The 57,671-nt window shown below is 62.7% G+C and carries 45 protein-coding genes and 2 pseudogenes (1 of these 47 only partly in view); 27 read left to right on the top strand and 20 right to left on the bottom strand.

Features of this window, described 5'->3' with window-relative positions; all coding sequences use genetic code 11:
• Positions 1-9: 9 nt before the first annotated feature.
• From V1286_RS00515 to V1286_RS00505, 3 genes are read left to right on the top strand one after another with little or no spacing between them, the layout of a single operon-like run.
• Positions 10-1,473, top strand: coding sequence for a CpaF family protein (locus tag V1286_RS00515; protein ID WP_334476875.1), 1,464 nt, complete (start codon positions 10-12; stop codon positions 1,471-1,473).
• A 7-nt stretch (positions 1,474-1,480) separates the two neighbouring features.
• A complete protein-coding gene (locus V1286_RS00510) occupies positions 1,481-2,458 on the top strand; it encodes a type II secretion system F family protein (protein ID WP_334476874.1) in 978 nt (325 codons plus the stop codon).
• Positions 2,459-2,468: 10 nt separating this feature from the next.
• Complete coding sequence (locus tag V1286_RS00505) at positions 2,469-3,443, top strand: type II secretion system F family protein (protein ID WP_334476873.1); 975 nt, start codon at positions 2,469-2,471, stop codon at positions 3,441-3,443.
• 257 nt (positions 3,444-3,700) lie between these two features.
• Here V1286_RS00505 and V1286_RS00500 read toward each other — a convergent pair whose 3' ends face one another.
• The gene (locus V1286_RS00500) at positions 3,701-4,552 is read right to left on the bottom strand and encodes a tetratricopeptide repeat protein (protein WP_334476871.1); all 852 of its coding nucleotides are present in this window, start codon (positions 4,550-4,552) and stop codon (positions 3,701-3,703) included.
• Positions 4,553-4,689: 137 nt separating this feature from the next.
• Between V1286_RS00500 and V1286_RS00495 the strand changes: the two genes are divergently transcribed.
• Positions 4,690-6,072, top strand: coding sequence for a leucyl aminopeptidase family protein (locus V1286_RS00495; protein ID WP_334476869.1), 1,383 nt, complete (start codon positions 4,690-4,692; stop codon positions 6,070-6,072).
• Complete coding sequence (locus tag V1286_RS00490; RefSeq protein ID WP_334476866.1) at positions 6,065-6,907, top strand: C40 family peptidase; 843 nt, start codon at positions 6,065-6,067, stop codon at positions 6,905-6,907. The genes V1286_RS00495 and V1286_RS00490 overlap by 8 nt, the downstream gene beginning before the upstream one ends.
• Positions 6,908-7,007: 100 nt before the next feature.
• On the opposite strand, the gene V1286_RS00485 is transcribed toward V1286_RS00490, so the two are convergent.
• The 6 genes from V1286_RS00485 to V1286_RS00460 form a co-directional block, all read right to left on the bottom strand.
• On the bottom strand, positions 7,008-8,621 hold the full coding sequence (locus tag V1286_RS00485; RefSeq protein WP_334476864.1) for an ABC transporter ATP-binding protein: 1,614 nt from the start codon (positions 8,619-8,621) through the stop codon (positions 7,008-7,010).
• Between the two features lie 11 nt (positions 8,622-8,632).
• The gene (locus tag V1286_RS00480; protein WP_334476862.1) at positions 8,633-9,811 is read right to left on the bottom strand and encodes an ABC transporter permease; all 1,179 of its coding nucleotides are present in this window, start codon (positions 9,809-9,811) and stop codon (positions 8,633-8,635) included.
• A complete protein-coding gene (locus V1286_RS00475) occupies positions 9,811-10,920 on the bottom strand; it encodes a microcin C ABC transporter permease YejB (RefSeq protein WP_334476860.1) in 1,110 nt (369 codons plus the stop codon). The genes V1286_RS00480 and V1286_RS00475 overlap by 1 nt, the downstream gene beginning before the upstream one ends.
• Before the next feature lie 3 nt (positions 10,921-10,923).
• On the bottom strand, positions 10,924-12,795 hold the full coding sequence (locus V1286_RS00470; protein ID WP_334476857.1) for an extracellular solute-binding protein: 1,872 nt from the start codon (positions 12,793-12,795) through the stop codon (positions 10,924-10,926).
• Positions 12,796-12,806: 11 nt separating this feature from the next.
• Positions 12,807-14,708: an extracellular solute-binding protein gene (locus tag V1286_RS00465; RefSeq protein WP_334476854.1), complete on the bottom strand. Its 1,902-nt coding sequence runs from the start codon at positions 14,706-14,708 to the stop codon at positions 12,807-12,809.
• 287 nt (positions 14,709-14,995) lie between these two features.
• On the bottom strand, positions 14,996-15,544 hold the full coding sequence (locus tag V1286_RS00460) for a c-type cytochrome (RefSeq protein WP_334476852.1): 549 nt from the start codon (positions 15,542-15,544) through the stop codon (positions 14,996-14,998).
• A gap of 213 nt (positions 15,545-15,757) precedes the next feature.
• Between V1286_RS00460 and V1286_RS00455 the strand changes: the two genes are divergently transcribed.
• Positions 15,758-16,498 carry a 3-deoxy-manno-octulosonate cytidylyltransferase gene (locus V1286_RS00455; RefSeq protein WP_334476850.1) on the top strand — a complete coding sequence of 247 codons (741 nt, stop codon included), beginning with the start codon at positions 15,758-15,760 and terminating at the stop codon, positions 16,496-16,498.
• A 21-nt stretch (positions 16,499-16,519) separates the two neighbouring features.
• The gene (locus V1286_RS00450) at positions 16,520-17,380 is read left to right on the top strand and encodes a prephenate dehydratase (RefSeq protein WP_334476848.1); all 861 of its coding nucleotides are present in this window, start codon (positions 16,520-16,522) and stop codon (positions 17,378-17,380) included.
• Positions 17,381-18,109: 729 nt separating this feature from the next.
• Here V1286_RS00450 and V1286_RS00445 read toward each other — a convergent pair.
• The gene (locus V1286_RS00445; RefSeq protein WP_334476845.1) at positions 18,110-19,129 is read right to left on the bottom strand and encodes an LLM class flavin-dependent oxidoreductase; all 1,020 of its coding nucleotides are present in this window, start codon (positions 19,127-19,129) and stop codon (positions 18,110-18,112) included.
• A 385-nt stretch (positions 19,130-19,514) separates the two neighbouring features.
• Here V1286_RS00445 and metF point away from each other — a divergent pair, with 385 nt between their 5' ends.
• The 3 genes from metF to maiA all read left to right on the top strand — a co-directional run bounded on the left by metF (position 19,515) and on the right by maiA (position 25,119).
• The gene (gene metF / locus V1286_RS00440; RefSeq protein ID WP_334476843.1) at positions 19,515-20,429 is read left to right on the top strand and encodes a methylenetetrahydrofolate reductase [NAD(P)H]; all 915 of its coding nucleotides are present in this window, start codon (positions 19,515-19,517) and stop codon (positions 20,427-20,429) included.
• A 4-nt stretch (positions 20,430-20,433) separates the two neighbouring features.
• Positions 20,434-24,297 carry a methionine synthase gene (metH, locus tag V1286_RS00435; protein WP_334476841.1) on the top strand — a complete coding sequence of 1,288 codons (3,864 nt, stop codon included), beginning with the start codon at positions 20,434-20,436 and terminating at the stop codon, positions 24,295-24,297.
• Positions 24,298-24,456: 159 nt separating this feature from the next.
• Entirely contained in the window at positions 24,457-25,119 is a 663-nt protein-coding gene (maiA, locus tag V1286_RS00430) for a maleylacetoacetate isomerase (RefSeq protein WP_334476839.1), read from the top strand.
• A gap of 217 nt (positions 25,120-25,336) precedes the next feature.
• Here the strand turns inward: maiA and V1286_RS00425 are convergent, their stop codons facing one another.
• Positions 25,337-25,966, bottom strand: coding sequence for a glutathione S-transferase family protein (locus tag V1286_RS00425; RefSeq protein WP_334476837.1), 630 nt, complete (start codon positions 25,964-25,966; stop codon positions 25,337-25,339).
• 182 nt (positions 25,967-26,148) lie between these two features.
• On the opposite strand from V1286_RS00425, the gene V1286_RS00420 reads away from it, so the two are divergent.
• On the top strand, positions 26,149-26,568 hold the full coding sequence (locus V1286_RS00420; protein ID WP_334476835.1) for a DUF6636 domain-containing protein: 420 nt from the start codon (positions 26,149-26,151) through the stop codon (positions 26,566-26,568).
• 138 nt (positions 26,569-26,706) lie between these two features.
• Here V1286_RS00420 and V1286_RS00415 read toward each other — a convergent pair whose 3' ends face one another.
• From V1286_RS00415 to V1286_RS00385, 7 genes are all read right to left on the bottom strand, one after another.
• Positions 26,707-27,300: a GNAT family N-acetyltransferase gene (locus V1286_RS00415; RefSeq protein WP_334476833.1), complete on the bottom strand. Its 594-nt coding sequence runs from the start codon at positions 27,298-27,300 to the stop codon at positions 26,707-26,709.
• Positions 27,301-27,306: 6 nt separating this feature from the next.
• Positions 27,307-28,809: a glycerol kinase GlpK gene (glpK, locus tag V1286_RS00410; protein ID WP_334476830.1), complete on the bottom strand. Its 1,503-nt coding sequence runs from the start codon at positions 28,807-28,809 to the stop codon at positions 27,307-27,309.
• A 246-nt stretch (positions 28,810-29,055) separates the two neighbouring features.
• Entirely contained in the window at positions 29,056-29,829 is a 774-nt protein-coding gene (locus V1286_RS00405; protein ID WP_334476828.1) for an SDR family NAD(P)-dependent oxidoreductase, read from the bottom strand.
• A gap of 149 nt (positions 29,830-29,978) precedes the next feature.
• Positions 29,979-31,118: a pimeloyl-CoA dehydrogenase small subunit gene (gene pimD, locus V1286_RS00400; protein ID WP_334476826.1), complete on the bottom strand. Its 1,140-nt coding sequence runs from the start codon at positions 31,116-31,118 to the stop codon at positions 29,979-29,981.
• Between the two features lie 173 nt (positions 31,119-31,291).
• Positions 31,292-32,485: a pimeloyl-CoA dehydrogenase large subunit gene (pimC, locus tag V1286_RS00395; protein ID WP_334476824.1), complete on the bottom strand. Its 1,194-nt coding sequence runs from the start codon at positions 32,483-32,485 to the stop codon at positions 31,292-31,294.
• 36 nt (positions 32,486-32,521) lie between these two features.
• Positions 32,522-34,195, bottom strand: coding sequence for a dicarboxylate--CoA ligase PimA (gene pimA / locus V1286_RS00390; protein ID WP_334476822.1), 1,674 nt, complete (start codon positions 34,193-34,195; stop codon positions 32,522-32,524).
• Positions 34,195-36,291, bottom strand: coding sequence for a 3-hydroxyacyl-CoA dehydrogenase NAD-binding domain-containing protein (locus V1286_RS00385; RefSeq protein WP_334476819.1), 2,097 nt, complete (start codon positions 36,289-36,291; stop codon positions 34,195-34,197). Before V1286_RS00385 ends, pimA begins: the two co-directional genes overlap by 1 nt.
• A gap of 182 nt (positions 36,292-36,473) precedes the next feature.
• Here V1286_RS00385 and V1286_RS00380 point away from each other — a divergent pair, with 182 nt between their 5' ends.
• From V1286_RS00380 to V1286_RS00340, 9 genes and pseudogenes are all read left to right on the top strand, one after another.
• Positions 36,474-37,337 (top strand): IclR family transcriptional regulator, encoded by an 864-nt coding sequence (locus V1286_RS00380; RefSeq protein WP_334476817.1) that lies wholly within the window; start codon positions 36,474-36,476, stop codon positions 37,335-37,337.
• Positions 37,338-37,406: 69 nt separating this feature from the next.
• Positions 37,407-38,204, top strand: a complete 798-nt coding sequence (locus V1286_RS00375; RefSeq protein WP_247783107.1) for an ABC transporter ATP-binding protein — start codon at positions 37,407-37,409, stop codon at positions 38,202-38,204.
• Positions 38,201-38,914 (top strand): ABC transporter ATP-binding protein, encoded by a 714-nt coding sequence (locus tag V1286_RS00370; RefSeq protein WP_334476811.1) that lies wholly within the window; start codon positions 38,201-38,203, stop codon positions 38,912-38,914. Before V1286_RS00375 ends, V1286_RS00370 begins: the two co-directional genes overlap by 4 nt.
• Positions 38,915-38,925: 11 nt before the next feature.
• The gene (locus tag V1286_RS00365) at positions 38,926-39,804 is read left to right on the top strand and encodes a branched-chain amino acid ABC transporter permease (RefSeq protein WP_108514348.1); all 879 of its coding nucleotides are present in this window, start codon (positions 38,926-38,928) and stop codon (positions 39,802-39,804) included.
• Positions 39,805-39,806: 2 nt separating this feature from the next.
• Entirely contained in the window at positions 39,807-40,820 is a 1,014-nt protein-coding gene (locus V1286_RS00360) for a branched-chain amino acid ABC transporter permease (RefSeq protein WP_334476808.1), read from the top strand.
• 326 nt (positions 40,821-41,146) lie between these two features.
• On the top strand, positions 41,147-42,376 hold the full coding sequence (locus V1286_RS00355) for an ABC transporter substrate-binding protein (RefSeq protein ID WP_334476806.1): 1,230 nt from the start codon (positions 41,147-41,149) through the stop codon (positions 42,374-42,376).
• A 162-nt stretch (positions 42,377-42,538) separates the two neighbouring features.
• Positions 42,539-43,765, top strand: a complete 1,227-nt coding sequence (locus V1286_RS00350) for an ABC transporter substrate-binding protein (RefSeq protein WP_334476804.1) — start codon at positions 42,539-42,541, stop codon at positions 43,763-43,765.
• 123 nt (positions 43,766-43,888) lie between these two features.
• Positions 43,889-45,179, top strand: a pseudogene (locus V1286_RS00345) (glycerate kinase type-2 family protein).
• 180 nt (positions 45,180-45,359) lie between these two features.
• A complete protein-coding gene (locus V1286_RS00340; RefSeq protein WP_334476802.1) occupies positions 45,360-47,507 on the top strand; it encodes a sensor domain-containing protein in 2,148 nt (715 codons plus the stop codon).
• A gap of 139 nt (positions 47,508-47,646) precedes the next feature.
• Here V1286_RS00340 and V1286_RS00335 read toward each other — a convergent pair whose 3' ends face one another.
• Positions 47,647-48,177: a MarR family winged helix-turn-helix transcriptional regulator gene (locus V1286_RS00335; RefSeq protein ID WP_334476800.1), complete on the bottom strand. Its 531-nt coding sequence runs from the start codon at positions 48,175-48,177 to the stop codon at positions 47,647-47,649.
• Positions 48,178-48,352: 175 nt separating this feature from the next.
• On the opposite strand from V1286_RS00335, the gene V1286_RS00330 reads away from it, so the two are divergent.
• Genes V1286_RS00330 through V1286_RS00320 form a run of 3 tightly spaced genes read left to right on the top strand, consistent with a single transcriptional unit; the run spans position 48,353 to position 51,896 of the window.
• Positions 48,353-49,393: a branched-chain amino acid ABC transporter permease gene (locus V1286_RS00330; RefSeq protein WP_334476797.1), complete on the top strand. Its 1,041-nt coding sequence runs from the start codon at positions 48,353-48,355 to the stop codon at positions 49,391-49,393.
• A gap of 5 nt (positions 49,394-49,398) precedes the next feature.
• Complete coding sequence (locus V1286_RS00325; RefSeq protein WP_334476795.1) at positions 49,399-51,168, top strand: branched-chain amino acid ABC transporter ATP-binding protein/permease; 1,770 nt, start codon at positions 49,399-49,401, stop codon at positions 51,166-51,168.
• Positions 51,165-51,896, top strand: a complete 732-nt coding sequence (locus tag V1286_RS00320) for an ABC transporter ATP-binding protein (protein WP_334476793.1) — start codon at positions 51,165-51,167, stop codon at positions 51,894-51,896. The genes V1286_RS00325 and V1286_RS00320 overlap by 4 nt, the downstream gene beginning before the upstream one ends.
• A 152-nt stretch (positions 51,897-52,048) precedes the next feature.
• Here V1286_RS00320 and V1286_RS00315 read toward each other — a convergent pair whose 3' ends face one another.
• From V1286_RS00315 to V1286_RS00305, 3 genes are all read right to left on the bottom strand, one after another.
• Positions 52,049-52,252 carry a cold-shock protein gene (locus V1286_RS00315; protein ID WP_074278830.1) on the bottom strand — a complete coding sequence of 68 codons (204 nt, stop codon included), beginning with the start codon at positions 52,250-52,252 and terminating at the stop codon, positions 52,049-52,051.
• 747 nt (positions 52,253-52,999) lie between these two features.
• Positions 53,000-53,161 carry a hypothetical protein gene (locus V1286_RS00310; RefSeq protein ID WP_334476791.1) on the bottom strand — a complete coding sequence of 54 codons (162 nt, stop codon included), beginning with the start codon at positions 53,159-53,161 and terminating at the stop codon, positions 53,000-53,002.
• Positions 53,162-53,380: 219 nt separating this feature from the next.
• Complete coding sequence (locus tag V1286_RS00305) at positions 53,381-53,665, bottom strand: usg protein (protein ID WP_334476789.1); 285 nt, start codon at positions 53,663-53,665, stop codon at positions 53,381-53,383.
• A gap of 257 nt (positions 53,666-53,922) precedes the next feature.
• Between V1286_RS00305 and V1286_RS00300 the strand changes: the two genes are divergently transcribed.
• The 4 genes and pseudogenes from V1286_RS00300 to V1286_RS00285 all read left to right on the top strand — a co-directional run.
• Positions 53,923-54,240, top strand: a complete 318-nt coding sequence (locus V1286_RS00300) for a co-chaperone GroES (RefSeq protein ID WP_334476787.1) — start codon at positions 53,923-53,925, stop codon at positions 54,238-54,240.
• 138 nt (positions 54,241-54,378) lie between these two features.
• The gene (gene groL, locus V1286_RS00295) at positions 54,379-56,031 is read left to right on the top strand and encodes a chaperonin GroEL (protein ID WP_334476785.1); all 1,653 of its coding nucleotides are present in this window, start codon (positions 54,379-54,381) and stop codon (positions 56,029-56,031) included.
• A gap of 102 nt (positions 56,032-56,133) precedes the next feature.
• A pseudogene (locus tag V1286_RS00290) lies at positions 56,134-56,313 on the top strand (prolyl aminopeptidase); the annotation flags it as partial.
• A gap of 279 nt (positions 56,314-56,592) precedes the next feature.
• Positions 56,593-57,671, top strand: partial view of an EAL domain-containing protein gene (locus V1286_RS00285; protein ID WP_334476783.1) — the 5' portion only. 1,504 nt of this gene lie beyond the right edge of the window; only the first 1,079 of its 2,583 coding nucleotides appear in the window; its start codon is at positions 56,593-56,595; its stop codon lies off the right edge, out of view.

The raw sequence follows: 57,671 nt of genomic DNA, 5'->3' as shown, positions 1-57,671 counted from the left end.
AGTGCCATCGTGTTCGGTAAGCGTAGTGGAAATGATAGCGATACGCGGGCGCTGAGGCCCGCCATCCAGGCGCCGGAGCCGGTTGCCGCCGCGGTAGCAACGCGCGAGGTCGCCGCGCCGACCGTGGCTTCGCCGCCGATCGCCCCCGCCAAGGCGCCGCCCGCCCCCGCCATGGAGGCGCGGCGATCCGACAATTACTACCAGGTCAAGGCGACCATCTTCGGCGCCCTGATCGAGGCGATCGACCTTGCCCAGCTCGCCAAGCTCGACGGCGAGTCCGCGCGCGAGGAAATCCGCGACATCGTCAACGAGATCATCGCGATCAAGAACATCGTGATGTCGATCGCCGAGCAGGAAGAGCTGCTCGACGATATCTGCAACGACGTGCTCGGCTACGGCCCGCTGGAGCCGCTGTTGTCGCGCGACGACATCGCCGACATCATGGTCAACGGCGCCGGCACGGTGTTCATCGAAGTCGCCGGCAAGATCCAGAAGACCGGCATCCGCTTCCGCGACAACCAGCAGCTGCTCAACATCTGCCAGCGCATCGTCAGCCAGGTCGGCCGGCGCGTCGACGAATCCTCGCCGATCTGCGACGCCCGCTTGGCCGACGGCTCCCGCGTCAACGCCATCGTGCCACCGCTGGCGATCGACGGGCCCGCCCTCACCATTCGTAAGTTCAAGAAGGACAAGCTGACGCTCGACCAGCTGGTCAAGTTCGGCGCGATCTCGCCGGAAGGCGCGCAGATCCTGCAGATCATCGGCCGCGTTCGCTGCAACGTTCTGATCTCGGGCGGCACCGGCTCGGGCAAGACCACGCTGCTGAACTGCCTGACCCAATTCATCGAGGAGGACGAGCGCGTCATCACCTGCGAAGACGCCGCCGAACTTCAGCTGCAGCAGCCTCACGTGGTGCGGCTGGAAACCAGGCCGCCCAACATCGAAGGCGAAGGCCAGGTCACGATGCGCGAACTCGTCCGCAACTGCCTGCGTATGCGCCCCGAACGCATCATCGTCGGCGAAGTCCGCGGACCCGAGGCATTCGACCTGCTGCAGGCCATGAACACCGGCCACGACGGTTCGATGGGAACGCTGCACGCCAACAACCCGCGCGAAGCCCTGTCACGCTGCGAATCGATGATCACGATGGGCGGCTTCTCGCTGCCCTCGCGCACCATCCGCGAGATGATCTGCGCCTCGATCGATGTCATCGTGCAGGCCGCGCGCCTGCGTGATGGCTCGCGCCGCATCACCCACATCACCGAGGTGATGGGCATGGAGGGCGACACCATCATCACCCAGGATGTGTTCCTGTACGACATGGTCGGCGAAGACGCGAACGGCAAGATCATCGGGCGGCACCGCTCGACCGGCATCGGACGTCCGCGGTTCTGGGAACGGGCGCGATATTACGGCGAAGAGAAGCGGCTTGCGGCCGCGCTCGACGCCGCCGAAGTCACCGAAACGACGTGAGGAGTCCATGAGCATACAGACGCTCGCACTGGCGTTTCTCGCCGCTACCGCCATTGGCGGCCTGGCCTGGGTATTCATCTATCCATCGCTGTCGGGCCAGAGGAAGGCCGAATCTCGCCGCGCCTCGATCGCGCGTTCCGACGCTCCGGCGCGTCAGGCCGAGAAAACCCAGCGTTCGCGCCGTGAGCAGGTCGAGGGATCGCTGAAGGAACTCGACGCGCGACGCAAGAAGGAGAAGTCCGTCCCGCTCACCACCCGCCTAGCACAGGCGGGTTTGGGATCCTGGACACCCCAGAAATTCTGGATCGTATCAGGCATTTCCGGCGCGGTCGGATTCGTGCTCGCCTTTGTGATCGGCGGCAGCCTGCTGGGCGCCGCCGTGATGGCTTTCGGCACCGGCCTCGGCCTGCCGCGCTGGGTCCTGGGCTTTCTCAAGAAGCGCCGCGAGAAGGCGTTCCTGAAGGCGCTGCCCGACGCCGTCGACGTCATCGTGCGAGGCATCAAGGCCGGTCTGCCGCTGTTCGAATCGATCAAGGTGGTGGCAGCCGATTCACCCGAGCCGCTCAGGAGCGAATTCAGCGCCATCATCGAAACCCAGACCATCGGCATGCCGCTCGGCGAGGCCTGCGCGCGGCTATATGAGCGGATGCCGCTACCGGAGGCAAACTTCTTCGGCATCGTGGTCGCGATCCAGCAGAAGTCGGGCGGCAACCTGTCGGAAGCGCTCGGCAACCTCTCCAAGGTGCTGCGCGACCGCAAGAAGATGGGGGAGAAGATCAAGGCGATGTCGACGGAAGCCAAGGCCTCCGCGAGCATCATCGGCTCGCTGCCGCCGATCGTGATGCTGCTGGTCTGGATGTCGACGCCCGACTACATCGCGCTGCTCTGGACCCATCAAATCGGTCAGCTCATGCTGGTGTGCTGCGTCGTCTGGATGACGATCGGCGTCCTGGTGATGCAAAAAATGATCAATTTCGACTTCTGACGGTGCAGCCATGATTGATTTTCTGATCGCCAAGATGCACGACGCGCGGTTCATGACGATGCTGCTTGCCGCCATCGCGGCGAGCGCGACCGCCTATACGCTGATCATGCCGCTGTTTGCCGGCGAAGGCCTCGCCAAGCGCATGAAGGCGGTTGCCAGCGAGCGCGAACGGCTCCGGCAGCGCGAGCGCGAGCGCCTCGTCAAATCGGAAAAGGTGTCGCTGCGGCAAACCCCGAAGCAACTCGTTTCCAAGGTGGTGGAAGATTTCAACCTGACCAAATGGCTGGCGCAGGAAGCCGCGCGCGACAAGCTGATCATGGCCGGCTATCGCGGCCACGCGCCCTACGTCACGTTCCTGTTTGCCCGCGCGGTGACACCGATCGTACTGTTTATCGGCGCGGCCCTCTATGTGTTCGTGATTACGCAGATGGACAAATCGCTGACGGTCAAGCTCGGCATCTGCGTCGCCGCCGCCTATCTCGGGCTGCAGGCCCCGATGCTGTTCCTGAAGAATGCCATCAGCAAGCGCCAGCTCTCGATCCGCCGCGCCTTTCCCGACGCACTCGACCTGCTGCTGATCTGCATCGAGTCCGGCATGTCGGTCGAAGTCGCCTTCCGCAAGGTCGCCACCGAAATTACATCGCAGTCGATCGCGCTGTCGGAGGAATTCTCGCTGACCACGGCCGAATTGTCCTACCTGCAAGACCGCAAGGTGGCTTACGAGAACCTGGCCAAGCGCACCGGCCTTGAGGGCGTGAAGTCGGTCTGCCTGGCGCTGATGCAGTCGGAACGCTACGGCACTCCGCTCGGCCAGAGCCTGCGCGTGATGGCGCAGGAAAACCGCGACATGCGGATGAACGAGGCCGAGAAGAAGGCGGCCGCGCTGCCGCCGAAGCTCACCGTGCCGATGATCCTGTTCTTCCTGCCGTGCCTGTTCATCGTCATTCTCGGACCGACCTACATCAAGATCCAGATGATGCCGTAACGCGAACAGCGGGCGCGGCGGACGCCGCGCCTTCGACCGTCGTCGTCGCGCGGGCTTGCTGCCTCGCCAGGACTTCGGCAAGCCGGAAAGGCCACGGCAAAATCTTGACACAGAAGTCTTGACGCAGAAGTGTTGGGGTGCCGCAGTTTGGCCGACGCGAGGACAAGGCGTGGCGGTACGCCGCGCCGCCGGGCGCGATTACGAACAGCTCTGGAATACTGGATCCCCGCCTTGGCGGGCGTTGACGACTGCGATAATCAGTCGGGCCGGTTGAGGGCTGCGACCGGGACAGTCGCCTTGTTGCCGGGACGCGAATTGTCCTTGTCCTTGCGGCTCAGCATTTCCCGCAAATAGGCCACGTTGGCGGTCGCCTCGTCGGCCGGCAGGTCGCCCTTGGCGATGGTCTCGGCTTCCGCGAAGCGGCCCTGCAGGCCGACCACGAGCGCCAGGTTCTGCCGCACCCTTGCGTCGGCGCGGGGATTGGAATGGGCGCGCCGCAGCGTCTCCTCGGCTTTCGGCAATTCCCGCGTCAGCATGTAGGAGAGACCGAGATTGGACAGCACCGACGGCTCTTCCGGCACGATCTTCAGCGCGCTCGCATAATAGCCGCGGGCCTCCTCGTGCTTGCCCATCTTGTCGAGCGTGGTGCCCTGCACTGAAAGAATGCGCCAGTCGGGATTGGCGGGTGAATGGGCGCGGCTGAGCACGTCGAAGGCCGCCTGCGAATTGCCGTTATCGGCGAGCGCGCGACCGTAAGCGGCAAGCAGCGCCTTGTTGCCGGAATTGGCGATGGTGGCCTGTTCGAGCACGGCGGCGGCCTGGGCCCGCTGGCCGGTGGCGCGGAGCGCCTGGCCGTATCCCAAGGCCGCCTCGGCATCCTTGGGATTGGCGCGATATCGCTCGCCGTAAACCTCGACCGCGCGGCGCGGATCGTCGGGAGCGGCTTGCGCCTTGGAGGACGATGACGATGAGGTCAGCGACCCCGTTATGTCGGACATGGTCTGGCAGCCGCCAAGGCCTGCGGCGAGAACCGCCGTCACGGCCGCGGAGGAGAGGAACCGAGCGAGAGACCCGGCAAGAGACCGGGAATAGCTGGACTGTCGACGCATGGCACTTCAACTCACGGGGAAATGGCTGACGAATGGAGCCGAACGAGCCAGCAATAGACTGTTAACCCTAACGACCGGTTAATTGGCCGTGCTATGCCATCGGCACCACCCCACCCGTCCCCTTCCGCGAGACCCGCATGCAATCCCCGTTCGAGACCGCGCCCGACGCCGCTGCCATTCCGATCATTTTCGCCACCAAAACGAATTGGGCCGCGATCGCCAGGGAGCTTCCCGAGCAGGCCCGGCAGTTTGCGGCGGCCAATGACTTCACCGCCAAGCCCGGCAAATGCCTGACGTTGCCCGCGCCCGACGGGAAGATCGCACAGGTCGTTTTCGGCATCGAGGAAGAGAGCAGCAAATCCCGCGATCTGTTCAGGCCCGGCGCCCTGCCGGGCCTGCTGCCGCCGGGCGTCTATCGCTTTGCCAATGCGCCGCATGATGTGCGGCTCGCGACGCTGGCCTTTGCGCTCGGCACCTATCGGTTCGGCCGCTATCGCAAGGCGGAACGGCCCGACGTCCGGCTGGTGCCGCCCGACGGCATCGATGTCACCGATATCGCGCGGATGGCGGAGGCGGCAGCACTTGCGCGCGACCTGATCAATACGCCGTCGAACGATATGGGCCCGGAAGAACTGGCGCAGGCGGCGCAAGCGTTGGCGACGCGATTCGGCGCCACGTTCAACTGCATCATCGGCGATGAGCTCGTGAAGCAGAACTTTCCGCTGATCCACGCCGTCGGCATGGCCTCGACGCGCGCCCCGCGCCTGATCGATCTGAGCTGGGGCGATCCCGCCCATCCCAAAGTGACGCTGGTCGGCAAGGGCGTCTGTTTCGACACCGGCGGCCTCGACCTGAAGCCGTCGAGCGGCATGTTGATCATGAAAAAGGACATGGGCGGCGCCGCCAACGTGCTGGCGCTGGCGCAGATGGTGATGGATGCGAAGCTGAAGGTCCGGCTACGCGCGCTGATCCCCGCGGTCGAGAACGCGGTGGCCGGCAACGCCTTCCGCCCGCTCGACATCTTCCAATCGCGCAAGGGACCGACGGTGGAGATCGGCAACACCGACGCCGAGGGACGGCTGGTGCTGGCGGATGCATTGGCGCTGGCGGACGAAGAGAAGCCGGATCTACTGGTGGACCTCGGCACCCTGACGGGAGCGGCGCGGGTGGCGTTGGGGCCGGATTTACCGCCCTTTTACACCCATGATGAGACACTGGCCGAAGCCGTTGCCGCCCACGCAAAAGGGGAGAACGATCCGTTGTGGCGAATGCCGCTGTGGCCGCCTTACGATTCCTGGCTCGATTCCAAAGTGGCCGACATCAACAACGCACCGTCCGGCGGCTTTGCCGGCTCGATCACCTGCGCGCTGTTCCTGCAGCGCTTCGTCACCGATGCAAAGAGCTGGCTGCATGTCGATATCTACGGCTGGACGCCTTCGGCAAAACCCGCGCGTCCCGAAGGCGGTGAATGCCAGGCCGCTCGCGCGATCTACAAACTGCTGAGCGAACGCTATGGATGATCCGCGCCTGACGCCGGCACGGCCCGAAGTCGCCGCGAAATATCTCGAAGGCAAGGTGAAGGCCGCGCGCTTCGTCGTGGGCGAGGAATTTGGCGTGCGCGATGCCATCGCGCCAATGCGCGAGGGACCTGCTGCGGATGCCATGCTGTCGACGCAAGCGCTGAAGGGCGAGCGCGTCACCATCTACGACCACAACGGCGAGGGCTTTGCCTGGGGGCAACTGAACAGCGACGGCTATGTCGGCTGGATTCCGGATGCGGCGCTGACAAAGCCTGCGGCCGCGCCGACGCACAAGATCACCGCTTTGCGGACGTTCGCGTTCCCGGGCCCGTCGATCAAGCTGCCGCCGGTCGAGACGCTTTCTTTGGGTGCGCGCGTAACGGTTGCCCGTGAAGACGGCGCGTTCGCCGTCACGGACGAAGGCTGGTATCTGCCGCGACGGCATGTCGGCAGCCTCGACGCGATGGAAAAGGATTTCGTCGCGGTCGCCGAAGGTTTCGTCGGCACGCCCTATCTGTGGGGCGGCAAGAGCTCGCTCGGCATCGATTGCTCCGGCCTCATCCAGGTTTCACTGAACGCCGCCGGCACCGGCTGCCCGCGCGACAGCGATATGCAGCAGGATGGGCTCGGTCGAACACTCGACGCAGCCGAGGCGAAGCGATTACAACGCGGCGACCTGATTTTTTGGAAAGGCCACGTCGCCATCGTCCGCGACGCCGACACCATCGTGCACGCCAACGCGCATCACATGGCGACCGTGATCGAGAACACCCAAGAGGCAATTGCGCGGATCAAGGCGGTCGGCAGCGAGGTCACGGCGATCAAGCGGTTGTAGCCGCAAGCTTCACCGTCATCACCCGCCTGCAGGTGATGACGGTATTCCAGAGAACTGGCGATTGAGCCGAGAAGCCGCGGCGTATGAATGACGACCTCTACTACGCCTCCGGCACGGCCTCGATCCGGAACGCGGCGGCGAACAGGGCGCGGGTGTAGTCGCTCTTCGGGTTCTTGAAGAGCTCCGCGGCGGGCCCCTCCTCCACCACCTTGCCGTGGCGCATCACGATCAGGTGGCTCGCCAGCGAAGCCACGACGCGCAGATCGTGCGAGATGAACATGTAGGTCAGGTCGCGCTTGCGCTGCAACTCGCGCAACAGGTCGACCATCTGCGCCTGGAACAGCATGTCGAGCGCTGAGGTCGGCTCGTCCAGCACGACGAAATTCGGCTCCAGCACCACCGCGCGCGCGATCGAGATACGCTGGCGCTGGCCGCCGGAGAATTCATGCGGATAGCGGAAGCGCGTTTCCGGATCGAGGCCGACGTCTCGCAGCGCCTTGACGACGCGCGTCTCGCGCTCCTCATACGACAGCGACTTCTGATGCACGCTCAATCCCTCGGCGACGATATCGCCGACCGACATGCGCGGGCTCAGCGCGCCGAACGGGTCCTGAAACACGATCTGCATGTCGCGGCGGAACGGCAGCATAGCCTTGAAGCGCAGGCCCTGGATGTTGTTGCCGAGGAACACGATCGGGCCATCAGAGGAAATCAGCCGGAGCAGCGCCAGCCCCAGCGTGGTCTTGCCCGAGCCGGATTCGCCGACAACGCCGAGCGTCTCGCCCTTGCGCACCGCGATGCTGACGCCATCCACCGCCTTGATATGACCGACGGTCGAGCGCAACAGCCCGCGCTTGATCGGAAACCAGACCTTGAGATTGTCGGCCGACATCACCACCGGCTCGTTGGGCCGCGGCGGCGCCGGATCCGGCTTCGGCTCTGCCGCAAGCAGCGCGCGGGTATAGGCATGTTTCGGCGCGGTGAAGACCTCTTCGACCGGTCCCTGCTCGACGATCTTGCCCGAATTCATCACGCAGACGACGTCGGCGATGCGGCGGACGATGCCGAGGTCATGGGTGATGAACAGCATGCTCATGCCGAGCCGCGACCTGATTTCGGCGAGCAGCGCCAGGATCTGGGCCTGCACGGTGACATCGAGCGCGGTGGTGGGCTCGTCCGCGATCAAAAGGTCCGGCTCGTTGGCGAGCGCCATCGCGATCATGACGCGCTGGCGCTGGCCGCCGGACAGTTGATGCGGATAGCTCTTCAGCCGGGTTTCGGGATCGGGAATGCCGACCTGCGTCAGGAGCTCCAGCGTCCGCGCCCGCGCCGTCTGTCCGCTAATGCCGCTGTGCAGGAGCAGAATCTCGCCAATCTGCGCCTCGATCGTGTGCAGCGGATTGAGCGAGGTCATCGGCTCCTGAAAGATGATCGAGATGTCGTTGCCGCGGATCTCGCGCATCTCGCTTTCCGCCGCGGTCAATAGCTCGCGGCCGCGGAAGCGGATGTTGCCAGAGGGATGCGAGGCGCCCGGATACGGCAACAGCTTCAGGATCGACAATGCGCTGACGGACTTTCCGGAGCCGGACTCGCCGACGAGGGCCACGCATTCGCCGCGCTTGACGGAAAACGAGACCTGATCGACCGCGAGCGTGTTGCCGAACGCCACCGAGAGGTCGCGGACATCGAGCAGGGGCTGATTGATAGCGTCCATGCCCGTGGCCCCTACCTGAACGTCTTGCGCGGATCGAAGGCGTCGCGCGCGGCTTCGCCGATGAAGATCAAAAGCGACAGCATGATTGCGACCGAGAAGAAGCCGGTGAAACCGAGCCAGGGCGCCTGCACGTTTGCCTTTGCTTGCGACAGCAATTCGCCGAGCGACGGCGAACCGGGCGGCAGGCCGAAGCCGAGAAAATCCAGCGCCGTCAGCGTCATCACCGAGGACGACACAATGAAGGGCAGGAACGTCATCGTCGCGACCATCGCGTTCGGCAACAGGTGACGGAACATGATCACCGGATTTGAAACGCCGAGCGCCCGCGCCGCCTGGATATATTCAAAATTTCGTCCGCGCAGGAACTCGGCGCGCACCAGCCCGACCAGGGACACCCAGGAGAACAACAGCAAGATGCCGAGCAGGACAAAGAAGCCCGGCACCAGCACCGAGGACAGAATCAGCAGCAGATACAGCGAAGGAATGGCAGTCCAGACCTCGATCAGCCGCTGGAAGGTCAGATCGATCCAGCCGCCGAAATAGCCCTGCACGCCGCCGGCCGCGATGCCGATGATCGAGGAGACAATCGTCAGCGTCAGGCCGAACAGCACCGAAATGCGAAAACCATAGATCAGCCGCGCCACGACGTCGCGGCCCTGGTCGTCGGTGCCGAGCCAGTTGTATTCGAGGTCGCTGCAGCCCTTGAGGCCCTTTTTCTGCACGACCTCCTTGCACTGCGCTTCGGTGAGCATCCAGGTCGGCGGCGACGGCGCCGGCGTCGGCAGGTCGAGATTATGGGTGTGGTAGGAAAAGCGAATCAGCGGCCAGATGACGGTGCCACCCTTTTCCGCGATCTGCTTCTGCAAGTAGGGATCGCGATAGTCGGCAGCGGTCTCGAAGTCGCCACCGAAAGTGGTTTCGGAATAGGTGACGAAGGCGGGCCAGTAGAGATGCCCGTCATATTTGATCAGGAACGGCCGGTCGTTGGCGATCAACTCTGCAAACAGCGAGACCACGAACAGGACCGCAAATACCCAGAACGACCAGTAGCCGCGGCGGTTTGCCTTGAAATTATGCCAGCGGCGACGATTGAGCGGCGAAGGCTGGAAGGCGTGGCGCACCGGCGGCACGACTTCGCCGAGCGGTGACTGCGTGGTGGTTTCGACCGGCTGGGGCGCGAGCATCGCCATCAGACTTCCCTCGCCTCAAAATCGATCCTCGGATCGATCCACATATAAGCGAGGTCGGAGATCAGGTTGACCACGAGACCGACCAGCGAAAAGATGAACAGTGTTCCAAATACCACGGGGTAATCGCGGTTCAGCACGCTTTCGAATCCGAGCAGGCCGAGGCCGTCGAGCGAGAAGATGGTTTCGATCAACAGCGAGCCGGAGAAAAAGGCGTGGATGAACGCACTCGGGAAGCCGGCGATCACGATCAGCATCGCATTGCGGAAGATGTGATTGTAGAGGACCTGCCGCTCGCTGCAGCCCTTGGCGCGCGCGGTCATGACATATTGCTTGCGGATCTCATCGAGGAACGAGTTCTTGGTGAGCAGCGACATGGTGGCGAAGGCGCCGAGCGCCATCGAGAGCAGCGGCAGCGTGATGTGCCAGAAATAGTCGATGATCTTCCAATACCAGGGAAACTGCGCCCAGCCGTCCGAGGTCAGGCCGCGCAGCGGAAACACGTTGAAAAACGAACCGCCGGCGAACAGCACGATCAGGAGAATAGCGAACAGAAATCCCGGGATCGCAAAGCCGATGATGATCACGCCCGAGGTCCAGGTGTCGAACTTTGATCCGTCCTGCACAGCCTTTCGGATGCCGAGCGGGATCGAGATCAGGTAGGTCAGGAGCGTCATCCAGATGCCGAGCGACATCGAGACCGGCAGCTTCTCCTTGATGAGCTGGATCACGCTGACATCGCGGAAATAGCTCTTGCCGAAATCGAAGCGTGCGAAATTCCACAACATCAGCGCAAAACGCTCGGGCGCCGGCTTGTCGAAGCCAAACTGGACTTCGAGCTTCTTGATAAAGTCAGGATCGAGCCCCTGCGCGCCGCGATATTTCGAACCGACGGCGTCCGCCGCCGCGCCGGCCTGGTTGCCGCGCGCGCCGAAATCGCCACCGCCGCCCGATACCCGCGACGTGCCGCCAGTGTCGGCGCCCGAGAGCTGCGCGATGACCCGTTCAACCGGGCCTCCGGGCGCGAACTGCACGACCACAAAGGAGACGAACAGGATTCCCAGAAGCGTCGGGATCATCAGGAGAATGCGGCGGGCGATATAGGCCGTCATGAATTACTTCGCCTGTTCGAGCTTCGCGGCCTTGGCGGCGTCATACCACCAATTGTCGGGCGCACCGGTGCCTTGCGTGTAGCGTGCCGGCTTTGGCGGATGCGCGAACAGGTCCCAATAGGCGATCGGGTGGTTGGTGCGATACCATTGCGGCACCCAATAGCGGCCGGCCCGGAACACACGATCGAGCGCGCGGCACGCGATCGTCAAATCGGCGCGCGTTTCGGCGCCGATGGCCTTGTCGACCAGCGCATCGATCGCGGGATTGGCCACTCCCGCCAGATTGTACGATCCCTTGGTGGCAGCCGCGTGCGACGTGAAGTACGGCCGCAGGCTGTCGCCCGGCGTGGGCGACATGCTCAGGCGCATAATCGCGACGTCGAAATCGAAGGCCTCCACCCGCGCGCGATACTGCACGGCGTCAATCAACCGGATGCTGGCTTCGATGCCGAGCTGACCGAGATTTTTGATGAAGGTCGCGTGATGAGGCTGGAACGACGGCTCGTCGAGCAGGAATTCGATCGCAAAGATCTCACCGTTCGGCATCAGCCGCTTGCCGTCCTTGACGGGAAGCTTTGCCTCCTGCAGCAATTGCTGCGCCTTGCGCAGCAATTGCCGATCCTGGCCCGATCCATCCGATACCGGTGGCACGAACGGCTCGCCGAACACCTCGTTCGGCACCTGCCCGCGGAACGGCTCGAGCAGCTTCAGCTCTTCGGGGGAGGGCAGCCCGGTCGCCACCATGTCCGAATTCTGGAACGGCGACACCGTGCGCGCATAGGCGCCGTACATCACAGTCTTGTTGGTCCACTCGAAATCGAACGCATTGATTACCGCTTCGCGCACTTTGGGGTCTTTGAACTTGTCGCGGCGGGTGTTGAAGAACCAGCCTTGTCCACCCGACGGCAGTTCATCCGGTAGCGTCTCGCGCTTGACGCGGCCGTCCTTGATCGCCGGAAAGTCGTAACGCGTCGCCCAGATGCGCGCGGTGAACTCCTCGCGGTAGAGATAGTTCTTGCCGGTAAAGCCTTCGAACGCCACGTCGCGGTCGCGATAGAACTCATAGCGCACGGTATCGAAATTGTGGCTGCCGCGGTTGACGGGAAGATCGGCTGCCCACCAATCCTTCACCCGTTCGTATTCGACGTAGCGGTTGATTTCATATTTTCCCACCTTGTACGGCCCTGAGCCGAGCGGAATCTCGGTGGTCGATTCCTCGAACGGGCGCTTCGCGTAATAGGCTTTGGAGAAGATCGGCAGGCCTGCAACATAGAGCGGGACGTCGCGGGCGCGGTTTGGCGCGAAGATCACGGCCACCGTCGCATCGTCGAGCGCCTCGGCCTTCACGAAGTCGCGCAGCTGTACCAGGATCAGCGGATGACCCTTTTCCTTCAGCGTGTTGAGCGAGAAGACGACGTCATGCGCCGTCATCTTCGAGCCGTCATGAAAACGCGCCTCGGGGCGCATCGTGAAACGGTAGGTCAACTTGTCAGGCGAGATCCACACCGACTTTGCGGCGAGACCGTACATCGCGTCAGGCTCGTCGTTGGCGCGCGCCATCAGCGAGTCAAAGGTCAGCTCCATGCCCTTCGCGCCTTCGCCCTTGAGGATGAAGGCGTTGAAGGAATTGAATGTCTGGAAGGACTGATTATAGGCACGGGTCGACGGGATCGTGGAAAACAATCCGCCTTTCGGCGCTTGCGGATTGACGTAGTCGAAATGCTTGAAGTCGGCGGGGTATTTCAGGTCGCCGAACACCGACATGCCGTGGGTTTCAGTGCCCACCTCGGAAGCGGTGGCTGCCGGTCTGAGGCCGACAGCGCTCAGCGCGCCGACACCGAGACCCAGCACGTGCCGGCGATTGAGTAGCGCCATGCGCGATCCCTTCAACTGCGCTTTCCGATCTTGGCTGCCTTGTCGGCGTCCCACCACCACAGCGACGGGAAGCCCGACAGGCCGTATTTGGGCAATTCGGACGGCCTGCCGAAGCGATCCCAGCGTGCGGTCCGGACCTTGGGATAATTCCACTGCGGCACGACATAGTGATTCCACAGCAGCACGCGGTCGAGTGCCCTGGTCGCGGCAACAAGGTCATCCCGACCCTTGGCATAGATCAGCCGCTCGATCAATTTGTCGATGGCCGGATTCTTGATGCCGATGACATTGCGCGAACCCGCCATGTCCGCCGCCTGCGAACCCCAATATTCGCGCTGTTCATTTCCGGGTGACAACGATTCCGCCCACGACGAGACGACCACGTCGAAATCCCAGTTGCGAAGCCGGTTCTCATACTGTGTCGGATCGATTGTGCGCACGCTGACGGCGATGCCAAGCCTCTCCAGCGACGGCTTGAAGAACAGCATCACCCGTTCGAAGGTCGGGTCTGCACCGAGCAATTCGAGCGCAAATTGTGCTCCCGTCTTGCTATCGACAAGCTTGCGCTCGCGCACCTCGTACCCAGCTTCCTTCAGCAAGCGCAGCGCCTCACGTAGATTTTCACGAACCGCTTCGGGATTGCCGCCGGTCGGATTGGTATAGGGCTTCGTGAATACCTCGGGCGGCACTTCGGCGCGGACGGCTTCGAGTATTTCCAACTCCCTGCCTTCCGGCACGCCGCTTGAAGCCAGTTCAGTGCCATCGAAGTAGCTGCTGATGCGCTTGTACTGACCGAAGAACATCTGCTTGTTCGTTTCCTCGAAATCGAACGCAAAATTCAGCGCGCGGCGCACGCGCGGATCCCTAAACTGCTCACGCCGGATATTCAGCGCGAATGCCTGCATGATTCCGGAACTGCGGTTTGGAAACTCCTCGAGCAGCACGCGCTTGTCATTGACGGCCGGGAAGTCGTAGGCCGTCGCCCAGTTCTTGGCGCTGTTTTCGGTGCGCCAATCGACCTGGTCGCCCTTGAACGCCTCGAGTGCGACCGTCGAGTCCCGGAAATATTCCAGGCGCAGCTCGTCGAAATTGTTACGTCCGACATTCGTGCTGGAATCGCGCCCCCAATGGTCCTTCACACGCTCCAGCGTCAGCGTCCTTCCTGGAACAAACTCCTTGATGCGATAGGGGCCCGAACCCAGCGGCTTCTCCAGCGTCGTCGCGGAGATGTCGCGCTTGCGGCCCTCGCTGTCAGCGCCCTCCCACCAATGCTTCGGCAAGATCGTGAGCTGTCCAACGATCTGCGGGAGCTCGCGATTGCCAGGCGCATCGAAGCTGAACTTTATCTCGCGATCACCGACTTTTTCAGCTTTCATCACATGGCGATAGTAAGCCGAATACTGCGGATGATTTTTCTTGAACGCGTCAAGTGAGAAGATCACATCGTCAGGCGTGACAGGCTTTCCGTCGTGCCATTTCGCCTCTTGCCTGAGACGGTACGTGACCCAGGAGAAATCCTCGGGATGGCTGACGGCTTCGGCCAATTCGCCGTACTCGGTCGAAACCTCATCCAGCGACTGCGTCATCAGAGATTCGTAGATCAACTGAACGCCGCCTGCGAGCGATCCTTTGACGCCGGCAACCACAAGGTTGAAGTTATCAAACGTCCCGATCTGGATCTGACGTACGGTGCCGCCCTTAGGGGCCTCCGGATTGACGTAGTCGAAGCGCTTGAAGCCGGCCGGGTACTTGACTTCGCCGAACAGCGACAGCGCATGCTGCCACGTGAGTTCGCCGGACGCCGATTGGGCGTAGGCTGGCGTAATCGCCGAGATTCCGGGAGCAAGCCCCAGCGCGGGGGTCATGGCGGCAACCGCGCCGCCCTGGAGAAGATGTCGTCGGGTAATGGCCAAATGCAGAATTCCTGTTGCTGACGCCAGTATCCGTTGCTTTTGAAGTTCGCCGTCCCTGCCACGAACAACGATAACAACGAGGCCGAGCTAGTGAGGACCCAATATAAGGCAAGGGTTCGACAGATTACGTTGCTTTTTCCTCATGATAGCAGCTTGGGAACACCGCCGCTGCGGCGAAAAGTCCCGGTAACAACTCCGACAACAACAGTGCGATCCCTCATAGCGAAACGGCCAGGCAATGCCTGGCCGCAATGTCGCGCGGAAGTCCCTGCAGGACTGTCGAAATCTTACTTTGCCGCGGTCGGCAGCGGGGCCGGGCTTTCCGAAAGGCTGCGCAGATAGGCGATCACGTCGGCGCGCTCGCTGTCCTTCGGAATGCCGGCAAAGCCCATCGCGGTGCCCGGAACAAAGGCCTTGGGATTGGCAAGGAACTTGTTGAGATCGTCATAGGTCCAGGTGCCGCCCTTGCCCTTCATGGCGGCCGAGAAATTGAACCCGCCACGTCCCGCGCCCTTCGGCTCGTTCAGGACATTATAGAGGTTCGGGCCGACGCGGTTCGGGCCACCCTTCTCGAAGGTGTGGCAGGCGGCGCACTTCTTCGCGGCGGCGGTGCCCTTCTCGACGGAGGCGGTCTGCAAAAGCTTCTCGATCGGCTCGGAGGGAGCTGCGGCTTCCTTGGCAGCGTGAGAGGCGTCTTCCTTCACGGCGATCTCGAAGCCCGGCTTTTCTGGTTTCACGGGCGCGAAAATCGCATGAGCGGCAAAGCTCGTCACCAGGATAACGAGGCAGGTACCGAGGATGGCACCGAGAATTTTGTTGAGTTCGAAGGAGTCCATAGTGGGATCAGGCTCCAGGCCGGGAAGGTCGACTGAAGGCCGGCAAAACGGCCGCGGGTGCGCATCAGGAATCAGCCTTTCGCGCCGCACCCTCAGCAGAGGTTGAGATATCGGTTTGCCCGGGCTCTGGCAACCCGTATAAACGCGCCGACTTTCCGCCAATCCCCATTATATTTCCGGCCTGTTTTCGCAAGGCCCCAGACCCTCGTTCCGATGACCGATACCCGCATCCTGGTGCTGATTCCCGCCCGCATGGCGGCAACCCGCCTGCCTGGCAAGCCGCTGCTCGACATCGGCGGCCTGCCGATGATCGTCCACGTGCTGCGGCGGGCCGAGGAGGCCCAAATCGGCCGGGTGGCGGTCGCCACCGACACGCCCGAGATCGCGGCCGCCGTGAAAGCCGCCGGCGGCGAGGTGGTGATGACCCGTGCCGATCATCCCTCCGGCTCCGACCGGATCCACGAGGCCATGCGGACGATCGATCCTGATGGGCGGGCTGAGATTGTGGTCAACCTGCAGGGCGACTTTCCCACGATCGCGCCGGAAACCATCCGGGCCGCGTTGCCACCGCTCGACGACCCCACCGTCGACATCGCGACGCTGGCCTCGCAGATCCATACCGAAGAAGAGGACCAGGCCCCCAGCGTGGTGAAGGCGGTCGGCTCGCCGATCGGCCCAAACCGGCTTCGTGCGCTCTATTTCACCCGCGCCACGGCGCCCCATGGCGACGGCCCGCGCTACCACCATATCGGCCTCTACGCCTACCGCCGCGCCGCGCTGGAACGGTTCGTAGCGCTGCCGCCGTCTCCGCTGGAACAGCAGGAGAAGCTCGAGCAGCTCCGCGCGCTGGAGGCCGGGATGCGGATCGACATCACCATCGTCGACAGCGTCCCCCGCGGGGTCGACACCCCGGCCGACCTCGAAACCGCCCGGCGCATGCTGGCAAAAACCTGAGCCGCTGCTAAAAGGCCCCGCATGACCAAGAAGCTCAAAATCGCATTCCAGGGCGAGCCTGGCGCCAATTCCCATATCGCCATCGCCGAGGCCTATCCCGACGCCGAGCCGTTGCCGTGCGCGACCTTTGAGGATGCGCTGTCCGCGATCTCCTCCGGCGAGGCCGACCTCGGCATGATCCCGATCGAGAATTCGGTCGCCGGCCGGGTTGCCGACATCCATCATCTGCTGCCGGCCTCCGGCCTGTTCATCGTCGGTGAATGGTTTTTGCCGATCCGCCATCAATTGATGGCACCGAAGGGCACAAAGCTTTCGGACATCAAGACGGTGGAGAGCCACGTCCACGCGCTCGGGCAATGCCGCCGCATCATCCGCAAGCTCGGCATCAAGCCGATCGTTGCGGCCGATACCGCCGGCAGTGCGCGCGACGTTTCCGAGCGCAAGGACAAGAGCGTGGCCGCGATCGCGTCCCGCCTGGCGGCGCAAATCTACGGCCTCGATATCCTCGCCGAAGACGTCGAGGACGAAGCCCACAACACCACGCGCTTCGTGGTGCTGGCGCGCGAAGCCGATTGGGCCAAGCCAAACTCTGGCCCGCTGGTTACCACTTTTGTTTTCCGGGTACGCAACCTGCCGGCCGCGCTCTACAAGGCGCTCGGCGGCTTCGCCACCAATAGCGTCAACATGACGAAATTGGAAAGCTACATGGTCGACGGCAATTTCTTTGCGACCCAGTTTTATGCCGATGTCGACGGCCACCCCGATGATAGGGGTCTCGCCTTTGCGCTGGAAGAACTGAAATTCTTCTCGCGCGAATTTCGCATCGTCGGGGTCTACCCGGCGCATCCGTTCCGCGCGACGTTTAGCGAGAAGCAGGATTGAGGGACGCACACGCATCTGTTCGCGTCTACCGGCCCACGACTGCTGCCGTGGGCGCGGAGAGCGCAGATTCGTGACGTGCCACAGCCGGACCCTTACCGGCGAGCGGCGAGTTGCGCGGCATTAACGGTGCAGCGGATACGGATATTATGAAAGCGGTACTCGCGGCGTTATCAGCCGATGTACGCCCCCTCTCCGATCACCACCGGCCGTTACCAGCCCCACCCTGGACGCGGACCCCATCCTGGACGCGGACCCCACACGGGGCGCGGACCCCACACGGGCCGCGGGCGCCAAACTGGCCCGCCCCAAGCATAAGCGCCGCGCCATCCCGGACGCCACACGGGGCGCGGGCCCCAACCGCCGGCGACCCATCTCGGACCCGGACGCCACACGCAGCGACCCCAGGCGTTGCAGACCCAGCGGACCTGCTCGGTATTCGCAGCCTGGCGTGAGATCTGGTCGGCATGCGGAAGCCCGTTCGGCATCGCGGCAGTAGCCGAGCCGGCAGCGAGTATAACGCCGCCTAGGGCGGCCAACCCGACAACAGCAGATTTCAGTTCCATTGCTTGTCTCCTTGGCTGGAGACCTCAACAACTTCCTTGACAACGCTTGGTTGCTTCGGAGGCTTGAACAAACGCAGGCATGCAGATCAGGAATGCTGAAAGGCAGGAATGCTAAGAAATGCTAAGAAGAGAATGAGATAATGATTTGCAGAAAAGTCATCACGATCTAGGCGGCAGCTTTCTTGCCCAGCCCAAAGGCATCCGCCAGCAGACTGTACGACCTCTTGCGCGCGTCGTGATCGTAGACAGCGGTGATGATCATGAGTTCATCCGGCTTGCTTGCCGCGATCATCGGCTCAAGCTTCGACAGGATCGTCGCGGGACTGCCGACGAACAAGCGCGAGCGGTTGCGCATGACAGAGGCGCGCTCGGCGTCGCTGTAATTGTAGGCCAGCGCTTCCTCGACGCTCGGCAGCGGCAGGTATTGTCCGCGGTCTCGGCGCAGGCGGTTGAGGTCCATCGAGGAGGCGAGCTGTTCGGCTTCCGCATCGGTTTCGGCTGCGACCGCTGCGATGGCGAGGATGCCATGCGGCGTGGGGCGCCAGCCGGATGGCTTGAAATGGTCGCGGTAGTTGGTCATCGCCGCGATCGCGTCATAGGACGCAAAATGATGCGCGAACGCGAAGCCCATGCCGACTTGCGCCGCCAGCTCCGAACTGTAATCGCTCGAACCGAGCAGCCAGATCGGCGGCAGCGGCGTGTCGTCGGGCATCGCCACCACGTTGTTGTAGGGATGGCCGGCCGGGAAATCGCGGGTCTCCCACAACACCAGTTCACTTAAGCGTTCGAGGAAGTCATCGCCCTCGCGGCGGTCGAGCCGGCTACGCAGCGCGTGCGCGGTGGCGCCATCGGTGCCGGGCGCGCGGCCGAGGCCGAGATCGATGCGGCCGGGGAACAGCGCCTCCAGCATCTTGAAGCGCTCGGCCACCACCAGCGGCGCATGGTTGGGCAGCATCACGCCGCCGGAGCCGACGCGGATGTTGTTCGTTACCGCGGCGATCTGGCCGATCATCAGGTCGGGCGCGGGGCTCGCCACCGAGGCCAGATTGTGGTGCTCGGCGAGCCAGTAGCGGACATAGCCGAGGCCGTCGACATGGCGCGCCAGATCGATGCTGTTCTGCAGCGCGTGGGCCGGACGGGTGCCTGTGGTGACGACGGAGAGGTCGAGGACTGAAAGCGGGATCATAGCGCTAAACTAATGTGGTAAGCGAGGGCGACAAAGGCCCGGTCGGCGCAGATCAGGCCCGCGCTTGTGGGGAAAGCAGCGGCGGGACGCGGACCATAAGTGGGACAATACGTGACAAGTTGACCACATTGGTAACCTGCCCACAATCCAGAACACCTCCTATGGAAAGCCGATGTCTGTATAACTATATGTTTATACTAACTAATAGCAAAGCTCCTTGCCGCCCACCGCCATTTCCATAAAGTCAATATTTCGCATATTCCTACAGTAATTGGGCTATTTCCCATCAACGATGGGCTGTTTGGCGAGGCTCGTTTGGCCTATTTTAGCTGACTGCCGCTAGGGCTTGATGCCGGCCCATCCTTTCGGAGCTTAGTGAAGTGCCATGACCGAGGTTACGCCCCCCGCTTTCGACGGCCATCGCGCGCTGCATTCGCCCAGGATCTCCTTCGAGTTCTTCCCGCCCAAGACGGAAGAGATGGAGCGGAGCCTGTGGGAGACCATCAACCGGCTGGCGCCGCTGACGCCGAATTTCGTGTCCGTGACCTATGGCGCCGGGGGATCGACCCGGGAGCGCACCCATTCGACCATCGCGCGCATCCTGAAAGAGACCCGCCTGACGCCAGCGGCGCATCTGACCTGTGTCGGCGCGCCGAAGGGCGAGATCGACGACGTGGTGGCGCGCTATCACGAGATCGGCGTCCGCCACATCGTGGCGCTGCGCGGCGACCCGACCAGCGGCATCGGCACCGCCTATCACGCGCATCCGGACGGCTATCAGAGTTCGCCCGATCTGATCGAAGGCATCAAGAAGCGCTATCCCGATATCGAAATCTCGGTTTCGGCCTATCCCGAAAAGCATCCGGAGAGCCCGACGATCGATGCCGATATCGACACGCTCAAGGCAAAGGTCGACGCCGGCGCGGCGCGCGCCATCACGCAGGTATTCTTCGATAACGACCTCTACTTCCGCTACCTCGATCGCGTCCGCGCCCGCGGCATCGATATTCCGGTCGTCCCCGGCATCATGCCGATGCACAATTTCAAGCAGGCGCGCAGCTTCGTGACCCGCGCGGGCACGACGGTGCCGACCTGGCTGGCGGATAAGTTCGAAGGCCTCGACGACGACGCCGAGACGCGCAAGCTGGTCGCCGCGACCGTCGCCGCCGGCCAGGTGCAAAAACTCGCCAAGCATGGCGTCGACACCTTTCATTTTTACACCATGAACCGCGCGGACCTCGTGTTTGCGATCAGCCATCTCCTGGGCATCCGTCCCAATGGCGCACAGAAGGCCGCTTGATCCGATGAGTGCCAAGATTTCGCCCAAGCGAACCGCCCTGCTCGCCGCCGCCAGCGAGCGCATCCTGGTGCTCGACGGCGCCATGGGCACCATGATTCAGGGCCTGCAATATGACGAAGCCGCGTTTCGCGGCGCGCGCTTCGCGGATTTTCATCGCGATGTCCGCGGCAACAACGACCTTTTGATCCTGACGCAGCCGCAGGCGATCGAGGACATCCACGCGGCTTACCTGCGCGCGGGCGCCGACATCGTCGCGACCAATACGTTCTCCTCGACCTCGATCGCGCAGGCCGACTACGACATGTCGGACCTCGCCTACGAACTGAACCGCGACGGCGCAAAACTCGCCCGCGCCGCGGCGGTGCGCGTCAGCGCCGAGGACGGCAAGCCGCGCTTCGTCGCCGGCGCATTGGGGCCGACCAATCGCACCGCGTCGATCTCGCCCGACGTTTCCAACCCCGGCTACCGCGCCGTCACCTTCGATGATTTGCGCAAGGCCTATGGTGAGCAGATCAACGGCCTGCTCGACGGCGGCGCCGATGTGCTGCTGGTCGAAACCATTTTTGACACGCTGAATGCCAAGGCGGCGCTGTACGCGATTTCGGAAATCACCGAACAACGCGGCATCGACGTACCCGTGATGATCTCGGGCACCATCACCGACAAATCCGGCCGCCTGCTCTCGGGACAATTGCCGGAAGCGTTCTGGAATTCGGTGCGGCACGCCAAACCGATCACGATCGGGTTCAACTGCGCGCTCGGCGCCGAAGATCTCCGTGCGCATATCGCCGACATCGGCCGCGTCGCCGACACGCTGGTTTGCGCCTATCCGAACGCCGGCCTGCCCAACGAGTTCGGCCAGTATGACGAGAGCCCGGAATACATGGCGCGGCTGATCGGCGAGTTTGCCGAGGCCGGCCTCGTCAACATCGTCGGCGGCTGCTGCGGCACCACGCCGGACCATATCGCCGCGATTGCGGCAGCGGTTGCCCCGCACAAGCCGCGCGCGGTTCCTACGATCGAGCCGCGCCTGCGGCTGTCCGGCCTCGAGCCGTTCGAACTGACGCCGGCGATCCCGTTCGTCAACGTCGGCGAGCGGACCAACGTCACCGGCTCGGCGAAATTCCGCAAGCTGATCACGGCGGGCGATTACACCGCAGCGCTTCAGGTGGCGCGCGACCAGGTCGAGAACGGCGCGCAGATCATCGACGTCAACATGGACGAGGGTCTGCTCGATTCTGAAGCCGCGATGGTGACGTTCCTCAATCTCGTCGCCGCCGAGCCCGACATCGCCCGCGTCCCCGTGATGGTGGACTCCTCGAAATTCAACGTGATCGAGGCCGGCCTGAAATGCGTTCAGGGCAAGCCGGTGGTGAATTCGATCTCGATGAAGGAAGGCGTGGGGAAATTCATCCACGAGGCCCGCATCGCGCGCCGCCATGGCGCTGCGGTCGTGGTGATGGCGTTCGATGAGGTCGGACAGGCAGATACGTTTGCGCGCAAGACCGAAATCTGCAAGCGCGCCTATGACATCCTGGTCAACGAAGTCGGCTTTCCCCCTGAAGACATCATCTTCGATCCGAATATTTTTGCGATCGCGACCGGACTTGAAGAGCACAACAATTACGGCGTCGACTTCATCGAGGCGACGCGCTGGATCCGCCAGAACCTGCCACATGCGCACATCTCCGGCGGCGTCTCGAACCTCTCGTTCTCGTTCCGCGGCAACGAGCCGGTGCGCGAGGCCATGCATTCGGTGTTTCTCTATCATGCCATTCATGCCGGCATGGACATGGGCATCGTCAATGCCGGGCAGATGATCGTCTATGACGACATCGATCCCGAACTGCGCCAGGTCTGCGAGGACGTCATTCTCAACCGCGATCCCGGCGCTTCCGAGCGGTTGCTGGCGCTGGCGGAGAAATTCCGCGGCAAGGAGAAGCAGACCAAGGAGCAGGATCTTGCTTGGCGCGAATGGCCGGTCGAGAAACGGCTCTCCCACGCGCTGGTGCACGGCATCACCGAATTCATCGAAGCAGACACCGAAGCCGTCCGCAAAACGGTGGAGCGGCCGCTGAACGTGATCGAAGGCCCGCTGATGGCCGGCATGAACATCGTCGGCGACCTCTTTGGCGACGGAAAAATGTTCCTGCCGCAGGTGGTGAAGTCGGCGCGCGTGATGAAGCAGGCGGTCGCCTATCTGATGCCATTCATGGAAGAGGAGAAGGCGCGCAACCTCGCCAACGGCGTGACCGGCGACGGCCGCAACGCCGCCGGCAAGATCGTGCTCGCCACCGTCAAGGGCGACGTCCACGACATCGGCAAGAACATCGTCGGCATCGTGCTGCAATGTAACAATTTCGAGGTGATCGACCTCGGCGTGATGGTGCCCGCCGCCAAGATCATCGAGACCGCCAAGGCGGAAGATGCCGATATCATCGGGCTGTCCGGCCTGATCACGCCCTCGCTCGACGAGATGAGTTTTCTGGCCGGCGAAATGGAGCGGCAGGGCATGAAGATGCCGCTGTTGATCGGCGGCGCCACCACCAGCCGTGTCCACACCGCCGTGAAGATCGACCCGAACTACAAGGGCGGGCCGGTGGTGCATGTCAACGACGCCAGCCGCGCCGTCGGCGTCGCGTCGTCGCTGCTCTCGCCCGAGCGGCGCGAGGCCTATGCCGCCGACATCCGCGCCGAATACGCCAAAATTTCCGCTGCGCATTTCCGCGCCCAGGCCGACAAGAAGCGGCTGAAGCTGGCCGACGCCCGCGCCAACGCGGTCAAGGCCGACTTCGCAAAAACGCCGCCGAAGAAGCCGGCATTTCTCGGTATCAAGAGTTTCGATGCCTACGATCTGGCCGAGCTCGCCGAATACATCGATTGGACGCCGTTCTTCCAGACCTGGGAATTGACCGGACGTTTTCCGGCCATCCTCGACGATCCCAAGATCGGCGAAGTCGCCCGTTCGCTCTATGACGATGCGCGCAAGATGCTCGATCTCATCGTCAGGGAGAAATGGTTCAAGGCCCGCGCCACCATCGGCTTCTGGCCGGCCAATGCCGACGGCGACGATATCGCCGTCTATGCCGACGATGCGCGAGCCAGAACGATCGCGACCTTCCACACGCTGCGCCAGCAACTGGAGAAGCGCGAAGGCCGCTTCAACGCCGCGCTGTCGGACTTCATCGCCCCCGCCTCGTCCGGCGTGCCCGATTATGTCGGCGCCTTCGTGGTCACCGCCGGGATCGGCGAGGACGCGGTCGCCGACCGCTTCAAGAACGCCAATGACGATTACTCCTCGATCCTGTGCAAGGCGTTGGCCGATCGTCTGGCCGAAGCATTCGCCGAGCGGATGCATCAGCGCGTCCGCAAGGAATTCTGGGGCTACGCGCCGGACGAGGCGCTGGCTTCCGATCAATTGATCCTCGAACAATATGCCGGCATCCGCCCGGCGCCCGGCTATCCCGCGCAGCCCGATCACACCGAGAAGGCGACGCTGTTCCGCCTGCTCGACGCCGAGAACACCGCAGGCGTGAGGCTGACCGAGAGCTTTGCGATGTGGCCGGGCTCGTCGGTGTCGGGGCTTTATTTCTCTCATCCCGAGAGCTTCTATTTCGGCGTCGGCAAGATCGAGCGCGATCAGGTCGAGGACTATGCCGCGCGCAAGGGCATGAGTGTCGCCGAGACCGAGCGCTGGCTGGCGCCGGTGCTGAACTACATTCCCGCGCAGGAACAGCCCGCGAAAGAGCCGGTGCCGATGGTGGCCGTCCCCGCCAACGACGTTACCTCCAAGGATTTGGCGTCGCATCCGCCCGGCTGCGCCTGCGCGGTGCATCTCGCCTGGCGCAAGAAGGCCGTCGGGGCGTAGTAGGTGCTTCCTTCCCTTCTCCCCTTGTGGGAGAAGGTGGCGCGGAGCGCCGGATGAGGGGTTAGCATCCGCGGAGACAGACCCCTCACCCGTCTTCGCTTCGCGAAGCCACCCTCTCCCACAAGGGGAGAGGGGAAGAAACAGGCGGAGTTTCCTCCCATGAAATTCTTCTCCTTCTGGCGATCGCTGGCGAGCTTTCGCGTGCGGATCGCGCTCAATCTGAAGAACGTCCCGGCCGAGGTGATCTTCGTCGACCTCGACGCCAACGCGCATCGTGACCCCGAGTATCGCAAGATCAATCCGCAGATGGCGTTGCCGGCGCTGGTCGAGGATGACGGCACCACGCTGTTCCAGTCGCTCGCGATCCTGGAATATCTCGACGAGAAATACCCATCTCCGCCGCTGCTGCCCGCCGATCCAGCCGGCCGCGCCCGCGTCCGCGCGCTCGCGCTGATGGTTGCCTGCGAAGGCCATCCGCTCCTGGTGCCGCGGGTGCGGCGCTATCTCGACCACGAACTCAACCTGCGTGACACGCAGCAGGCGGCGTGGCGGCGGCACTGGATCGTGGAAACGCTGGCCGCGCTGGAGGGGCATCTGGCGGGGCACAAGGACACGGGCCGGTTTTGTCATGGCGACGCGCCAACGCTGGCGGATATCTGCATGGTCGGCCACGTCACCGTCGCCGTGACGCAGCAGATCGACCTGAAAATCTATCCGACGGTGAAGCGCATCTTCGAGACCGCGATGGGGCTGCCGGAATTTGCAAGCGCGCATCCGCTGGCGCAGCCGGACACGCCGGAGGCGATGCGGCCGAAGGCCTGAAAGCGAGGCTGGCGGCCCGGCGGCACGACTCTCGGGACACGCCGCACCCGGCCTGACAAAAATCGCCAAAACAACCCCATGCAAAGTAGGATTGGGCCTGCGGCTCACGCGCACAGAAGTAGGGTGGGCACAGGCGCGTTTGCGCCGTGCCCACCATCTTTCTTCAATCATGCCGAACGGTGGGCACGCTACGCTTTGCCCACCCTACGAAAGCCCCTCACCCTTTCGGCGGCGCCAGCGGCTGGACGATTTCCTTGAACGGCGGCAGCGCCTCGCAGCCCTCGGCATGCGCCTTCAATGCGGGATAGCGCGCGTCGAACAGCGCGGGATGCGCCTCGCCGGTGAAGCGCAGCACGCAGGCGACCGCGATGTCGGCGTGGCCGATCTTCTCGCCGGACCAATACGGTGTCTTGACATCAGCGCGCTCCTTTTCCAGTACGTCGAGCACGCCCGTTATCTGCGACTTGCAGCGCTCGACCCACAGATCAAGCTGCTTCTCCTTCCGCAGCACGCGCTCGTAAAGCAGGCTGACGCCCTTGTCGCCGAGCCCCATCGCGAGCGCGCAGATCCGCAAATGCCGCCGCCGCGCCTCGCCGCTCCGCGCAATCATCGCATTCTCGGGGCCGACGCGATCGTCGAGATAATCCAGGATCATCGCGCTCTCGATCAGCGCCTCGCCGTCATCGAGCACCAGCGTCGGCACCCGCCGCAGCGGATTATAGGGTGCGATCTTGTCGGCGTCGCCGAAGGTCGACCACGGCTTGTGCTCGAAGGGCAGATTATAGAGCCGCATGGCGATGGCGACGCGGCGGACGAAGGGGGAGTCGTATTGGCCGATCAGGATCATGGTTGTTTTGCTCTCTGCTCGTCATGGCCGGGCTTGACCCGGCCATCCATCCTCCTTGGAAGGATTCTTCCGAAGAGCGATGGATGCCCGGGTCAAGCCCGGGCATGACGAGGTTGCTTTGGGTTGCGCCACGCGTCATCCTAAGTAGGTTGAAGCGTATTGCAACTCACGAGTCACACACCATGTTTCGCTGGCGGCCAATCCTCTTTGCGCTTCCGCTGTTTATGCTCGCGGCACCCGCCCACACCCAATCCGCCCCTGCCGGCTTCCAGTCGCCGTCCAAAAACATCGCCTGCCAGTATTTCGACTACGACAAGCAGAACATCCTCCGCTGCGACATCGCCGCAATGGAAACCAAGCCGCGGCGCCCTGCCGATTGCGACCTCGATTACGGCGGCGCCTTCGAGATGAACGCCAAAGGCCCCGCCACGCGCCTCTGCCACGGCGACACCGTGATGGATAAAGCGCTGCCGGTGCTGGCCTACGGCGAAGTCTGGCAGCGCGGGGGGTTTACGTGCAAGTCTGAGCAGGCGGGGATTACCTGCTTCAATGCGGACCGGCGCGGGTTTTCGCTGGCAAGGGTGAGGCAAGAGGTGTTTTGAGAACGTACAGCTCTCTCCACGTCATGGCCGGGCTAAACACTTGACCGGGCCATCCACGTCCTTGCTCTTTTTGTCGCTAAAGCAAGACGTGGATCACCGGGACAAGCCCGGTGATGACGGTTGAGCGTGCGCGCACCATCACTCAATCACCGGCACATGCCTTGCGACATCACGCGGCACTGTCCCATCGAGCCTCGGATCATTGACCATTTCGACCTGCCGCCGGAATGGACGAAAGCCTGAGCGTTGGTAGAAGGCGAGCGCGGCGGGATGATCGAAGGTGCAGGTGTGCAGCCAGACGCGCGTAACCGGCCGCGACCATGCGAGCTCCAGCGCGCGATTCATCAGCCAGCGTCCGGCGCCGGTTCCGACAAGTTTTTCGGCGACTCCGAAAGAGACGACTTCGCATTGCCCGGGCTCGCGAAAATCCAGCTCGAGCAAACCTTCGTCGCACCCCTCATGCGCCAGTGCGTAGATCTCCATCAGCGGCGATTGAATGATCGCGGCCAATTGCGCGTCGGGCATCCGTATCCTTGAAATCCACAGCCACTCCTCGCCGACGCGGCGATACAGATCGCGAAACCAGTCGAGCGGCGGCATCTCAACCCGCCGCAGCGTCCATGCACCCGCGGGATCGGGACGCGGCCGGGGGCGCGCGGTCATCTCCAGGTGCGTGACGACCGCAGCGATCTTGCCGGCGGGAACGTCGGAGTAGCCATCGGGCAATATCATCCGGTGCTATTCCCCTTCATCGCTCGCCAGCACGCCCTTCACCGCCCTCGCCCAGCCTGCAAGTTTCCGCTCGCGCGTCGCCGCGCTCATCGCCGGCTTGAAGCGGTGCTCCAGCCGCCAGTTGTCGGCGAATTTTGCAGGCTCGGGATAGACGCCGGCCTGCAACCCGGCAAGGTAGGCCGCACCAAGCGCCGTCGTCTCTTGAATCATCGGGCGGTCGACGGGGGCGTCGAGCAAATCGGCGAGCCGCTGCATGGTCCAGTCCGACGCCGTCATGCCACCGTCGACGCGGAGTACGATATTGGCGGCGTTGGCGTCCGGCCAGTCGGCGCGCATCGCGGCCCAGAGGTCAAACGTCTGGTAGCAGACGCTTTCGAGCGCGGCGTGCGCGAGTTCGGCGGGGCCGGTGTTGCGGGTCAGGCCGAACAGCGCGCCGCGCACGCGGGGATTCCAGTAGGGCGCGCCGAGGCCGACGAAGGCCGGCACCAGGTAGACGCTCTGCATGGAATCGGATTTGTCGGCGAGCGGGCCGGTTTCGGACGCCTGCTTGATGATGCCGAGGCCGTCGCGCAGCCACTGCACAGCGGAACCTGCGACGAAGATCGAGCCTTCGAGGGCGTAGGTGCGCCTTCCGTTGAGTTGATAGGCGATGGTGGTGAGCAGCTTGTTCTTCGAAGCGACCGGCGTGGTGCCGGTGTTGAGCAGCGCAAAACAGCCGGTGCCGTAGGTCGACTTGATCATGCCGGGCGTGAAGCAGGCCTGGCCGATGGTGGCGGCCTGCTGGTCGCCGGCGATGCCTGAAATGGCGATCGCGCCGCCGAACAGGCTTGGGTCGCTGTCGCCGAATTTGGCGGAGGAATCTTTTACCTTTGGGAGCATCGAGCGCGGCACGCGCAGGAGTTTCAAGAGCTCATCGTCCCACTCGCCGGTGTGGATGTTGAACAGCAGCGTGCGCGAGGCGTTGGTGGCGTCGGTCGCATGCACCTTGCCGCCGGTCAGCCGCCACAGCAAATAGCAATCGACGGTGCCGAACATCAATTCGCCGCGGCCGGCGCGTTCGCGCGCGCCCGGCACGTGGTCGAGGATCCAGGCGACTTTCGTGCCCGAAAAATAGGGGTCGATGATCAGGCCGGTCCTGGCGGAAATATTCGGCTCGTGGCCTTCGCTCTTCAATTTGGCGCAGATGTCTGATGTGCGGCGGTCCTGCCAGACGATGGCGCGGTGCACGGCCTGTCCCGTCGCGCGGTCCCACACGACCGTGGTCTCGCGCTGGTTGGTGATGCCGATCGCGGCGATGTCTTGCGCTTTAAGGCCAGCCTTTTCCAGCGCCTCGCGGCAGACCGCGACCGTCGAGGTCCAGATATCCTCGGGCTCGTGCTCGACCCAGCCGGACGCCGGAAAATGCTGCGGAAATTCCTGCTGCGCCGTCGCGGCGATCGAGATGTCGCTGCGGAACACCATGGCGCGCGAGGACGTGGTGCCCTGATCGATGGCCAGCACAAAGGACATGACGTTGCTTCCCCGGGAGGTGATGTTCGGCCCAAGGGAGCGGATTGGAAGGCCAAGGTCAATATGGGATGGCGCTTCGCTTCACCCTCCCCTGGAGGGGGAGGGTCGGCTCACATTGAGCGCAGCGAAATGTGAGCCGGGGTGGGGTGATCTCTCAACTCGGGCACTGTTGGATGTGGGTAGACCGTCACCCCACCCCGCCGCTGCGCGTCGACCCTCCCCCTCCAGGGGAGGGTAAGAAAGAAACTACGTCGCCGCCGTGGTCACGCCGCCATCGACCACGATGGTCTGGCCGGTCATGAAGGTCGAGGCATCCGAGGCCAGATACGCGACCGCGCCGGCGATTTCGTCGGGCTCGCCGATGCGGCGGAGCGGGGTGCCGGCGGTGCGGCGCTTGAGCATTTCCGGGTCTTCCCACAGCGCCTTGGCGAAATCGGTTTTCACCAGACCCGGTGCCACGCAATTGACGCGGACGCCTTTCGGACCCCATTCGCCGGCGAGGCTGCGGCAGAGCGCGAAATCCGCGGCCTTGGAGATGCCGTAGGCGCCGATCACGGTCGAGCCGCGCATGCCGCCGATGGACGAGATGATCACCACCGAGCCGTTGCCTCGCTCGGCCATCTGCGGGATCGCCAGCGCGCAGAGCCAGATGTTGCTCTTGACGTTACTGCCCATGATCTTGTCGAAGGCCTCGTCCTTGATGTCGAGCAGCGGGCCGTAATACGGATTGACCGCGGCGTTGCAGACGAGGATGTCGACCTTGCCGTAATGCTTTGTCGTGCCCATGACCAGCGCCTCGACTTCCTCGCGGCGGGAGATGTTGCAGGCAATGACATGGGCGTCGCCGCCGGCCTTGTTGATGCCGTCGGCGACCTCGTGGCAGGCATCCGCCTTGCGGCTGGAGATCACGACTTTTGCGCCGAGTTTTGCGAGCAGCTCGGCGGAGGAGCGGCCGATGCCGCGGCTGGAGCCGGTGATGATGGCGACTTTTCCGGTGAGATCGAACGGGGTGTTTTTCATTGTTGTTGGCTCCGCGTGCTCCGCACACGCCGCTGTCATCGCCCGGCTTGACCGGGCGACCCAGTACGCCGCGGCGTCAGTGATGATTGAAAGTTCTCTGGAATACTGGATCCCCCGCTTTCGCGGGGGATGACAGCTTGAGTGCGGACTTACACCAACCCGCCTTCCGCAACGCGGCGGAGGTGGTAGTCGGTGTCGCCAAAGGTGTTTTCGATCATGGTCAGCCGCTTGAAGTAGTGGCCGATCTTGGCTTCCTGGGTCATGCCGATGCCGCCGTGAAGCTGGATCGACTGCTGGCCGATGAACTTGCCTGATTTGCCGATCTGCACCTTGGCGGCGGCGACCGCGGTCGCGCGCTCCTTGGCGCTGTCGAAATCGGCCGCCATGGTCGCGAACATCGACATGCTGCGGGCCTGTTCGAGGGCCACGAACATGTCGGCGGCGCGGTGCTGCAGGGTCTGGAAGCTGCCGATCGGCACGCCGAACTGTTTTCGCGTCTTGAGATATTCGACCGTGCTCTTCAGCGATTCATCCATCGCGCCGACGGCTTCCGCGCACATCGCAGTGCGGGCTTCGTCCACCACGCGCTCGATCAGCGGCAAGCCGTTCTCGGGATCGCCGATCGCGGCGTCGGCGCCGACCTCGACGCCGGTGAAGGTGATATCAGCAGCATGCAGGCCGTCCTGTGTCGGATAGCCCTTGCGGGTGACGCCCTTGGCGTTTGCCGGCACAAGAAACACGCCGATGCCGCTACGATCGCGCTGCGCGCCCTTGGTGCGCGCGGTCACGATCAGGGTGTCGGCGTTCTCGCCGTTGAGCACGACGAACTTTTCACCGTCGATGACCCAGCCCGCGCCCTTCTTCTTGGCTGATGTTGCGACATCGCCGAGATCGTAGCGCGAGTTCTTCTCGAGCTGCGCGAACGCAAAGGTCTTGCTGCCGTCGATGATGCCGGGGATGTGGGCGGCCTTCTGCTCGGCCGAGCCGCCATGGCGCAGGAAGCCGCCGCCGATCACCACCGTCGCCAGATACGGCTCCAGCACCAGCGCCTTGCCGAGCGCCTCCATCACGATCATGGTTTCGACCGCGCCGGCGCCAAAGCCGCCATCGGCTTCCGCGAACGGCAGGCCCAGCAGGCCCTGCTCGGCGAGCTTGCCCCAGACGGCCTTGCTCCAGCCGCCCTTCTCCTTCTGGTACTTCTTGCGCGCATCGAAATCGTAGGAATCGGTCAACAGACCGTCGATGCTTTCCTTGAGAAGGCGCTGCTCCTCGGACAAATCAAAATCCATGTTCGTTACTTTCTCCAGAATTCAATTCGGGCACCGCCGTTGCCGAGCTCTCTATCGTCATCCCCGCGAAGGCGGGGATCCAGTAATCGCAGCCGCATTTCGTGAATCACGACCACCGCGGCGTACTGGGTCCCCCGCCTTCGCGGGGGACGACATGTGTTGTTGTGGCAGGACTAAAGCCCCAGCACCGCCTTGGTGATGATGTTGCGCTGGATCTCGTTGGAGCCGCCGTAGATCGAGACCTTGCGGTTGTTGAAGTAGCTCGGCGCGATCTGGGCGGTCCAGTCCATGGTCTCGTTCGAGCCGTCGTCGCCATGCACGTCGTAAGGAGCCGCGAACGGGCCGATCACTTCCATCAACAGTTCGGTGGTGGTCTGCTGGATTTCCGAACCCTTGATCTTCAGCACCGAAGACGCCGGGTTGGGCTTGCCCTTGCCGTGCTTGCCTTCATCCGCGACGACGCGGAGCTGCGTGAGCTCGAGCGCCTTCAGCTCGATCTCGCAGGCGGCGAGTTTTTCGCGGAAACCCTGGTCCTCGATCACCGGCTTGCCGTTCTGTTCGACCTTGGAGGCGAGATCCTTGATGCGGCGCAGCCGCTCCTTGGAGACGCCGACCCGGGCGATACCGGTGCGCTCGTTGCCGAGCAGGAATTTTGCGTAGTCCCAGCCCTTGTTCTCTTCGCCGATCAGATTTTCGACCGGCACCTCGACGTCGTCGAAGAACACTTCGTTGACCTCATGGCCGCCGTCGATGGTCTCGATCGGGCGCACCGTGACGCCCTTCGACTTCATGTCGAACACAATGAAGGAGATGCCCATCTGCTGCTTCTTCGCATTGGTGTCGGTGCGGCACAGGCAGAAGATCATGTCGGCGTGCTGCGCCAGCGTGGTCCAGGTCTTCTGGCCGTTGATGATGTACTTGTCGCCCTTGCGCTCGGCCTTGGTTTTCAGCGAGGCGAGGTCCGATCCGGAGCCCGGCTCGGAGAAGCCCTGGCACCACCAGTCGTCGACATTGGCGATGCGCGGCAGGTACTGCTTTTTCTGCTTCTCGTTGCCAAAGGTGTAGATGACGGGGCCGACCATGCTGACGCCGAAGGCGAGCGGCGCGGGTGCGGGGTGCATCTGCAGCTCTTCATTGAAGATATATTGCTGCACCGAGCTCCACCCCGTGCCGCCATGCTCCTTCGGCCAGTGCGAGACGCCCCAGCCCTTCTTGTTCAGGATGCGCCACCAGGCGACCATCTCGTCCTTGGAGAGGTGACGCCCCTCCACCATCTTGCGTCGCGTTTCCGGCGGCACGTTGTCCCGGAAGAAGGCCCTCACCTCCTCACGAAACGCGATTTCTTCCTTGCTGAAAGCGAGATCCATCGGATCCTCCTGTGAACGAGTAATTCCAGATTTCGGTTACGCGACGTCTTTCTTGATGGTGGCCTGCGAAGGCTGTTGCTGCATCCGCAATTCGTGGCGCGACAATTTTCCGACCGGGGTGCGCGGCAGTTCGTCGACGAAATCGACCGCCGCCGGAATCTCGTGCTTGCCGAGCTTGCCGGTGAGGAAGGCGCGCAACTCGTCCACCGTGAAGGGCTTTGCGCCGCTGCGCAGCTTGATGAAGGCTTTGGCGGCCTCGCCGCGGTAATCGTCAGGGATTCCGATCACGATCACTTCCTGCACGGCAGGATGGGTGTAGATCGCCTGCTCGATCATCTGCGGATAGACGTTGAAGCCGCCGGAGATGATCATGTCCTTCTTGCGGTCGACCAGATAGAAATAGCCGTCGGCGTCCATGTAGCCGATGTCGCCGGTGAGGAAGCGGTCGCCGACGAAGGCTTCGGCGGTTTCCTTCGGCCGGTTCCAGTAACCCTTGGTGACGTTGGGACCGCGGATTCTGATTTCGCCGGCTTCGCCCACCGGCATCAGCCTGGTCGGATCTTCCAGCGACACCACGTCCATCTCGATGCCGGGCAGCATCAGGCCGATCGAGCCGGGCTTGTCCGGGCCTTCCTTGGGGTGAGCGGTGCCGGGCGAGCAGGTCTCGGTCATGCCCCAGCCGCTCTTCAGCTTCATGCCGACCCTGCGCTCGAAAATTTTTGCGACCTCAACCGGCAGCGGCGCGCCGCCGGAGCCGCAGGACACCAGCGAGGACAGGTCGCGCTTGTCGAGATCGGGAAGTGCTGCGATCGCGATCCACATCGTCGGCACGCCCGGAAATACCGTCGCGCGCTTGACCTCGATGTCGCGCATGACCGCTTCGACGTCGAAACGCTGGTGCAGCGAGATCAGATGGCCGCGCCGGATGGCGGAGAGCAGCACCACCGTCAGCGCATAGATATGGAACAGCGGCAGCACGCAGATCACGCGTTCGATCGCGTTGCGCTCGGCGCGCGCCGGCCTGCCCCAGACGTCGTAGACCGACACCGCCGAGGTCAAGTTGCCGTGGCTCAGCATCGCGCCTTTTGGCAAGCCGGTGGTGCCGCCGGTATATTGCAGCAGCGCAACGTCATCGGCCGATATCGCCGGCCACTGCGAAGGTTTTGCCGCGCCCTCGGTGAATTGCCTGTAGGTGATGATCGCGGGATTATCCGGCAGCGCCGTCTGCGGCGTTCCGGCCTTGCCCCAATTGTCATCCTCGCAAACGATCAGGCGGTCGAGCAAACCCTTGTCGAAAAACTTCAGCGCGGTCGGCAACAGCGCCGAGAGACTGCTGGTGACCAGCACGCGCGCACCGGAGTCCGTGAGCTTGTGCGACAGCGCGATCTCGCCATCGAGCGGCGACAGATGCACGATTCGGGCGCCTGCCTTCAGCGCGCCGAAGAAATTAATCGGATGATCCGGCGAATTGCCGAGGAACAATGCGACCGATTTGTTCTTGCCATAGCCGGCGCGAAGGAAGGCGCTGGCCGCCGTCTCCACCAGCGCTTCGAGTTCGCTGTAGCTGATCGGCCGGTCGCGAAACTCGATCGCCGGCCGCGATCCGAACTCGGCGGCCGCTGTCGACAACAAGTCAGGCAGCGTGCCGCACGCGATCGGATCGTCCCAGCGGACGCCTTCCGGATAGAACTGCTCTCCGGGATGCCCCATCAAGCCGCCTTCGACTGCGCGGCCAGCGACGCAAAGGTCTTGCCTTCATCGGCGAGGCGCTTGAGCAGCGGGGCCGGTTCGAGCGAGGGATCGTTGGTCTCCTTGGCGTAATAGGAGAGACGATCGGCGATGTGCTTGAGCCCGACCTGGTCGGCGTAGAACATCGGGCCACCGCGATAGATCGGCCAGCCATAGCCGTAGAGCCAGATCACGTCGATGTCGCTCGGACGCGCCGCGATGTTCTCTTCGAGGATGCGCGCACCCTCGTTGATCATCGGGTACATCATGCGCTCGAGGATCTCGTCATCACTGACGACACGCTTCTTGCGCCCGAGACGCTGCAACGTCTCATCGATCAGTTTTTCGACTTCCGGGTCGGGCAGCGGCGCGCGCGAACCGCCTTCATATTTGTAATAGCCCTTGCCGGTCTTCTGGCCGAAGCGTCCGGCTTCGCACAGCGCGTCGGCGATTTCCGACTTGATGCCGCGGTCCTTGCGCGAACGCCAGCCGATATCGAGGCCGGCGAGATCGCTCATCGCGAACGGGCCCATCGGCATGCCGAACTTCGTCACGACCGCGTCGACCTGCTGCGGCAATGCACCTTCGAACAACAGCTTTTCCGACTGCTTGCCACGCTGCGCCAGCATGCGGTTGCCGACGAACCCGTCGCAGACGCCGACCACGGCCGGCACTTTTGCAATCTTGCGCGCGATCGAAACCGCCGTCGTCAGCGCATCCGGCGCGGTCTTGTCGGCGCGCACGATCTCGCACAGCTTCATGACGTTGGCCGGCGAGAAGAAGTGCATGCCGAGCACATCCTGCGGACGCTTTGTCACCTTCGCGATCTCGTCGATGTTGAGATACGAGGTGTTGCTGGCCAGCACCGCGCCCGGCTTGGCGTGCTTGTCGAGTGCCTCGAACACTTCCTTCTTCACCGCCATGGTTTCGAACACGGCCTCGATCACCAGGTCAGCGTCCTTGACGTTCTCCAGGCCAACGACGCCATTGATCAGGCCCATGCGCTTGGCGGGCGCATCCGCCGGGATGCCGCCGCGGGCCGCGGTGGCCTCGTAATTCTTCTGCATCACGCCCATGCCGCGCTTGAGCTGCTCTTCGCCGGTCTCGATCAGCGTCACCGGGATACCGGCATTGGCGAACGACATCGCGATACCGCCGCCCATGGTGCCGGCGCCGATAATGGCGACGCGTTCCACCGGACGCGGCTTGGTGCCCTCGGGCACGCCGGCGATCTTGGCGGCTTCCCGCTCGGAGAAGAAAGCGTAGCGCTGCGCCTTGGACTGGTCGCTGGCGACGAGCTTGAGAAAGCCCTCGCGCTCCTTCTTCAGGCCTTCGTCGAACGGCAGTTCGATCGCGGCGCGCACGGCATCCGCGGCCGCAAACGGCGCTTCCAGCCCGCGCGCCTTCTTGGTCAGGGCTGCGACCGCATTGGTGAAGATCGAAATGTCGGCCTTGGCCGCTGCGAGCTTGGAGTCGTCGTCACGCAGCTTGCGCAGCGGGCGCTTCTCCGCCAGCACCTTGAGCGCAAAGGCCTCGCCGCCCGAAGCCGGACCTTCGACAATCTCCTCGATCAGGCCGTTCTTGAGCGCTTCCGCCGCGCCGATCGGATCGCCGCTGACGATCATCTTGACCGCGAGTTCCGGGCCGACCGCGCGCGGCAGCCGCTGGGTGCCGCCGGCACCCGGCAACAGGCCGAGTTTCACTTCGGGCAGGCCGAGCTTGGCTTCCTTGGTCGCGACACGATAGTGGCATGCCAGAGCGACTTCGAGACCGCCGCCAAGCGCCGTGCCGTGAATGGCCGCAATGATCGGCTTCGGCGAGTTTTCCATCAGCACAAGCACTTCGGCGAGGCCGGGCGGCTTCGGCGGCTTGCCGAATTCGGTGATGTCGGCGCCGGCGATGAAGGTGCGGCCGCCGCAGGTCAGCACGATGGCCTTAACTTCCGCGTCCGCAATCGCGCTCTTCATGCATTCGAGAATACCGCCGCGCACCGCGGCGCTGAGCGCATTTACCGGCGGGCTGTTGACCGTGACGATGGCGATGACGTCATGACGTTCGAGTTTTACCACTTCGCTCACGGGACTCTCCCTGGATCGTTTGTTCTCTGGATCGTTTGTTCTTGGATGCCGCTCGACTTGCGTTGAGTGGCTACGGTCGATTTTCGCTAATTTCGCACTGCGAAATTTAATTCCACATCTTGACACGGAGGGTTATTTTGAAGCACGTCCGTTGTCAACGAGCTCATCAGCAGTAGCGGGTAATGAAGCGTCCAGGGAAAAAGGTGGCGACTGATCGCAGCTTCGTCGTCGCGCTTTCCCGCGGACTTGATGTGTTGCGCGCATTTCATCCCAACGACGGGCTTCTCGGCAATCAAGAACTCGCCGCCCGTACCAATTTGCCGAAGCCAACCATTTCCCGGCTGACCTACACCCTGACCAAGCTGGGTTATCTTACACCCGTTCCGCGCTTCGAAAAGTATCAGCTCGCGCCATCAGCCATGGCGCTGGGGTATGCCGCCCTTGCCAATCTCGGCGTTCGGCATTTGTCCGAACCTTATCGTGAAGAACTGATGCGCGAGACCGGCGGCGCCGTCGCGGTCGGCGGTCGCGACCGTCACAGCATGATCTATTTCGGGCAAAGCCGTACCGGGCTGCTCGGCGTACAGCTCGACGTCGGTTCGCGCGTACCGATCGCGACCACCGCGATGGGGCGCGCCTATATCTGGGCGCTGCCCGAGGATGAGCGCGTCACCTTGTTGCGCGAACTGCGCGATCACTACGGCAATCGCTGGCCCAAAATGCGCGACGGCATCGAACGCGCGGGCGAAATGCTCGCGCGTTACGGCTTCACCATCTCCGCAGGTGAATGGCAGGAGGATGTGCACGCCGTAGGTGTGCCGCTGAAGCTCAACGACGGAACCGGACCGTATGCCTTTAATTGCGGCGCGCCCGCTTTCCGTTTCACGGAAGATCGCTTGATCAACGACATTGGACCTCGTCTTGTGACGATGGTAAGGAACATCGAGGCAGCGTTGGGCGGCGCGGCCCCGCAATCCAAAAAAACAGAAAATAAGAAGTTGAAAGCAGGAGGAAAAGTTGCACGTGTGTCCGAGGGGATCAGATAGCCTTCATCACGACTGGCGAAAATCTTCGCGTGGTCATTCCCGCCCTGTGATCAGCGCGGGCGAGACCCGATGACGCAGGCCCAGCTCGCGCAGGGAAATGCTCCCCTGCTCGCGGTTCGCGACGTCAGCGTCGTGTTCGGCGGCATCATCGCGTTGAACGGCGTGTCGTTTAACATGCACAAGGGAAATATCCTTGGGCTGATCGGCCCGAACGGCGCCGGCAAGACGACGTTGTTCAACTGTCTCTCCCGACTCTATCAGCCGAGCTCCGGCGATATTCTGATGGAGGGCGTGAGCATCCTGACGCGTCCGCCGCACCGGATCGCCGAAATCGGCATCGGCCGCACCTTCCAGAACGTCGCGCTGTTTCCCAATCTGTCGGTGCTCGACAACGTTCGCGTCGGCACCCACGCGCGCACTTCAAGCGACATCATCTCGGACTCGCTGAAGCTCGCCTGGGTTCGCCGCACCGAAGCCGACGTCAACAAGAAGGTCCATGAGATCCTCGATTATCTGGATCTCAACGACGTCGCCCACACGGTGGTCTCCGGCCTGCCGTTCGGCACCCAGAAGCGCGTCGAGCTGGCGCGCGCGCTTGCCGCCGATCCAAAGATCCTGCTGCTCGACGAGCCCGCCGGCGGCCTCAACCACGAAGAAGTCCACGTGCTCGGCGATCTGATCCGCCGGATTCGCGACGAGCGCCACATGACCGTGCTGCTCGTCGAGCATCACATGGGTCTGGTGATGTCGATCGCCGACCATGTCGTCGCCCTCAACTTCGGCCGCAAGCTCGCCGAGGGAACACCGGCCCAGGTCCAGGCCGACCCGGATGTCATCAAAGCCTATCTGGGGAGCAAAGACCAATGACCTCGATGCTTAACGTCAAGGATCTCCGCGCCTATTACGGGCAGGTCCAGGCGCTTCATGGCCTCTCCTTCGCGCTCAACGAGGGCTCGCTGACCACCCTGCTCGGCGCCAACGGCGCCGGCAAGACCACCACCCTGCGCGCGATCTGCAACATGGTGCGTTCGACCGGCGCGATCGAGTTCGAGGGCAAGCCGCTCTCCGGCAAGTCGACCGAAAACGTCGTCCGCCTCGGCATTGCCCATGTGCCGCAGGGGCGCGGCACCTTCACCACCATGACGGTGGAGGAAAACCTGCAGCTCGGCGCCATCACCCGCACCGACAAGAAGAACATCGTCGCCGACATCGAGCGCATGTACGAGCACTTCCCGGTGCTGAAGGAGCGGCACACCCAGCAGGCCGGCACGCTCTCGGGCGGCGAGCAGCAGATGCTCGCGGTCGCGCGTGCGCTGATGCTGCGGCCGCGGCTGATGCTGCTGGACGAGCCGTCGTTCGGCCTGGCGCCCTTGATCGTGCGCGAGCTGTTCAAGATCCTCGGCAAGATCAACCGCGAGGACAAGGTCACCATCCTGGTGGTGGAGCAGAACGCGCAACTGGCGCTGGAACTCGCCGACCAGGCCTATGTGATCGAAACCGGACGGATCGTGATGTCGGGCAACGCTAAGGACATCGCGACCAACGAAGACGTCCGTAAATCCTATCTCGGCTACTGAGGAGCAGGACAATGGAGCTTTTTACCAACCAAGTCCTGGCCGGTATCGCCACGGGCGCGATTTATGCCTGTATGGCGCTTGCCGTCGTGATGATCTACCAGGCGATCGACCATCTTAATTTCGCCCAGGGCGAAATGGCGATGTTTTCGACCTTCATTTCCTGGCAGCTGATGCAGTGGGGCATCCCGTACTGGTGGGCCTTCCTCGCCACGCTGATCATCTCCTTTGCCGGCGGCATCGCCATCGAGCGGCTGCTGTTCAAGCCGCTCGCCAAGGCTCCGATCCTGACCAACGTCGCGGGCTTCATCGCATTGTTTGCGATCGTCAACTCCGTGGCCGGCCTGATCTGGGACTTCACCATCAAGCAGTATCCATCGCCGTTCGGATCCTCACCCTTCCTCGGCAGCCAGCTGATCTCGACCCACCAGGCCGGCATGATCGGCGTCACGCTGGGACTGCTGATCGCACTTTATTTCTTCTTTCAGTTCACACGGATCGGGCTTGCGATGCGCGCCGCCGCCTCGCTGCCGGAATCGGCCCGCCTGGTCGGCATCAACACATCGTGGATGATCGCACTGGGCTGGGGCATGGCTTCCGCCATCGGCGCGATCGCCGGCATCCTGATCGCGCCTGTCGTGTTCCTGGAGCCGAACATGATGGGCGGCGTGCTGATCTACGGATTTGCCGCGGCCGTCCTCGGCGGCCTGACCTCACCGCTCGGCGCCGTGCTCGGCGGCTTCCTGGTCGGCGTGTTTGAAAATCTCGCCGGGACCTACATTCCCGGCGTCGGTAACGAACTGAAACTGCCGATCGCGCTTGCGCTGATCATCACCGTCCTGGTTGTCAAACCGGCTGGACTGCTGGGCCGGCCCATCGTGAAGCGAGTTTGATCATGAGCGCAGTCGAAGAAGTCGTCACAGAAGCACCGGCCGTCGATGCCGTTCCGAAGCGAGCGATGACGCTCGGCCTGGGCACCTCGCTGGTGGTGCTGGCCGCGCTGGCCCTCGCGCCGCTGTTCGTCAAGAACTTCATCATCTTCCAGATGACGATGCTCCTGATCTACGGCCTTGCCGTTCTGGCGCTGAACATCCTGACCGGCGGCAGCGGCCAGTTCTCGCTCGGCCAAAGCGCGTTCTACGCGGTCGGCGCCTATACGTCGGCGATCCTGATGGAACATGTCGGGATGAACTACGCGCTGACGCTGCCGATCGCAGGCGTCATCTGCTTTGCCTTCGGTTTCGTGTTCGGCCAGCCGGCGCTGCGGCTCTCCGGCGTCTACCTGGCGCTGGCGACCTTTGCGCTTGCGGTCGCCATGCCGCAACTCCTGAAGCTCGGCTTCTTCGAGCATTGGACCGGCGGCGTGCAGGGACTGGTCGTGACCAAGCCCGATGCGCCGTTCGGCCTGCCGATAGGGCAGGACATGTGGCTGTATTACTTCACGCTCGTGATCACGATCGGGATCTATATCGCCTCGGTCAACCTGCTGCGCTCGCGCTCGGGCCGCGCCTTCATGGCAATCCGCGACAACGAGATCGCGGCCTCCGCCATGGGCGTCGATGTCGCGCTGTACAAGACGCTGGCGTTCGGCGTCTCGGCCGGCATCACCGGCGTCGCCGGTGGTCTCGGCGCCATCGCAGTGCAGTTCGTGGCCCCGGACGGCTACACCATCACGCTCGCGATCTCGCTGTTCCTCGGCATGGTCGTCGGCGGCGTCGGCTGGCTGCCGGGCTCGATCGTCGGAAGCGCCTTCATCATCTTCGTGCCGAATATTGCCGAAGGCATCTCCAAAGGCCTCTCCGGTGCCGTATTCGGCGTGCTTCTGTTCCTTGTCATCTTCCTGGTACCGCACGGCGCCAGGCAGGTCGCGATGGTTGCCCAGCAACTCATAGGAAAGCTGAAAAGGTAGCCCTCACTCAGGAGTAGCAATGCGTTCCGCAACAATAAGAAGCGCCGCCTTCTGGACGGCGCTCATCACTTTCGCTGGATGATGCGCTTCAAGGGCGAGAAGTGGGAGTTGTTCGGGGAGGTCATCAGCGGCGAGGAGGCCATTAACTGATATTCCGCCGGACGGTAGTTTTCCGGTGATCAGACTAAATATCGCCTCCCGCGACGCCGTCGCGGGGGGCTTTTTGTTGCTGGACGAGACCGAAAGGTATTCAATGTTCGCAAAGGGCCGCCAAGCGCTCCAATCAAAAACAGTGACACAGTCATCGATCCCAGGGAGATCAAAAAATGTCCGTTATCAACTTGCGACTGGGAGCCTTTGCGGCTGCCCTCGCACTGCTCGCCGCGACCAGCAGCGGCGCATTGGCACAAAAGAAATACGACACCGGCGCCACCGACACCGAGATCAAGATCGGCAACATCATGCCCTACAGCGGGCCGGCCTCGGCCTACGGCGTGATCGGAAAAACCGAAGAGGCCTATTTCAGGAAGATCAACGCCGAGGGCGGCATCAACGGCCGCAAGATCAACTTCGTCAGCTATGACGACGCCTACAGCCCGCCGAAGACGGTGGAGCAGGCGCGCAAGCTGGTCGAGAGTGACGAGGTGCTGCTCGTCTTCAATTCGCTGGGCACGCCGCCGAACACCGCGATCCAGAAGTACCTGAACACGAAGAAGGTGCCGCAACTGTTCGTCGCCACCGGCGCGACCAAGTGGAACGACCCCAAGGACTTCCCCTGGACCATGGGCTGGCAGCCCAACTACCAGAGCGAGTCGGCGATCTATGCGAAGTACATTCTGAAGAACAACCCGAACGCCAAGATCGCCGTGCTTTATCAGAACGACGACTACGGCAAGGACTATCTAAAAGGCTTCAAGGACGGGCTCGGCGCCAAGGCAGCCTCGATGATCGTGATCGAGGAGAGCTACGAGGTTTCCGAACCGACCATCGACTCTCACATCGTCAAGATGAAAGCGACCGGCGCCGACGTGTTCTTCAACATCACCACGCCGAAATTCGCGGCGCAGGCGATCAAGAAGAACTCCGAGATCGGCTGGAAGCCGCTGCACTTCCTCAACAACGTCTCGGCATCGATCGGCAGCGTGATGAAGCCGGCCGGCTTCGAGAATGGACAGGACATCATCTCGTCGCAATACTTCAAGGATCCAACTGACGCCCAATGGAAGACCGATGCCGCGATGAAGGCATGGAACGAGTTCCTGGATAAGTATTATCCGGAAGCCAACCGGGCCGATGCATCAGTGATGTACGCCTATATCGTCTCTCAAGGCTTGGTGCACGTGTTAAAGGCCTGCGGCGACGACCTCACCCGCGCAAACGTCATGAAGCAGGCGGCCAGCATCAAGGACCTCGAACTCGGCGGCCTGCTGCCTGGGGTCAAGGTCAACACGTCGGCGACCGATTTTGCTCCGCTCTCGCAATTGCAACTGATAAGGTTCAAGGGCGAGAACTGGGAACGCTTCGGCGAAATTCTCTCCGGCGACGTCGGCGGCTAACGCTGCTTCGCGAGCTCTGCTCAAGATGCAGCCCCTGCGGCTTTTGCCGCAGGGGCTTTTTGTTTGTGAGGCTTTCGGCAAGATGCTAATCACGACGCTGTCAAAAGAGCCTCGTCAAGAGGCCCGGCGGTTACATTAAGAAATGAAAAGGGAGAGACAGAAATGTCCACAATGAAAAAACTTGCGGTTGTTTCGACCGCGTTTGGACTACTCGCGGCAACTTCGAGCGGCGTTCTCGCACAGAAGAAATACGACCCCGGCGCGAGCGATACCGAAATCAAGATCGGCAACATCATGCCCTACAGCGGACCGGCTTCCGCCTATGGCGTAATCGCCAAGACCGAGGAAGCCTATTTCAAGAAGATCAACGCCGAGGGCGGCATCAACGGCCGCAAGATCAACTTCATCAGCTATGACGACGCCTATAGCCCGCCGAAGACGGTGGAGCAGGCGCGCAAGCTGGTCGAGAGCGACGAAGCGCTGATCGTCTTCAATCCGCTCGGCACGCCGCCGAACACGGCGATCCAGAAATACCTCAACAGCAAGAAGGTGCCGCAACTGTTCGTCGCCACCGGCGCCACCAAGTGGAACGATCCGAAAAACTTCCCGTGGACGATGGGCTGGCAGCCCAACTACCAGAGCGAAACGCAGATCTATGCCAAGTACATTCTGAAGAACAAGCCGGACGCCAAGGTCGGGATCCTTTATCAGAACGACGACTACGGTAAGGACTATCTGAAGGGCTTCAAGGACGGACTCGGCGCCAAGGCCGCATCGATGATCGTCCTGGAGGAAAGCTACGAAGTCTCCGAGCCGACGATCGATTCCCACCTCGTCAAGCTGAAGGCAAGTGGCGCCGATGTGTTCATCAACATCACCACGCCCAAATTCGCGGCGCAGGCGATCAAGAAGAACGCCGAGATCGGCTGGAAGCCGCTGCACTTTCTCAATAACGTCTCGGCCTCGATTGGCAGCGTGATGAAACCGGCCGGCTTCGAGAATGCGCAGGACATCATCTCGTCCAATTACCTTAAGGATACGTCTGATCCGGAGTGGAAGAACGACCCCGGCATGAAAGCTTTCGATGAATTTCTGGCCAAATACTACCCCGAGGCCAACAGGATCGATAGCTTTGTGATGTATGGGTACACAGTCGCGCAGGGCCTTGTGCATGTGCTCAAAGCCAGCGGCGACAATCTCACCCGCGAGAACGTCATGAAGCAGGCAGCCAACATCAGGAATCTCGAGATCGGCAGCTTGCTGCCAGGTATCAAGGTCAACACCAGCGCTACCGACTTTGCCCCGATTTCGGCGGTCCAGCTTCAGAAGTTCAAAGGCGAGACCTGGGAACGCTTCGGCGAAGTGATTGATGCCGAGGTCGGCGGCTAATCGCAAAATGCTATCGACCGATTGTTAGCCAGTAATGCCCCCGCAGGCACCCTGCGGGGGTTTTCTTTTGCGGCGATTGGATGGATAACCTGACTTCCCGTCCCTCTTCGTCCCCGAGCAGACATGACCGACCGGCGTCCCCTCTTGCGTGCGATCTTTGACGCGGCCGTTGCGGCCGCGCATCCCGATGTCGTGCTCGCGGCCCATCTGCGCCCGGCGCCGAAGGGTAAAGTGATCTGCCTCGCCGCCGGCAAGGGCGCGGCCGCGATGGCCGCTGCGGCCGAGCGGCACTATCTCGACACGCTGAGGCTCGATCCATCGCGACTGACCGGCATTGCCACCACGCGCCACGGCCACGGCGTGCCGACGCGCCGCATCAGGGTCGTCGAGGCCGGCCATCCCGTGCCCGACGAAGCCGGGTTGAAAGCCGCCGACGAAACGCTGCGTCTCGCTGCGGAAGCAACCGCCGACGACCTGCTGCTGGTGCTGTTGTCCGGCGGTGGTTCCGCGAACTGGATCGCGCGCGGCCGACGGCGTTTCGTTTGCACAGAAGCAGCAGGTGAACCGCGCGCTGTTGCGTTCGGGCGCGCCGATCGGCGAGATGAATATCGTTCGCAAGCATCTGTCGCGGATCAAGGGCGGCCGGCTGGCCCGCGCCGGACAGCGCGCCGCCGAAATCGTTACGCTGGCGATCTCGGATGTGCCGCATGACGATCCGTCCGCGATTGCATCGGGACCGACGGTGCCGGATCCGAGCACGCTGGCGGACGCCCGCGCGCTGGTGGCGAGGTACAATCTCACGGTCGACGATGCCATCAGGCGCGCCCTCGAAGATCCCCGCAACGAAAGCTGCAAGCCCGGCGATGGCGCGTTTGCCCGCGCGCAATTCGAGATGATTGCGAAACCGAAGGCTTCGCTCGACGCGGCCATCAAGGTCGCAAAGGACGCCGGCTATGAGGTCATCGGCCTCGGCGCCGATCTCGAAGGCGAGGCGCGCGATGTTGCGGCCGATCATGCGCGCCTGGCGCTGAAGGCACACAGCGAAGGCAAACGCATCGCGATCCTTTCGGGCGGCGAACTCACGGTGACTGTGCGCGGCAATGGCCGCGGCGGCCCCAACCAGGAATATGCGCTGGCGCTGGCGGATCTTCTGAAGGACACGTCGGGCATTGTGGCGCTGGCCGCCGACACCGACGGCGCCGACGGCGGCGCCGGCAGCGCAACCGATCCGGCCGGCGCCGTGATCGATCAGACCACGTTTGCGAAGATGAAGTCGCTCGGGCTCGACCCCGCGGCCTATCTCGCCAACAACGATGCCACCGCGTTCTTCTCAGCTACCGGCGATCTGCTGCTGACGGGCCCGACGCTCACCAACGTCAATGACGTCAGGGTGATTTTGGTGGACCCCGCCTAGGTTTTCCGAACCGTTGCCGGCATCCTGAAGGTGTCAAAGCGACGTTAACGCTCTGTTGAGCAAGTTGCGAGGAACCGGCGCGCATTGGCCGGTCTCGAAGCTGCAATTCACCAGCTTGGGCTTCTAATGGGCGCGCTCCTGGAGGAGGAGCGCCGCCGATAGCGGCTGGGGAAACGCTATATGACGGATCACGGCCACATAACCGCCCCGCGGTCAGCGCCCCTGAGTGCGCGGCTCGAAGAGGCGATCAACCATTTATCGCTCGGCATCGCCATTTTTGACGAGAAACGCGAGGTCGTTTTCTGCAACGAGCGTTACAGGGAAATGTACGGGCTCTCGCCCGAACAGGTGAAGCCGGGGACGCCGACCCATGAACTGATCCGGCACCGGCTGAATCTCGGCCTGAAGGTGCAGGTCGCAGTCGATGATTACATCCGTGAGCGCGTCGGCCGCGACATCGCACTCGACACCACGATGCAGGAATTCACTGACGGCCGGATCATCGCCTACACCGTCTACCCGATACCCGGCGGCGGCGGAATGGCGACCCACGAGGACATCACCGAGCGCGAAGAGCTCAATGCCCGGCTGAAGAAACAATACGAACTCGGCAAGGCGCAGGAAGAGACGCTGCGCGTCAGGAACTTCCAGTTCGACACCGCCATCAACAACATGTCGCAGGGGCTCTGCTTCTTCGATTCCGACCACCGGCTGATCGTCTGCAACGATCGCTTTGTCGAGATGTATGATATTGCGCCCGAGCGCGTCAGCCCCGGCATGTCGCTGATCGAGATCGTCGACCTGCGCTTCGAAGCCGGCAGCTTTCCCGCCATGACGCGCGATGAATACCTTCAATGGCGCACCAACGTTGCGGTTTCCAACGAGCCGAAAGACAGCATCGTCGAATTGATGAACGGACGCACGTTCAAGATCCGGCACCGCCCGATGCCCGGCGGCGGCTGGGTCGCGACGCATGAAGACATCACCGAGCAGCGCCAGTCTGAGGTCAAGATCGAATACATGGCGCACCACGACGCGCTGACCGATCTGGCCAACCGGGTGCTGTTGAACGACCGGCTCGAATACGTGCTGGGCAGGATTCAGCACGACGAAATGGTGGCCGTCCATCATCTCGACCTCGATCAATTCAAGGCCGTCAACGATACGTTCGGCCATCCCTGCGGCGACAAGCTGCTGAGGATCGTCGCCGAGCGGTTACGCGGGCTCGTTGGCGACGCCGATACCATCGCGCGGACGGGCGGCGATGAATTCGTGGTCGTGCAGGCCACGATCGCGGACCCCGCCGCAGCTACTTCGCTGGCGCAGGGCGTCATCGATGCGCTGAGCGAGCCCTATGACATCGACGGCCAACAGGCCGTGATCGGCGTCAGCATCGGCATTTCGGTCGGTCCCGGTGACGGATCGAATCCCGACAAATTGTTGCGCAACGCCGACCTCGCGCTCTACCGCGCCAAGAGCGACGGCCGCGGCACGTTCCGCTTCTTCGAGCCCGCGATGGATTTGCAGATGCAGACCCGCCGCGTCATGGAGCAGGACCTGCGCAAAGCGCTGCCGGCAGGCGAATTCGTGCTGCACTACCAGCCGGTCGTCAACCTGGCGAGCAAGGAAATCAGCGGCTTTGAAGCCTTGATACGCTGGAATCATCCGGCCAAGGGATTGATCTCGCCGGCCACCTTCATTCCGCTGGCCGAAGAGATCGGCTTTATCGTCCCACTGGGCGAGTGGGTCATCCGGCAGGCCTGCGCCACCGCGGCGCAATGGCCCGACAACCTTCACGTCGCCGTCAATATTTCAGCGATCCAGTTTCGCAGTCCCGGCCTGATGCAGGTGATCGTCAGCGCGCTCGCCGCCTCCGGCCTCGCGGCCACGCGGCTGGAAATCGAAATCACCGAGAGCGTGTTGCTCCACAACAAGGAGGCGACGCTCGCGGTGCTGCATCAGTTGCGGGCGCTCGGGATCCGGATCGCAATGGACGATTTCGGCACCGGATATTCGTCGCTGACGTATTTGCAGAGCTTTCCGTTCGACAAGATCAAGATCGACCGTTCCTTCGTCAAGAACATCACCGAGGATTCGAGCTCGCTCACCATCGTGCGTGCGGTCGCCGCGCTCGCCAATGGCATGGGCATGACGGCGACCGCCGAGGGCGTGGAAACCGCCGAACAACTCCACAGCATCGCTTCCGAAGGATGCACGGAGATGCAGGGTTTTCTGTTCAGCAAGCCGCTACCCGCCGCCGAGATCGAGCGGCAGTTTCTATCGGAGCGCGGGGCACGCGGGGTTCAAGGCCGTATCGCGGTGGCGTGATCCGCACGCTGTCATTCCGGGATGGTCCGAAGGACCAGACCTCAGATGCGCAATTGCGCATCGGGGAATCTCGAGATTCTCAGGTGCGCAATTGCGCACCATAGTTCGCATCTTCGATGCGCCCCGGAATGACGGATACTCAAAACTCCGCCGCGATCTTCGACAGCATTTCGAGCAGGGCTACGCGGTTGGCGGGGCCCAGCAATTCGTTGAGTCGCGCCTCGTGCTTGCTGGCAACCAGCTTCTTGGCGCGCGCCAGCACCGCCCTTCCCTTGTCGGTCAGAACCAGGATGTGCGAGCGCCGGTCGTTGGTCGAGCGCATCCGGGCGCACAGGCCGCGGCTCTCCAGCGCATCCAGCATCGATACGAAATTCGGCCTGAGGATGCCGAGCGTGTTGGCGATTTCGGTCTGGTTACGTCCGGGGTTGCGGTCGAGCAGCAGCAGCACCGAGAATTGCGCCGGTGTCAGTTGCAGCGGCGCGACGCAGCGCAGAAAATCCTCGAACACCTTGAGCTGCGCGCGCTTGAGCGAATAGCCGAGCAGTTCGGCCAATTCGCCCAGTTGCAGCCCGGCATGCTCGGCGGCGCCATCCGCAGCGCCGCCCGCAATTTCCTTGCCGTTGTTGCGCGACGGCTTGACGGCATCGGTCGCTGCCTTGGAAACTGTCATGGCGTGAGGCTCGCACCCGAAAAAGGGCTTGGCCGGCGGCCGGGCCCTTGATGTTATATTTGATAATTGTTATTGAATATATCAAATATCGGCGCCTTTCAACTGCCGAGATATCGGACGGCCGGCGGACCGCGTGAGGTCAGGACCGGCGACGCTTTTAGGGGGAGCGCCAGTCTTGAATACGACGATCATGCTGTTCCTGCTGCAGGACGGCATCACCAATGGCGCGATCTATGCGCTGCTCGGGCTGGCGCTGGTGCTGGTGTTTGCCGTCACCCGCGTCATCCTGATCCCGCAGGGCGAATTCGTCACGTTCGGCGCGCTCAGCTACGCCGTGCTGGCGACCGGCAAGGTGCCGGGCACCGCGTGGCTCGCCATGGCGATGGGCGTGGTCGCCTTCGCGCTCGATCTGTTTAACGCACGGCGATCGCTGCGGCTCACGCGTGTTGCGCGCTCCTTTGCCCTCAACATCATCCTGCCGGCGGCGATCCTGGCCCTGGCTTATGCGCTTGCCGGACCCAAGACGCCGATCGCGGTCAACATCGCGCTGTCGCTTTTGATCGTCGCGGCGATCGGACTGTTCCTCTACCGCATCGCGTTCCAGCCGATCGCCCACACCTCGGTGCTGGTGCTGCTGATCGCCTCCGTCGGCTGCCATCTCGCCTTGCAGGGCCTGGGCCTGGTGTTCTTCGGCGCCGAAGGTCTGCGCGGACCGGCGCTGTCCAACACCGCATTGACGATCGGCCCGCTGCGCTTCACCGGCCAGAGCCTTGCGGTCTATGGGCTGACGATTGCCTTCATCGTCGCTCTCTGGCTGTTCTTCGGCTTCACGCGGATGGGCAAGGCGCTGCGCGCCACCGCCGTCAACCGGCTCGGCGCCCGCCTCGTCGGCATCCGCACCACGCTGTCGGGACAGATCGCTTTCCTGCTGGCGTCCCTGATCGGCGCCATTTCCGGCATCCTCATCGTGCCGATCACCACGCTCTATTATGACACCGGATTCCTGATCGGCCTGAAAGGTTTTATTGCCGCGATCATCGGCGGGCTGGTGAGCTATCCGCTGACGGCAGTGGCGGCCCTGATCGTCGGCAGCGTCGAGGCGTTCTCCTCGTTCTACGCCAGTAATTTCAAGGAGGTCATCGTCTTTACGCTGATCCTTCCCGTGCTGGTGCTGCGTTCGCTCGCAGCGCCCGCGGTCGAGGAAGAGAAGGACTGACGGCGATGAATCAGCGGCTTCCCCTCATCATCTTCGCAGCTGTCATGGCGGCGATCCCGTTCATCCCCGGCGTGCCGCCGTTCTGGATCGTGCTGCTCAACAATATCGGCCTCGCCGCGCTGGTGGCCATGGGCCTCGTGCTGTTGACCGGCGTCGGCGGCCTCACCTCATTCGGCCAGGCAGCGTTCTGCGGCTTCGGCGCTTACACCACGGCGGTATTGACCACCGCCTATGGCTTCTCGCCGTGGCTGACGCTGCCGCTCTCGCTGCTCGTCAGCGGCATCGCCGCCGTCCTGCTCGGCATCGTCACGGTGCGGCTGTCCGGCCACTATCTGCCGCTCGGCACCATCGCTTGGGGCATCGGGCTGTTTTATTTGTTCAGCAAGCTGGAATTCCTCGGCCGCAATGACGGCATCTCAGGCATTCCGCCGCTCTCGATCGGCAGCTTCCGGATGCTCGATCCCGGCACCATCTATTTCGCTATCTGGATCGGGGTATTGATCTCGGCATTGCTGACCATGAACCTGCTGGATTCCCGCACCGGCCGCGCGATCCGCGCGCTGCGGCGCGGACACATCGCCGGCGAAGCGTTTGGCGTCCAGACGCCGCGCGCCAAGCTTCTGGTGTTCATCTATGCGGCGGTGCTGGCGGGCCTGTCCGGCTGGCTCTATGCGCATTTCCAGCGCGCCGCCAATCCGACGCCGTTCGGCGCGCAGGCCGGCATCGAATATCTGTTCATCGCGGTCGTCGGCGGTGCCGGCTATGTCTGGGGCGCGGTGCTGGGCGCCGGCATTGTGGTGATCCTGAAAGAAATCCTGCAGAGCTATCTGCCGCTGGTATTCGGCGGCCAGAGCCAGCTCGAGACCATCGTGTTCGGCATCCTGCTGGTCGTCCTGCTGCAACTGGCGCCGACCGGCGTCTGGCCGTGGCTGATGGCGCGGCTGCCGTTCAAGCCGGGCCGCAAGATACCCGATACGTCGCTTCCCCTCGCCAAGCGCGAGCGCGCGCCGGCCTCTGCTGCCGCGCTGCTCCAGATCGAGAAAGCGCGCAAGCAGTTCGGCGGCGTGATTGCCGTCAACGACGTTTCCTTCGACGTCCAGGCCCGCGAGATCGTAGCCCTGATCGGTCCCAACGGCGCCGGCAAGAGCACGACCTTCAACCTGATCACGGGCGTGCTGACCACGACCGGCGGCACTATCTCGGTGCTCGGCCGCAAGGTCGACAACGCCCCGCCGCAGGAGGTGGTAAAACTCGGCGTCGCGCGCACCTTCCAGCACGTCAAGCTGGTGCCGGACATGACCGTGCTGGAGAACGTCGCGATCGGCGCGCATCTGCGCGGGCACGCCGGCGCAATTTCCAGCATGCTCCGGCTGGACCGGGCCGATGAAGCAAAGCTGCTGGCAGAAGCCGCGCGCCAGATCGAGCGCGTCGGCCTCGGCGACCAGATCGACCAGTTGGCGGGAAGCCTGTCGCTCGGCCAGCAGCGCATTGTCGAAATTGCGCGCGCGCTGTGCGTCGATCCATTGCTGCTGCTGCTCGACGAGCCGGCCGCGGGATTGCGCCATATGGAGAAGCAGCGGCTCGCTGCCCTCCTCCGTCAATTGCGCGACGGCGGCATGTCGGTGCTCCTGGTCGAGCACGACATGGGTTTTGTGATGGACCTCGCCGACCGCATCGTGGTGCTCGATTTCGGCACCAAGATCGCTGAGGGCACGCCGGCTGAGATCAAGACCAATCCCGATGTGATCAAGGCCTATCTCGGAGCCACCGCATGAGCGCGCTGTTATCGGTCTCCGACGCCCATGTTTCCTACGGCAAGGTCGAAGCCGTGCGTTCGGTTTCGCTCGACGTCGCCGACAACGAGATCGTCACCATCATCGGCGCCAACGGCGCCGGCAAGACCACGCTCTTGAACGCCATCATGGGCGTGCTGCCGCTCAAGGGCGCCACCGCCTTTGCAGGCGCCGACATGGCCCCGCTCGACATCGAGGATCGCGTCGCGGCGGGCCTGTGTCTGGTGCCGGAGCACCGCGAATTGTTCGGCACCATGAACGTCGAGGACAATCTGGAGCTCGGCGCCTTCCGGATTCCGAAGGCTACCGCAGCAAAATCGTTCGAGCGCGTCTATACGCTGTTTCCGCGGCTGAAGGAGCGGCGCAAGCAGCTGGCCGGCACGCTGTCGGGCGGCGAGCAGCAGATGCTGGCGATGGGCCGCGCGTTGATGGGCGCGCCAAAACTGTTGATGCTGGACGAACCGAGCCTCGGGCTGGCGCCGATTATCGTCGCCGACATCTTCCGCACCATCGGCGAACTGCGCGCCGCTGGCGTCTCGGTGCTGCTGGTCGAACAGAACGCGCAAGCCGCCCTCAAAATCGCCGACCGCGCCTATGTCATGGAGCTCGGCGAATTCATCCTGTCCGGATCGGCAAGGGATATCGCGTCCAACCAGCGCGTCGCGGCAAGCTATCTCGGCTTCCAGCACGAGGGCGCGAGTGGGATATAGGGGGTGTGACCCCATAAGTTCAGAGTGATCGGTGGACGTCCGCTTTGGTGCGCATTTCCGGACTCAAGTTGGAAATCGCGTGATGTCCGAACCCGGCGCAGCGAACCGCGCGCCCCCTTCGACGGGAGCCGGCGGGCCATGCCCTTCCGAAGTCACCCGACCCTCAAATTCTCCGCCGAAGTCTTCCCCTTGTTGGGCACTTCCTCATAGCTGACCTTTGCACCCTCATTGAGTGTGCTGAGCCCAGCTTTCTCGACCGCGGAGATGTGCACGAAAACATCCTTGCTGCCGTTATCGGGCTGAATGAATCCATAGCCCTTTGTCGCGTTGAACCACTTCACCGTTCCAGTTGCCACCTTGATCGTCTCCCATATCCGATAGGACCTAAGACAACCTCATGCCGATGTGGAAGGCAACCAAAACCCGCGGGGGGTGAGCCGGCGGGCCCGGACTATGGGGTGGTGCGTGCTTATCTTCCTTCCAAATATCCGCGAATTAACTCGCTTTTGAGTTCCCTGGAGGCGCATACTCAGACAATCATCGCTCCGCCTCCTGGGCATTACCGGTGACAGAGAGTGTTACGCTCCCGCCTATTCGAGGGAAGCATCATGCCCCAGTCTCAACGCCTGTCGTCCGTCATTCCATTCGTTGCAATTGAGCGCCCCGCTTGTCCGAAGTGCAAGGCCCCGATGATGCTCGTCAGTATCGAGCCAGCACGCCCGGGCGTCGACTTGCATACCTTTGAATGCGCCATCTGCAACCACGCACATGCGACCCTTGCCGCGTATGAAGACCCTATGAAGTCCAAGTCCCTTGGACGCTGGCTTCAAGGCGATTTGCACCCGCCCAGGTAAGGCGGGTCGAAGTGAACCGGCGGATTTTGTAATACTTGAAGGGCTAGCGCCCGCAATGCGCCCCCTGATTGATATCGCAATGTCCGCGATTACGGCGCCAACAATGTCCTGTATGTTCGGCAATTGCCGTGAAGGGAATTGCCGAGTCCGGAAAGACGGCAAACCAAACTTGCCACTAGCGATGGATTCGCCGTAGCCGCTGCTAATTGCTTTTGACAGGTTAAGCCACTCATGCCGGCATCAAGCGCCTTAGCTCTTTCTGGGCGGCGGTTCGCTCGCTACTTCCTCTGCCAGTAGCTTTAAAAGCTTCTCCTGCCGCGCGTCAGCTTTCGCGGCCGCCGCTTCCGATGCAGCCACGAGACTGCGATAGAGCTTAAGGTTTTGCCGGCGAATGAAAAATTGATGTTCCATAGCTACCTCCTCTGAGGGCATGGACCGAAGCGCATCGTGCGCTTAAGAATGGAGGATGGGAAGTGTGGACGTGGCGGACCACTTGTTAATTATCGCGACCTTTGCCTTCAGTTACCCCCCTCGCGCTAAGCAGCACGTCCAACATATGCATATGCGCTTTTACGGTTGTCGCACCCGGAGGGCGGTTCAAATGCCTTTGCGATTTTCGTGGCGCCGGCGTTAATGCAGCCGGAGGACTCCGTCCACGGCGCGTAGTTCGGCAGGCTTGATCAGTTTGGAGTGCGCGATGGTAACCGCAAACAGCGGACCTTCGAGCCTTGTTTCCCAGAACGCGAGGAAATCCTTCAACGCCGGGAAATCCGGAAACATATCGTAGTCCTGCCAGACGTAAGTTTGCAGCAACCAGCGCCGATCCGGACGGCGATAAACGATTTCCGCTGTTGTCAGTCCGTAGCCTAAGACCTGCTTCCTGAAATCCCTGGAAACCGTATCTTTCTCGACCATGCCAGCCTCCAGCCCAACTGAAGAGTAATGCGTGATCCTCAATTCGCCAAAAACGAAAACGTTCAATAGGTCATAGCAATCAGCGCGCTAGCAGCATGTTACTTCACCTGCCAGCAGTCGCCCTCCTCAAGTCGCAGTCAAACATCGTGGGCCGAAGCCCTTGCGCCACAGTGTCACAGGCTTATGTCAGGGGCGGCTAGCACTCGCTCATTGCGACTGCCAATCCAGAAATAATCACAAAAGCCATGGAGGATCGCATGAAGTTCCGTCCGCTCCACGACCGCGTCGTGGTCAAACGCATCGATGCCGAAGACAAGACCGCTGGCGGCATCCTCATTCCGGACAGTGCCAAGGAAAAGCCCTCGCAGGGCGAGATCATCGCCGTTGGTCCGGGCGGCCGTGACGAAGCCGGCAAGCTGATCCCGATCGACCTAAAGGCCGGCGACCGCGTGTTGTTCGGCAAGTGGTCGGGCACCGAGGTCAAGCTCGATGGTCAGGAACTTCTGATCATGAAGGAAAGCGACATCATGGGCGTCCTCACCGACGTTCCCGCAGCCAAGAAGAAGGCCGCTTAAGCGCTTAAGCCCGTTCCCTCATCCTGAGGAGCCGGCGCAGCCGGCGTCTCGAAGGAAGAGGCCCTGCAATCCAAATCTCATCCCGCAGGAATCCGCCCAATCGCGTGGACCTTGGGATCTGGAAATACGGAGATCATCATGTCAGCCAAGGAAGTCAAATTCGGCGTAGATGCCCGCGACCGCATGCTGCGCGGTGTCGACATTCTCCACAATGCCGTCAAGGTGACGCTCGGTCCGAAGGGCCGCAACGTCGTACTCGATAAGTCATTCGGCGCTCCCCGCATGACCAAGGACGGCGTCACCGTCGCCAAGGAAATCGAGCTTGAGGACAAGTTCGAGAACATGGGCGCGCAGATGGTGCGCGAAGTCGCCTCCAAGTCGGCAGACGCTGCCGGCGACGGCACCACCACCGCGACCGTGCTGGCGGCTGCGATCGTCCGTGAAGGCGCCAAGTCGGTTGCCGCCGGCATGAACCCGATGGATCTGAAGCGCGGTATCGACATGGCGGTGGAAGCCGTGGTCGCCGACCTCGAGAAGAACTCCAAGAAGGTCACCTCGAACGAGGAAATCGCCCAGGTCGGCACCATCTCCGCCAACGGCGACGCCGAAATCGGCAAGTTCCTGGCGGACGCCATGAAGAAGGTCGGCAACGAGGGCGTCATCACGGTCGAGGAAGCCAAGTCGCTCCAGACCGAGCTTGAAGTCGTCGAAGGCATGCAGTTCGACCGCGGCTACATCTCGCCCTACTTCATCACCAACGCCGACAAGATGCGCGTTGAGATGGAAGACGCCTATGTCCTGATCAACGAGAAGAAGCTCTCCTCGCTGAACGAACTGCTGCCGCTGCTGGAAGCCGTGGTGCAGAGCGGCAAGCCGCTTCTGATTATCGCCGAAGACGTCGAAGGCGAAGCGCTCGCCACCCTTGTCGTCAACCGCCTGCGCGGTGGCCTGAAGGTCGCGGCCGTCAAGGCTCCGGGCTTCGGCGATCGCCGCAAGGCCATGCTGCAGGACATCGCGGTTCTGACCGCTGGTCAGGCGATCTCGGAAGATCTTGGCATCAAGCTCGAGAACGTCACCCTGCAGATGCTCGGCCGCGCCAAGAAGGTGATGATCGACAAGGAGAACACCACCATCGTCAGCGGGGCCGGCAAGAAGGCCGACATCGAAGCCCGCGTGGCCCAGATCAAGGCGCAGATCGAGGAAACCACCTCGGACTACGACCGTGAGAAGCTGCAGGAGCGTCTGGCCAAGCTCGCGGGCGGCGTAGCCGTGATCCGCGTCGGTGGCGCGACCGAGGTCGAGGTAAGGGAGCGTAAGGATCGCGTGGATGATGCGATGCATGCGACCCGTGCTGCGGTTGAGGAAGGCATCGTGCCGGGCGGCGGCGTCGCCCTGCTCCGTGCCTCCCTGCATCTCAAGGGCCTGCGCACCAAGAACGACGACCAGAAGACCGGTGTCGAGATCGTGCGCAAGGCGCTATCTTGGCCGGCCCGCCAGATCGCGATCAACGCAGGCGAAGACGGTTCCGTCATCCTCGGCAAGATCCTCGAAAAGGACCAGTATGCCTACGGCTTCGACTCGCAGACCGGCGAATATGTCAACCTGATCTCGAAGGGCATCATCGACCCGACCAAGGTCGTTCGCGTGGCGATCCAGAATGCAGCCTCGGTTGCCGCGCTCCTGGTCACCACGGAAGCCATGGTGGCCGAAGTGCCGAAGAAAAACCAGGGCGGCGCCGGTATGCCTGCGGGTGGCGGCGGCATGGGTGGTATGGGCGGCATGGACTTCTAAGTCCAACCATTCAGAGCACAACAATAAGAAAGGCCAGGCAGCGATGCCGGGTCTTTCTGCATCCGCTGCACGTCTATCTCGACGACGATAGCTGCATGGAAAGGCGCGATTGTGCATGGCCGTTACGACATGCCATGTCCGGCACGCTATGCGTATCAGTTACACAAGGCCTGGCCTCAAGCCGACTTTCATCTGATCGAGGGCGCCGGCCACTCCTACGATGAACCAGGCATTCTTGATGCCCTGATCAAAGCGACGGATCGTTTTGCGCAGCAAGTCTGACCGGTTACCACCAAACGGATCATGGCCGGATATTTTCGCCCATGGATCATTTTCGACCTGGACGAGGTCCGCGTTAAGGCCCCGCCATGTGGGCTCCCGAAGGCGGATTTCGCGCCGGCCCCTATTAACGAAGCCTTAATCATGATGCGAGTTCCAACCTGCTCGTTGTGAGTTGCACAACTTCCTGATCTCGCGCGGCCTTCTAACCTTGCGATGCAGCAACCATTTTCCGTCCGACGCCGGGCGTCGACGATGGCTGCCGGGTTACAAGGTCAGACGATGCGCGCCTCCGATTGCCCTACGGTCGACACTCCCGAATTCCTGCTGGCGGCGCTCGAGCAGGCGAGCCAGGCTGTCGTCATCATCGACGGCGACATGCATGTAAGCCATTTCAACGCCGCGGCCGAATTGATCTGGGGCGTGCCGCGCACGGAGATTCTCGGCTGCGATGCACGCTGCCTCGGCTTCAATGACCTGCAAAATGGCGCCGATTCCGAGATCACGATCCGGCGCAACGACGGCAGCCGGATCCGGGCTCAGCTATCGGTGTCGCGTGTCGAGATCGGGGGCCGAGCTAACCACATGGTCTTCGTTCGTGACATCACCGCCGAGGTCGAACGACGCGAGAGGATCGCGCTGCTCAACCTGGTGGCCGACAAGACCAATCGCGCGGTCGTCGTCACCGACCGCAAGCTGCAGGTCGTCTATACCAACGCCGCGTTCTCCGGAATGTTCGGATACTCACCTGAAGAAGCACAAGGACGGCAGGCGAGCCAGTTGCTTGCCGGCCGCTTCACCAATCGCAAGACGCTGCCGAAGCTACGCCGCCGAATCTACGATGAGTGCGGCACTGAAGACGAAATCCTGGCCTACGACAAGAACGGCGATGAAGTCTGGGTCTCGGCCATGGTCAAGCCGTTCCGCAGCGCCCGCGGGCGCGTCAAGTACATCTTCGCCCTGTTGACCGATATCTCCGAGAACAAGCAGTTGCGGTCGCTGCAGCAATTGATCATGAGCGCGTTGGCCGACGAACTCCCGATCACCGAGATTGCCGACCAGCTTTGCCGGCGCGTTGAAGCCATTGCACCTGATGTCGTGGCTTCGGTGCTGCACGTCGATTCCGACGGCCTGGTGCATCCGCTGGGTGGACCGAGCCTGCCTGAAGATTACTCACGCGCGCTTGAAGGCATCGCCATTGGTCCGGCTGTCGGCTCGTGCGGGTCGGCGGCGTATTTTGGCAAGCCTATACTGGCCGAAGATATCGACACCGATCCGCGCTGGCAGCCGTACAAGACACGGCCGCTCGAGGTCGGCCTGAAGGCCTGCTGGTCGACGCCGATCAAGGCCAAGGACGGCCG

Source organism: Bradyrhizobium algeriense, from assembly GCF_036924595.1.
GTDB classification, from domain to species: Bacteria; Pseudomonadota; Alphaproteobacteria; order Rhizobiales; family Xanthobacteraceae; genus Bradyrhizobium; species Bradyrhizobium algeriense.
The sequence above is the reverse complement of the archived record's forward strand: the minus strand, read 5'-3'. Positions and strand labels throughout refer to the sequence as shown.

What these genes read in the sequence shown, in the direction of transcription:
- pimA (WP_334476822.1), bottom strand. Translation starts at nt 34,195, where the DNA reads ATGGGGCATCCCGGAGAGCAGTTCTATCCGGAAGGCGTCCGCTGGGAC.
- V1286_RS00455 (WP_334476850.1), top strand. Translation starts at nt 15,758, where the DNA reads ATGACCGATACCCGCATCCTGGTGCTGATTCCCGCCCGCATGGCGGCA.
- V1286_RS00325 (WP_334476795.1), top strand. Translation starts at nt 49,399, where the DNA reads ATGAATCAGCGGCTTCCCCTCATCATCTTCGCAGCTGTCATGGCGGCG.
- V1286_RS00370 (WP_334476811.1), top strand. Translation starts at nt 38,201, where the DNA reads ATGACCTCGATGCTTAACGTCAAGGATCTCCGCGCCTATTACGGGCAG.
- V1286_RS00355 (WP_334476806.1), top strand. Translation starts at nt 41,147, where the DNA reads ATGTCCGTTATCAACTTGCGACTGGGAGCCTTTGCGGCTGCCCTCGCA.
- V1286_RS00475 (WP_334476860.1), bottom strand. Translation starts at nt 10,920, where the DNA reads ATGACGGCCTATATCGCCCGCCGCATTCTCCTGATGATCCCGACGCTT.
- V1286_RS00500 (WP_334476871.1), bottom strand. Translation starts at nt 4,552, where the DNA reads ATGCGTCGACAGTCCAGCTATTCCCGGTCTCTTGCCGGGTCTCTCGCT.
- V1286_RS00340 (WP_334476802.1), top strand. Translation starts at nt 45,360, where the DNA reads ATGACGGATCACGGCCACATAACCGCCCCGCGGTCAGCGCCCCTGAGT.
- V1286_RS00480 (WP_334476862.1), bottom strand. Translation starts at nt 9,811, where the DNA reads ATGGCGATGCTCGCGCCCCAGCCGGTCGAAACCACCACGCAGTCACCG.
- glpK (WP_334476830.1), bottom strand. Translation starts at nt 28,809, where the DNA reads ATGTCCTTTGTGCTGGCCATCGATCAGGGCACCACGTCCTCGCGCGCC.
- V1286_RS00305 (WP_334476789.1), bottom strand. Translation starts at nt 53,665, where the DNA reads ATGGTCGAGAAAGATACGGTTTCCAGGGATTTCAGGAAGCAGGTCTTA.
- groL (WP_334476785.1), top strand. Translation starts at nt 54,379, where the DNA reads ATGTCAGCCAAGGAAGTCAAATTCGGCGTAGATGCCCGCGACCGCATG.
- V1286_RS00485 (WP_334476864.1), bottom strand. Translation starts at nt 8,621, where the DNA reads ATGGACGCTATCAATCAGCCCCTGCTCGATGTCCGCGACCTCTCGGTG.
- V1286_RS00375 (WP_247783107.1), top strand. Translation starts at nt 37,407, where the DNA reads ATGACGCAGGCCCAGCTCGCGCAGGGAAATGCTCCCCTGCTCGCGGTT.
- V1286_RS00490 (WP_334476866.1), top strand. Translation starts at nt 6,065, where the DNA reads ATGGATGATCCGCGCCTGACGCCGGCACGGCCCGAAGTCGCCGCGAAA.
- V1286_RS00380 (WP_334476817.1), top strand. Translation starts at nt 36,474, where the DNA reads ATGAAGCGTCCAGGGAAAAAGGTGGCGACTGATCGCAGCTTCGTCGTC.
- V1286_RS00420 (WP_334476835.1), top strand. Translation starts at nt 26,149, where the DNA reads ATGTTTCGCTGGCGGCCAATCCTCTTTGCGCTTCCGCTGTTTATGCTC.
- V1286_RS00450 (WP_334476848.1), top strand. Translation starts at nt 16,520, where the DNA reads ATGACCAAGAAGCTCAAAATCGCATTCCAGGGCGAGCCTGGCGCCAAT.
- V1286_RS00495 (WP_334476869.1), top strand. Translation starts at nt 4,690, where the DNA reads ATGCAATCCCCGTTCGAGACCGCGCCCGACGCCGCTGCCATTCCGATC.
- V1286_RS00460 (WP_334476852.1), bottom strand. Translation starts at nt 15,544, where the DNA reads ATGGACTCCTTCGAACTCAACAAAATTCTCGGTGCCATCCTCGGTACC.
- V1286_RS00310 (WP_334476791.1), bottom strand. Translation starts at nt 53,161, where the DNA reads ATGGAACATCAATTTTTCATTCGCCGGCAAAACCTTAAGCTCTATCGC.
- V1286_RS00335 (WP_334476800.1), bottom strand. Translation starts at nt 48,177, where the DNA reads ATGACAGTTTCCAAGGCAGCGACCGATGCCGTCAAGCCGTCGCGCAAC.
- V1286_RS00360 (WP_334476808.1), top strand. Translation starts at nt 39,807, where the DNA reads ATGAGCGCAGTCGAAGAAGTCGTCACAGAAGCACCGGCCGTCGATGCC.
- pimC (WP_334476824.1), bottom strand. Translation starts at nt 32,485, where the DNA reads ATGGATCTCGCTTTCAGCAAGGAAGAAATCGCGTTTCGTGAGGAGGTG.
- metH (WP_334476841.1), top strand. Translation starts at nt 20,434, where the DNA reads ATGAGTGCCAAGATTTCGCCCAAGCGAACCGCCCTGCTCGCCGCCGCC.
- metF (WP_334476843.1), top strand. Translation starts at nt 19,515, where the DNA reads ATGACCGAGGTTACGCCCCCCGCTTTCGACGGCCATCGCGCGCTGCAT.
- V1286_RS00350 (WP_334476804.1), top strand. Translation starts at nt 42,539, where the DNA reads ATGTCCACAATGAAAAAACTTGCGGTTGTTTCGACCGCGTTTGGACTA.
- V1286_RS00320 (WP_334476793.1), top strand. Translation starts at nt 51,165, where the DNA reads ATGAGCGCGCTGTTATCGGTCTCCGACGCCCATGTTTCCTACGGCAAG.
- V1286_RS00405 (WP_334476828.1), bottom strand. Translation starts at nt 29,829, where the DNA reads ATGAAAAACACCCCGTTCGATCTCACCGGAAAAGTCGCCATCATCACC.
- V1286_RS00415 (WP_334476833.1), bottom strand. Translation starts at nt 27,300, where the DNA reads ATGATATTGCCCGATGGCTACTCCGACGTTCCCGCCGGCAAGATCGCT.
- V1286_RS00470 (WP_334476857.1), bottom strand. Translation starts at nt 12,795, where the DNA reads ATGGCGCTACTCAATCGCCGGCACGTGCTGGGTCTCGGTGTCGGCGCG.
- pimD (WP_334476826.1), bottom strand. Translation starts at nt 31,118, where the DNA reads ATGGATTTTGATTTGTCCGAGGAGCAGCGCCTTCTCAAGGAAAGCATC.
- V1286_RS00425 (WP_334476837.1), bottom strand. Translation starts at nt 25,966, where the DNA reads ATGATCCTGATCGGCCAATACGACTCCCCCTTCGTCCGCCGCGTCGCC.
- V1286_RS00505 (WP_334476873.1), top strand. Translation starts at nt 2,469, where the DNA reads ATGATTGATTTTCTGATCGCCAAGATGCACGACGCGCGGTTCATGACG.
- maiA (WP_334476839.1), top strand. Translation starts at nt 24,457, where the DNA reads ATGAAATTCTTCTCCTTCTGGCGATCGCTGGCGAGCTTTCGCGTGCGG.
- V1286_RS00510 (WP_334476874.1), top strand. Translation starts at nt 1,481, where the DNA reads ATGAGCATACAGACGCTCGCACTGGCGTTTCTCGCCGCTACCGCCATT.
- V1286_RS00365 (WP_108514348.1), top strand. Translation starts at nt 38,926, where the DNA reads ATGGAGCTTTTTACCAACCAAGTCCTGGCCGGTATCGCCACGGGCGCG.
- V1286_RS00445 (WP_334476845.1), bottom strand. Translation starts at nt 19,129, where the DNA reads ATGATCCCGCTTTCAGTCCTCGACCTCTCCGTCGTCACCACAGGCACC.
- V1286_RS00300 (WP_334476787.1), top strand. Translation starts at nt 53,923, where the DNA reads ATGAAGTTCCGTCCGCTCCACGACCGCGTCGTGGTCAAACGCATCGAT.